Genomic DNA, 57181 nt, shown 5'->3' with positions numbered 1-57181 from the left:
ATAGCTGCCGATACGGGTCGGAATATCAATGACGAGTTGATCCGGCAATAACCGGCCGCTGTCCAGCATCGCCGCATAAAGGAACGGCTTTAACAAGCTGCCGGAACTTCTCCGCGCCTGCACAATATCTACTGCCGATGTAGTTCCATTCCGGCCGTCAAGCCCCGTGTTGCCGCAGTATGCGAGCACTTTTCCGGTAGCGGTTTCGATAATCAGCGCTGCAGCATTATCGATCCCTTTTCTGGAAAGTTCACGCGAATGCCGTTCCAGAATCCGGTAGAGATTTTTTTGCAGACCGGAATCCAAATCAGTGTAAAACCGCGCCGCTGACTGGTTCGTTTTCTTTAACAATTCCAAATAATGAGGGGCGCCTGAAGGCAGCGGGTACGGCTTTGCCGGCAGCGGTTCCGCAAGCGAAAGCTCCAGCGTTTGTGCATCGATACGCCCTCTCGCATAAAGCTCTTGCAGCAATGTATTACGCTTTTTGAGCAAAACAGCTCTGTTTGCTCCCGGATGCACCAGCGAAGGTTGATTCGGCAGTACGGCAAGTGTTGCCGCCTCCGCCCACGTCAGCGAAGCCGGCGAACGGTTAAAATACCGCCAAGAAGCAGCCTCAATGCCGATGACATTTCCCCCGAACGGCGTATGAGCGGCATACAGCGACAAGATTTTCGCCTTGCCCAACCGGATTTCCGCCATAACTGCAAGTAACGATTCTTTACATTTTTGCCCGAATGTACGCGGCTTATTCCCTGCAAGCAGCCGCATAGTTTGCATCGTAAGCGTCGAAGCTCCCGAAACAATCCGTCCCGCCCGTATATTGGACACAACCGCACGCACTACAGCAATCGGATCAACACCGAGATGATAATAAAAACGTTTATCCTCAAAAACGATAACCGCTTGAGCAAATTTATCGGGAACCTCGCCGGGCGAAAAACGCCACTGGCCGTCCGAAGCAACCGATGCACCGAGCAGGACACCCGTTTTATCATAAAGCGCATACGAATAGGGCACATTTTTCGGCACAATTTTCAACGGAAATAAAAAAAGCGCGGCATAGGTAAAAAAGAGTACCGTCAAAAATTTACCATATCGTATTTTTGTTTTATCCGGTAAAGCCGATATTCTGCCGTTCATACCTTATTTTATCTTTTTTCTTGATCCTTTTTAAGAGGTCTTTAGCGATACCTTCAATAGATTGTATATATTATTTCGACTATAATCGAAATACATATTGATTACAGCGAATGTTTCGATTATAATCGAAGTTAATAGGGGTAATTTCATGAATCAGATTATCAGACCGAAATACATACAACAGATTGCGCAATTTGTAGACAAGCCGGTTATTAAAGTATTAACCGGTATGAGAAGAGTCGGAAAATCAACGCTTTTAATGATGATAAAAGACGAAATTCTAAAAAACATACCCGCTGAAAACAAACTCTATCTCAATTTTGAATCGGCAGATTTTTTTGATATAACGACTGCAAAGGCTTTGCATGCCTATTTACAGCCGCGCATACAAAACATACATACCAAAATCTATTTTTTCTTTGACGAAATACAAATGGTGACAGGCTGGGAAAAGGTTATCAACAGCCTCAGCGTGGATAAAAACTGTGATATTTATATAACCGGTTCAAATTCAACGCTTATTTCGGGAGACCTTGCTACCCTGCTTTCGGGGCGATATACGGCATTTGAAATTTATCCGTTTACCTTCGACGAATTCACACAAGCGTTTAAAGATACGCAGCTTTCAAATGAAGCGCTATTCGATACATATGTGCAGATTGGCGGAATGCCTTTTTTACGGTATTTTAATTTGGAGGAAACTCCGTGTTTTAAATATTTAAGCGATGTGTATAACACCGTATTGGTCAAAGACGTATTACAGTACAATAACATTCGAGATGTCGATATTTTTAATCGTATCTTATCGTATGTGCTCGAAAATATCGGGCATACTTTTTCGGCGAACAGCATCAAAAACTATTTTAAAAATGAGAAAAGGACTGTTTCAATCGATACCGTTTTAAATTATTTGGAATATTGCCGAAACGCATTTATCATTAAAAAAGTACCCCGCTATGATATGGCAGGTAAAAAGATCCTGAAAGTAGACGAAAAATATTATGTAACCGATCACGGCTTCCGGCAAGCACAGGGATTTTCCAATACAAAAGATATTGAAAGAATACTGGAAAACATTGTATTTGTAGAACTTGCCTCAAGAGGATACGAAGTAAAAATCGGAAAATTAAAAGACAGAGAAATCGATTTTATCGCACAAAAGAATAATCAGCTCTCTTATTATCAAGTTGCCTATATGTTAAGCGATGAACAAACACGAGAACGGGAATTCGGAGTATATAAAACAATTGAAGATAATTTCCCCAAATACGTGCTATCATTAGATCGTTTTGATTTCAGCAGGGACGGCATTATCCACAAAAATATTATCGATTTTTTGTTAGAAAGTACCATGCCGTAGTGATATGGCGATTATAAACCGATAAAGAAAATATTGTCAAGAAATTTTTTTTGTTTGCCAAAAAGAACGTTAGTTACCCCAATAATCCGTTCATCGTAATCCTACTCCAGGGCGGATTATCCCTTATCGACCGATTATATAAGGCTGTATACGGCTTTTTACTTTTTGTAAGCTGAGAGTTCCTGCATTGCAACATCCAAAGAAGGTCGCCCTCTTCTCTTTTCTTTTGTTTCCTTTATAGAGCCAACCAAAACAACTCTGTGTCTCGGTATTTTTAATACGTAAGTTTTATACCAATAAGGTTGTGGTTTGGGAATCTTAATATTTACCGCTCCCCTTTTGATGAGGAATTCTTTATTTTTCCAATATAAAACGGCATGATCTTCATATAGTTCAAGCTGTGCTTCTTCCTCCTTGCTGCTCCAACATTTTGCAGCAATCCATGCCGGCAGCGACATAGTAATAGGAATTAAACCGAATATCATATAAACAGCATGCATGGGATGTTCTCTGAAATATACCGGTCCATGTTCCGGTCCTTTCTCAATACCGGAGAACACAAGAAATGCATAAAAAGTCAAAAGTCCAACTATTACTCCGAATAACACCATAATATACAATACACCGGTTGAATATTTATTGCATTGAAATGTTATTCTTCTCATCATTTACAAATCCTTTTTTAACGCTTTATTCCGTATACATTATCCGCTTTTCAGTGATAAAATTCATTTGAATAAAACTGCATCATATTTCGGTCTATTTACCAAGTCAAATGTGCTAAGCTAACAGTATACCATGTTTAAGGTGTTTTCCTAGCAGTTATCAATAATTTCGGTTTTTGATATAATGGCAGCGTAAACAAGAAACAGGAGCATTATTATGTACATAAAACCTGAAGATCGGCGTGAAAAATCGAATGCAAAAATAAAGGAAATGGGCATTGCCTGTATGGAAGAACTGCCCTTGGTGGAATCATCAAAAGAGGCGAAGCTTAAAAGCCTTGAAGAAATCTGCGACAGAGCCATCGCATGTCTTTTGTCGATTCAATTGGCTGAAGACATTCATAATGAGCAAGGGGATGAAGAATCGAGGGAACTGTTTTTACGTTTGCTTGAAAACTACGAAGTATCGGACTGCCTTTTGGAAAAAGAAAAACGACTTTTTGACGGAACATACAGCGAACAGGATGTCATCGATGTCTGTTGGACTTATGAAGCTTATTGGTCGCTTGTGTGGGCTTTGGGCTTGGTCGAGGATATTTCGTATCCGAATGACATCTGTGATGTGGAGAGAGCGATAAAACTGGTCGGCGACACCGATGGGAAAGCTGCGTTTAAAGCACAATGTAAGTTACGCGGAATAGAAGAAATACTGGATATGCTCGATCTGCACTACCGTTACCACTGGGCAACGGAAGAAAAACGGCTCCGCCCCGAAACGGAAATCAAGGACTTAAATCCCGATGTTTTGATGGAACGGCGGCGCGGACTTGAGTGGCTTATTTCCGAAGAATCCGATTGGTTCGATATTTCGATGGATACGTAGTCCTTTTTACTGCATTATCATTTTTATCCGGCGAAAATATATTCGATGACAAGTTCACAAATGGCATCGTTTTTATCGTAGCCGAAATATACCGGATATTTTCCATCACCGAAACCGCTTTGTATCATGGGAACGGTCAAGTCCGTTCCTTCTAAAGGATAGTTAATCCAGTCCCCGCCGTCGCGTTGAAAGCGCGGATTTGCTACATAACTCTTTTTGAACTCTTTTGCAAAATAATCGTCGTATATATTTTTGTCGGGATTTTCGTTTGCCCAACGACTTTCAAAATTGCAATAGGCATCCCGTGTTTTTACATCGACAACTGTTGCAAGCCCTGCATCGACATTAAACCCGAAAAAACTTTCTCCATCGACATTGTCCAAATCTTCATTGCCTATCAAGGCTTCACGATATACGGCAGCCTTTTCATTGGAAAATTTTACCCGTGTTGCAACATATCGGTAATGGTCTTCTTCTATTTCAACAACCAAAGTTTCTAATGGAAAAATTCCTGTAGGTACTTTTTGCAGATACGGTTCCGCGTTTCTGTTAAGGTAGACGAGCGGATCACGCACCAGAACATTTCCCGTCGGAAAATGCACGGTTCCCATCGGCAATATAAATAACTTTTTCCCCTGTACTTCATTTTGAGAAAACAAGTTACCGTAATGCACAGGAGATACAAGCAGCTCCTTCACTTTTTCATATTTTTCAATCCATTCTTTTGTCGGTATCATATAAACCTCCACATAAAGATTAAATAATATAGTATTTATCAGTACATGTGTCCACAGACAAAAGTTTCATTTTTTGATATACTTACAAAAAGTTTTTATCGGAGTCATGATAAACAGTTCGGCAGGAATTCAGCCTCACTGTTTATCTGCCGAGTTTGTCTTTCGACAAACGTCGCATTATTATATGTGCTTTTTAACTTCGTTGCAAAAGCACGGAAAAAACTTTTTTTGCAAATTGATATTTACTGCAAAAAGTTTTTATCGGAGATTAAGTTATGAAAAAAATCGAGCATCAATATTTCGATCAGTTGAATCTTGCGACAACAGATGATGTAGAAGTAATTTGGGAAAAAGAGATTCAGGGGATAGACACGTGGCTTTGGCTCGGCAAAAATGTAGAACCGTCTACCGGCATACTCGACCTTTATGCACGCTTTCTTGAAGAAATAGATGAAAAAATAAAAGAAGCAAGAAAATCGCTGATAACATATTTAAAAGATGACAGCTACTATATTGACTTTCATATTGAAGAATGCGGACTGGAAGATTTGCCAAGTGATATTACCGAGTTTGTAAGTAAAATGAAGATAACGAATGTAGGCTTATGGATTGACAGTGAAAAGCCGCACATCACAATGGATTTTATGATTGCACCTGATGAAAGCGATGAAATACTCTGCGTAAAATTCGGTGAAGATGCAAAAATCATATCCATCGATTGGGAAAGTTAGCGGTTAGAAATGTTACAATTCTTCTATGAAAACGAAGACATTGACGATAAACTGATAGATTACATTAAGAATAATCCCGAGAAATTTGTCTTCATCGGCACTTACAAAACAGATGAGGATTAGAGAGAAAGCAACAAACTATGATTTATGCTAAATTTTATACTAAAAGCAAAGGTTGTTTAGAGGGCATTAACAGGAAAACAAGTGCCGAGATTAAAAAAATAATAAGCTGCGAAGCTGACATTATCTATCAGTCGCCTCATACAAATAAGATTATTTGGGCCGCAAAACGGCTAGACGAAAATTGTGTACGCATAATGGTATTCGATAAAGCTGCAAACAAAATTGCTTCTATAAAAATGGAAGATGAATTGAGCGATTCAGATATAGCTTTTACAAGTTTAAATAAAGAAAATCGCATAGTAGTATCTTTTGCAGCAGGACAGGACGGCTCTCAAGATTATTGCATAGAATTAACTCAAAATGAGCTGAAAATAATATATAAGTTTCCGGAGAATTTATCTTATATGTTTAGCTTCGATAAGTATGCTTTGCTTGCAGATTTTTATAGCTCAAACTTTTTTAAAATTTCCTCCTCCGATTTTACGCCGATTGCTGAAAATACATATGCTTTGTTTAAAGAAGATTCATTATCCAATGTACAGAAAATCAATGATAGTTTCGGAATAGTTTGTACTACTGAAGGAAGATGCTATGCATTTGATTTATCCGCACTTGAATTAATTGATGAACTGATTATTGATTGCAAAACAGGGGCTTTAGAAAAAAATTGGGCTGTGAATGCATTATTTCAAAAAAGAGATGAAATGATATTCGAATATCGCAATTATAAAAACGGAAAAGAAAACATTGAATGGATTAGCGTAGATAAATTATATTTGGATAAACTTATCAAAGAACGGAAACCGTGATATAATTAAAAAATGGATAAATATTATAAAATTAATAGAAGCACTAAAAAAATGTCCTATACGACGGTTATGGCAAGGATGTAAACTTAAAAGAAATAGGATTGAGCGAATATGGTTTGTCGCAAAATTAAAATTTTGAAATGTAATAATATATAAGAAGAAGAGGCATAATTATGCGAGCGAAAACCGGCGATGTATACTGTGTGTATAATTCATATTTAAAAAAATATACTGCGTGCCAAATAACCAAGATAGAGGAAGGTGAGAAAAAACCGAAAGCAGTGCTGCTCTGGTTAGATTGGTCGGGTGAACAGCCTGTCAAGGAGGAAGAGTTACCTTTACTAAAGCCGCTTTATCAGGACTTTATGTACTGGAAACGTGGTCTGCATCTTTGTAATGTTGATGTCATGGTACCTGCGAACCATATGTTAATCGGTAATATGCAGCCATTAACCGATGAAAGCACAAATACCTATGCAATGTCTTGGGGAAACGGATATGAAGTATATCGTCAACTTAAATGGCAGGAGATTCCTAAAGAGCAAAGAGATGCTTTTAAAAAAGCGGAGAGCAGTAAGGAAAAAATTATATTTGCCGGAAAAGAAATGGCGATTTCCAGACATCGCATACATGATGATGTTCCTTTTGAAAATGTGCTGGAATTAAAAGCCTTTCCATGCTTATCCTATTTGGCATGTAAAAAATGGCATATCGGTTTATATGAATATTTACAATCATGTCCGTTTTTAGATGAGCTGGTACTTGAAAATCATCAGCAAAAAATATTGGATTTTTCCAATGCGCATTTGCACAAACTTTCTATTGATATGAACGGCGTGGAAGAACTGTATCTGAATAACGAATTGGAAGAACTTATTCTGTTAGGTGAAGTAACAAATAACTGTAAAATACATGCTGTTGAAAACGGAGCTTTATTACTTTTAACAGCAACTGAAATAGTGCCTAAAATACAGGGTCTAAAAGACTTGGGCAAACTGCATTGCTCAGAGATTACAGAACTTGATATGGCCGAGATTCTAGAAGCATACCCGATGCTGAAGGAATTGCGGCTATGGGGAAAACCCGGTATTCTTTCTAACCTTTCTATGCTATTCCGATTTACAAAATTGGAGGGCTTTACCACGGTTGATTTATTCGGTTTTTCTGCCGAAGACATTCCGGAGCCGGAATGTTTACCTAACTTACATTGGTTTTGGATGAGCAGCCTGCCGGAAAATGCAGCCAAAAAAGCTAAACAGCTTTATAAAAAGAGAAAAGAAGAAGGGCTTGATCTTTGGATACAAAAGCCGCGAAAGCCGGAATGGTTGGCGCAGAACCTTGACAATCCGTTCCGCTCATGGGACGGACAAGAAAATATTTCTGCAGCGAATGCCAAGAAAGCAGCAGATGTATATAAAAAAACAAGAGCCGAAATTCTCAAATTGGAACAAAGCTCGCCGATCGAAGCTGCTCGGACTGCCGAAGCTTTGGTGAGGGCATACACTGAAGCCTTTAATAAGATGGACAAACGCAAATATTTTATTGAAACAGTAGAAAGAGAGGATATCTATTGTGCTCTTACAGAACTTTTAGATTTAATACCGCCTTCTCTATCTATCAATAAAGAAAAACTCTTGGAAATTTTTGATACAACACGGGATTTTTAGGATTAAAAGATGTTTCCGAATTATTTGGAAGGCACAATTATTTTAACGATTACTCACTTAGCCGAGGATTCTAAAAATGAACTTGCAAAAAAGATATTTGCAAGGATAAATCAACAACCCCGACGCAAGCGTCGGGGCACAGTGCTCAACGTTTCGCACTGTGTGTTCTATAAGGTGGTTGCAGTCGGCTTTAATACCCTTTATTACGACGCAAGCGTCGGGGTATTAAACCCTCCGCATGAATAAAGACTTCGAGAATCTTTCTCCCAAAGAACAGGAAGTGTTCACAGTAAATTTTCCGCATATCTTTAGAAATTAATATGAATAAAATTGTAACTACAACAGTAATAGTAATTTTTACTTTTTTAATTTTTACAGCCGATGTAGTGTTAATCACAAGATTTTTCACACTGATAAAACAAAGAAGATATAATGATTCAGCTCCTCTTTGGGGCGGACTTCCCGATTTATTTCCGAAAATTAAAAATAAATATCTTAAAACTTTTTTGAACTACATCATGCTAAATATTGCGGTGTATATCATCGGGTACTATTTCCCAAAGACAGGAGTTTTTACCGGAACTCTTACATTTTCTTTTGATATTGTTATCGAGAGTTATAGATTTTTAGTATCGTTTATAATAACGAATTTATTTTTAGCTATTAGTCAGCTTACAAGAAAAATAAAAATTTTTCAACAAAATACAATTTCGGCTAAACTATACTACATTGAACTTATCATCATTCCCATTATTGTTATTTTTTCTCTTTATTTTTTTGACAGCGTTTTTGATAATCTTGCAAGGAAGGTAACAATATAAAAGAATAGTACACTTACAAAATTGCTAAAAGATGATAGAATAAAATATGAGGAGACAGCAATATGGAAGTTATTTTGAGTACGGTAATCGGCGGTGAAATTACGGTTGAGGTTGATGGTGGGAAAATTGTTCATTCATTGATAATAAAAATGAGAAACTCCTTGAAAGAGCATTTTAAAAAAATATTTTTTGAAGGGCTAGATAGAATAAAAATCAACGTATATATCAGCGGAGATGTTTCTTCTTATTGCGATAAAATGGGTATTACTGCAACCCGATATTTCCGTGCAAAGACAGAATATACGACAGAGTTTTGTATCGATAAAAACTATTGGTCGTTAGAACCTGTTCTTCCAGTGGATAGAAAGTTTATTCTATTCATGGAAAACTCGTTGATACAGTTAGGCGGAATTATTGAAAAAAAGCTTAAAGCAGCCGGATATAATTTTGATGGCGAGCTGTTTAAAGAAATTGTTCTTAAAAGTTTAAGAGGGATTAGTTAAGAATATGGCAAAGTATTCAAAAGAAGCATTAGATGAAGCATTGCTGCAAGCGCAAAGCAGCGATATTAGTATGAGAAGAAAAGGGATAAAGTTTTTAAGACAAGCTTCTTGTTTGGAAACGGGTACGAAAAATACCTATCCGATAAGAGATTGGTTTTCTGAAACTAAAAATTACACAAAACTTTTTAAAATAGTAAAATCCGAAAAAGATTCGAAACTGTTATGGGAATATTTATTTTTGATTAAAACATATTGTGAACGTTATATTGATTTAGCTTATTTGGTAAAAGATTCTCAAAACTTTATCGCAAAAAAAGGAAACACAGAATTCAAAATAAAGGCTCGTGAGCTCGGAGGATTATTTTTAGGGCATCAAGATGCCTCTGTACGGCAAGCTGCAGCAAGCCTGCTTTGGTATTTAAAGAAAACTTCCGAAGTTTTGCCTGTAATCATAGAGCTTATGCAGAAAAAACGGGATTATATAACACTTTCTCATATCGGCATAATGATTCGCAATTGTTATTCACTTTTGAATGATGATAAAATTATTACAGACTCTTTTGGGAATGCTGTGGCGAAGGAAAATCTTATTTCACTAAAAGATGTAGAAGCTTTAAAAGAAGCCGTATCATTTTCATTGAAAAAAACTCCTAAGGCTGCAAAAAAAGCCGGCTTTAATTCCATATCTGAAACACTGGACGATATAATTACAACACTTACAAAAACGGTTGAAAGATGATAGAATAAATATAAGTGGATAAAATATGAACGGAGAATTATATCTAAAAAAGGGCATACTGCAACTAAATAAAAAATTATATGATGAAGCCTTGGAGACTTTAAATAAGGTAATCGAACTCGATGATGATCTTGCCAGTGTTACATCTGCAAAATGTATTTTAGGTGAATATTATTTTATTCATCAAAACTATGAAAAATCAAAAGAATTTTTATCATGGATTTGCGACAGACAAGATGAACTTGAAGAAGAGTTTGACGATTTACTTTTAGAAGAAATTAATACCGTGTCTGTGCTGATGGAGCTGATTGAAAAATATAAGCTGTAAAACCAATTTACCATAAATACACAGGGAGTGATATTGTATGCAAAACAATTCTTATATTCATAATTTAAAAATGGAAGATGTTCCTTGGCATCGGCTTCCTACAACTTATGGAAGAACAAAAATACTTTCTTCATGGTTTTAAAAAGGGAATAAAGTAATGTCGAATTCAACGGAAAAGATTTTACAAGAACTCGAAGCGGAACGGTTACGCCGTCAAAATCTTACAAAAGAAGATTTACAAAAAAAGTATACCGAATTACAAAGAGCCGGTTTTCCTCTTAGCGAATGTATCGGTTTTATAGCCGATTTAGGCGGCAGTAATCAGCTCGCTTATCATTACGAATTGATTTGCGAAGACTGGGAGCGAGATGATCCGTTGTATTTGGGTAACAGTTTCGATAAACACGATTTAGCGGGAATTGATTTTCTTTTTGCAGCTATAAACAAAGCTTCAACCGAAAAAATACGGGTGTTCACTGCCTATCTCATTGCCGAAATTCTTGTAAGGTCGAAACATCGCGATTTTTATACGGCTGCATGCAATTGTCTTGTACCGATACTTGTTTCGTATTTAAATACGAAGGACTGTGTTCTGAGGCGAAAAGTGCTGATAGCTGTCGGGTGGGTTGGGACAGCGCAAGAGATTGGTATTTTTAATGACAGAATGCTTCACGACGAAGATAGTCTTTGCCGTGCATGGTCAGCTTCTGGGCTATGGCAATTATCATGTAATAGACTGCATAGTCAAACAATACTCCCGGATGTAAAAGATGTTTTTAGATAGGCAATCGCTGCGGAAAAAGACCTTTTTGCATGCGGCGTAATGATAGAGTCGGCACAGAGTTTATTCGGCAAAAAATGGATATCGTCTATCGCTGTTGAAAATGAAGATGCAGTAAAAATAGAAAAGGCTCGCAAATCGGCTGTCAGATTTCTAAGTAAGGATTAAATATAAGGAATATAATCATGAAACAAATTCCCGATTTTCTGAAAGAATACGAAACCGCTTTACAAAAATACAGGCAGAGTTCTGTCGAAATTCTTGCGACAGCCCTAAACGACAGTGAAACAACGGATATAAAAAGTTCCAAGTTTTTAGGAACCCCTTATTTGCCTGTCGGTATGGACTATCCGAAAGACAAGGATGGCAAATATGAACAAAATTTATGCAATTAACGACTTATCGGAGCTGGAAGATTTTTTATATTCTCAAAACTCTATTGAAAACATACGTGAAAAACTTTTTGCCGAGTTTTTAAAATATGCGGATTATAAAAGCGTCTCGGAGTGGAACAAGGCGGTGCGGCTTTGTGAATGTCTTGCCGTAATCGGCTGGGGAAACCATGAACCTGTGGAAGCGTCAAGAGGTGTGTTTTTTAACGGTAATCCCCGTACCTTTTTTTGCAACAGATTTGGAGAGCTCCGGTTTGTCGAGGCAATATGGTCAAAAAGAAAAACGGGATTTACGATGAAACAGGGTAGAACTTCCTATTACCCCTCTCCCGACGGCAAAGACAAAAAACAACCGATGTATTGGGATTACCCCGTAACTGAAAATATAGAAGACATAAAAATTGAAAGTCAACGTAATTGGATTCCTAAAAATCCTGTTTGGATTGTGCATACAATATCAAACTGTTATGAAAATTCAAAACCGGTTATAGAAAGCATTAAAGAAAAACTTCAGGACGAATTAAATAAAAAGATGCGTCCCGAAAAATACGGCAAAGCCGTAAATTGTATTTTATTGAAATGTGCTTTCAGCTATTATGATAATGCGCATTGCAAAACAAACTATATCATCGATGAATCGGGACGCAAATTATCAAGTCAAGAAGCCGCAAAAGAATTGCAGAAATTATACACAAAAGAAGAGATTTCCGAAAACGGATATTACTTGCGTCCCCGATTTCAATACGGGTCATTTAGAGCAGATACAGGCAAGATAAATGTAGTTATACATTTTGAAAAAGAATTCAGCCGATTAACACATCGTCAGCAAAAAGAAAAACTGGCAGAGTATTTTTTAATTGCACTTAAAACTATTGCAGAAAAACAAAAAAAGAAAATACTGAATTATGATTTTAATTTAATGATTTCCGATTTTACTGAAATAATGGAAAAAATGGATGAATTAGGGAGATGTAAACATGCGCTATTCATTTCTGCCAGTCAATCTAATTTTCCTCTTGTTTTTCAATAAGATCTTGTACCACCTTTTCCAAAGTCAATAATTGAGCCATGTCTGATATATCGCTTATCCCGAAAGGATTGAAGGATGTAGCGCCTATAATTGTTTTGTATTCTTTCGGTCTTGATATAAATGATATTTTCCGGTTATCAATTCCTATATCAACCTTTAGCAATTTATCATGATTCGATTTGATTTTACAAAATGAGATTTTACCGGCTATAATTTCTTTTTCATTTTCTAAAATTCTTATATTAAGCTTATCGATATAAACAATAAATTTTTTTGCTACACTTTTACGAATTTTTTTTATAATAAGATATGATATAACAAATGCAGGTAAAAACACTAAAAATTTAAATAGCGGATGAATTTTGTAAGTAATCATTCCAGAATAAAATAACAGCAGGTAGGTTAGTAATATAGGAAACATAACGCTTATCGGAAAGCATAATCCCATAATCATTTCGCTTTTTGGTGTTCCTGCCACAAATTCAAATTTTCTCATCATGTATGTATCTACTATATTATGTTAATTTCTTTTATCAAATGATAGGTTTCTATAAAGCGAAGTTGCCAAATCTTCTTGTCGGCGGTAATTTCTTCGTATATATTCTCCAATGTATGCGCAGGCGCTAATAGTCCTAAAGAATAATCTTCAAAAACGACTTCACCTATCTTTTCAAGTTTATCTAATAGAAGTCCTAAATCTTTGTGATTAAACCAGCAATCCGTATCCAGAGCATATTTCGTATTTTGTTTCTTGCAGGCAATTTCGCTATTCAAAAAATCATCCATAGTCGGCTCATCTTTTTGCAGCAAGCGCGTACAAGCTAAATGATATTCTATTTTTCTTGGTGTCTGGTCAACATCTGAAACAAAAACGACGCCGTACTCATTCTCAAATTTAACTGCAAGCACTTCTCCCACGTTAAAATACGGATTTCGTTTAATTTTTGCCTTCGGTACCTTAATCGGTTTCTGATTTTCACTTTGCAGCTGTACTGCCAGTTTATCAAGAGCCTTCTGTCTTTGCTTTAAAGCTTTGCCGTCAATTTCAAGCCAGAAATCATCAGCACCTTTTGCAATTATTGTTAATGCCTTATTCTTTATCTTCTCAGACAAATGTCCGACCTTCCACAAAGAATAAGCGAATGCAGTCCAGTAAATCTCCGTGTAAAATGAATCTATACAAAAATTATTCTCGTCATTTAAAATATCTTCAATTATTGTGTCGATATTTTCACCGTCTTTATATCGTTCTACTATAGTATTGTAAATGTCATACCCATCGTCACTGTCTATAATTTTTACACCGTCTATTGCCATTTCTCATAATCTCCTTTAATTATATATTATCCGCTTTTCAGTGATAAAATTCCCTGTATAAATTAGGATACTCATATCCTACAGGATATTTTCTAAAAATAAGATAGACGAATACAGCCGCAAGCAAGCAGAAGAAGTTGAGGATGTATAAGTATTTAAGCGTATGGTGCCTGTGAAAAAACAACATAACGATTAAGAGGGTCATTATACCGATCGGCACATAGAGTCTGAACGTAATATAGTTATCTGTCATAGGTTTCTTTCCTATCTTTACTAACCCGTAATTCAGGTATTCCTTATTTTCTTTACATTGCAGTTCATCAAATACCTTCCTAAATGTTTGTAAGCAAAGGCTTTTATTCCTGACACTTCCTGATGATGATGTTTCAACAATTCATCAGGAGAATTCCATACTCCAAAATCTTGAACAATTCCTTCGCTTTGTATGTACGTGTTGTTCCTGTCAAAATCAATTATTGGATGCCGGAAATCTTTTACCGCAACACCATAACCGCAGAAAAAACCGGTGCAGTTTGCAAATTGTTTTTGCAGTTTTGATAAATACTTTTGATCCAGTATAAAGGCTTCAAGTTCATACCACTTATCCTCAAAATATACTTCAACCCAACTGTGAAATATATTCTTCGGCGCATTTTTATAAACAAATCCGCCCATTACTCCTTTCTGTAATTGTTTGTCTATGGTAAAACCATGAACTCGACAAGGAATTTCGCAGGCACGCAACAAAGCCATGAAGAGTGTTCCTTTTGTATTGCATTGACCGTATCCGTCCTTAAGAACTTTAGATGCGCTGATACCATCATCTGTATTATACCCGAATGCGATATCATCTCTTACAAAGTTATAAATAGCTTTAAGGCAGTCAAATTTATTTTGTTCCTTCCAATGTTTTACTTCTATTAATTTTTGAATGTCCGGATTTGAAAAATCCAGCATTGTAGTCTCTTGCAAGTATTGATTCATATCCATTTTATTTTTCCAATGCTTTCAGAAAATCGTCTATAGCAAAACATCCTTTTGCGGTATCATCACGAACCATTTTCTTACCTCCTTTTATTTCAGTTATCTTTTTCATTATTTTATGCACAAACATTAAATTAAGTAACATTGTAATAACACATAATACAGATGAAATTACTATGCTAAAGAATGTATATTCAAAAGTATAAATTGCTTTATTTAGTAGAAATACACTTATCGGTAAAAGAATTATACTTGATGCTAATGCCGGAATATATCTTTTAATAATAATACTTTGGATTATATGAACAAGCAAATGCAATGAAAAAGCAATAAATGCCCCAATCCAAACGATATATATTCTGAAAAAAATGCTTACACCGGTTATGATTATACAGAGCAAATATTCTTCTAAAACAGCTATCGAAAAACCTTCATTGCTAAAATTTTGATATAGCACATAAAGTTTATTATATTTTCTGACTATATCTATATTTTTATTTAACCATATTCCAAATCCTATTATTTCTTCCATCTCATGAAGTATAAAAATAATAGGGAATAGCCAAAATATATTTTGCAATTTTTTTTATCTCCTGTCATATTAATTAAATTGTTTTCCAGCAGCGTTCTTTCATGAAACCGGTAATATTGGATATGTCTTCTCCTTCGTAATATTTTACTAATAACTTCTTAAACTCAGGAACTTCCTTTTCCGGAATTACAATAAAACCGCCGCCATGAGAAATCAAATAATGATTTGCAAAAATAACAGAGGCTCTTTTATTACCATCAAGAAATATCTGCGTCTTCATACAATAAAGACATAATTTGATAGCAATATTAATCACATCATCATTCTCCTCGGTAATCTTTTGAATTCTATCTTTAACATCTGCTTCATTCGGTAAAGACGGAACATAAGATGAGCCTCCAATGGTTACCGGAACACCACGAATGCGGCCCCCTTCTGCAAAAAAACCTTCATTTACAAGTTTTGCAATATGACTCAGCATATAATAGTCTGATCTACTTGCAATAACATCTTTATCTAGAATAAACTCCCAAGCATGTTTCAAGTTCAAAATCTTTTGCACATCAGTTGCTATCATGCCGGAAACCCTTCCGTTTTCTATAATTTCTTCTGTTTGTGGAAAAGATGTTACAATTCCCTCCAAGACAGCTTGATCATAGATATTTATTTTTATATTAGCCCTTGCAAATGCAATATTTGCCATAACATTGGAAGATAGTTCATCTTCCGAATATCCGGCAATAGCAAGTTTTGTTTCTACATATCTAAGTTCTTTTCTTATTTTTCGTACTTCTTTTGCATTACGGAGAAGCAGGTTATATAACTCCTCTGTATAGACTCCTACATATGTCGATGTCTGTTTACCGGCTACACGCTTTCTAACATATAAATATTTTCCATCGCCGCGTTCTTTAATTTCAGGTGTACCGTCATACGGCAATAAACTTAATCTGGCATGAAGATCGGCGCGAACCTTAAGGAATTCCTGTATTTCATTATAGTTTGTTGGCATTATCTATTTCTCCATTGGGGAGCATTTATTGTAATTATTATACTATTATGCTCCCCAAAACTCAATATGAAGGGCGCTTCATTATTTTTGCCGCCTCAAAGAACTATTTTTATAAGTTTATATTCTCAATCATCTGTTATAATTTGTTTTTCCTAAAGGAATAGGTGTCGGATTTGAAAGCACCCAGAGAACTGAAAGTTCACACAAACGCTCCGTTATAGCGTCTTCATCACCACCGTTTGCACGTATGCTTGAAATAAGCTCTTTGGTCTCTTCCAGTTCTTCCTCAGAAAGCGGTGTGCCTGAAGCAAAATGATTTGGCAGGGTATTAAGCATATTTCTATAATCTTTATCCCAGTTTACTCCGCCGTTTCTATATAGCTCATCCTGCACCCTGCCTGTTATACGGATGACTTCTCCCTGTACTGTTTTTGCAGCTCCGCTTGAAGGAATCAGCATCTCCCAAAGTTCATCGTATTGTTCCCTCCAAGAACCCGTCTTTACAATAATAGGAGAAACGCCGTCATGTATTTTACGTTTTGGAGCAGGCTTTACATCAAATAGTGTATAGAGTTTCTCAAGCCCTGCTTCTGTTTCAGCCAGATAATCTTTATTAAAGTTTTCTCTGTGAAATTCAAAATCCTTACCGATTATTTCGACTCTTTCCGTCATTTCAGGTACTACCTCAGCACCTGCCTTTATCAGCATTTCTGCAATTTCCGCTGCCTGTACAATATTACTATTTCTGCAAGTAGCAAGGGCTTCGGCTAGCGGAGTTCGTCCCATATCATTTTTTGCATTAACATCTGCACCTTTTTCAATCAAAAAACTTACTATCTTAGGTTGGAAAAATCCTGCTGCCGTATGCAGAGGTGTATTCCCATATGTATCAGGTTTTTGTATATCTCCTCCTAATTCATACAGCAGTTTTACAGTATCTCTGCCCAGAGTGGCATGTTTATATAATGGTGTACGCCCATAATAATCGAGTGTATTTACATCTAAGCCCTGTTCTACGAGCCAGATAACAAGTTCATCAGGAACATCGCCAAAATGAAGTGCCGTATCGAGGCTGTATCTACCGTTATGAGCGGTAAGCTCACATTTATCATAGACGGCTTTAAGAGCTTCAACATCTCCTGCTGTAATCAGTTCATCAAAATTTTTAGGTAAGGTAATTCTTTTCTTTGCCATTATTCTTCTCCTTAGTTATAATCCCAAATTATTAAGTTTCCATTGTACTATGTGGGTATCAAAAGTATTTGACACTTGTATCATTAAATAATTTCATCTATAGTTCCTTCTCCAACTTTATTTTGCCCTTCCATTATATAAAAATCAGTTCCGCAGACTAATCCGGAATAATCAACCTCTTCATACAATGGTACAACATGGCTTTTTACTAAAGTCTCAAAGTCCGCTTTCTGCCCTTCAATAAAACAAATACCCAAATATCTTGTATCTGTTTTTATCATAAAATGAGGACAATATTTTCCATTACTCAAATCAGGCGGTAAGCTTCTCTTTCTTCTATAAAATTTTACAGTGCAGACCAAAGTGAAATCAAAATTATCATGCCGATTCATATTAATCTCCTATAGCTTACTGTTTTACTCAAAAACAAACTAAAATTTATTATTTCTTTTTAGCCACAAAATAATATCTATGAATTTTCCCCTTAATTACACCTTCTTTATCAAGAATTTCCTGTGCTTTAAAAAGGTTGTTTTGATATTTCTCCACTTCAAAACTGGGAAATTCCCAATCAATAATTCTGGCAAACCAAACCAGTGCACCTACATCATAAAATTCTATCGGTCTGTAGACTTCATCTTCTTCCACAATGTCAAATCCGTTATCAGCAAATTCCTGTCTTGCAATATTTAAATAAGCTTCCGGAAACGGAATTCCAACATCACCTATCAAAAGCTCTACAAGTTCCCTGTCATTTTCTGCACCGACTTGCTGCGTAAGAAATACTCCTCCGCTTTTAAGAGTTCTTTTAATCTCTTTTATATTATATTTACCATGTCTGTTAGTAATAATGTCAAAGTAGTTATCTTCAAAAGGAAGAATATCTCCACCGTCACATGCTTTAAAATCTATTCCTAACGGAAGAAGTCTGTCCTCACATATTTTGATGTTTGGTTCATATCCTTCAATCGCAGCAGTATGTTTAGCGTTTGCCATAAAAGACAAAAGAAATTCGCCGCCTCCTGTTTCCATGTCCAATAAATAATCTGTATCATTTAAATAGGATTTTATAATGTTTTCGAAATCCCATGGAAGATCATCCTCTTCTTTATATCTTCCTCTAATGTGTGAGAAATCCCAACCTTTAATATGAGCTATTTCCTGCTCATGCAACCATTGATTAATAACAGCTTGTTTTTCCATTTTTTCCTTTCATTACCATAAATATCAGTATATGTTTTATCCCTCAATATCAGCCGACACAATCCCCTTCTTTAAGCTTCCGCATACTGTTATACAATGCCCAAAGAAAAGGTCGTCATCATCAAAATAAGCAGAAAATGAACCTCCCGATGTCATCCAAATCAAACTTAGACTAATTCTTTTTGCAAAACTTTCTTCTGTAATTTCAGAAGTTTCATTATCAGATTCTGCCCATTCGTAGGCAAGTTTTGTAAGCTTTTGGGCAGCAAAACTACGCAGGTCCACGTCCCATTTTTCCTGTTCTGACACCATTGTTTTCAGAGCTTTTTTTGCCTTTGTTATTCCTGATTTATTATCCTTATCTACATCTAATATAATATTTATTTTTCTATCCTGCCAAATAATACTTCCTTGAAAACTTTTAAGAGGCTTATCATAAATCAGTTCACCTAATATATCATCTTGTAAAATTATAGGTTTTCTATACTCTGCAAGTATTTCTTCCAATTCCTTACAAGCCGCATTTTTTTCAAGAACTTCCACAACTAAAAAATGTTTTTTTGTCGGTAGTACACCGTTTGGAACTTCCTCAGGAAGCTTTGCCCGCACCTTTAATTTGTAAATGGTTTCGTCTTCAAATTGATATGGCAAATTTTCTTTATCTGTGACAGGAAATACTATACGCCCTTCTTCTTTATGCAGTTCACCTGTTTCACAGTCCACATAAGCTAAGAAATAAGCAGCCCAGTCCCAAAAACCGTTTCTCAAACTTCCGCCGCCGCCTTCGTGTCTTAGAACAATAATCTCTTTTTCCGTTTTCTCAAAAGAGTCTTCCCATTCTTTTTGTGTCATTTTATTTCTTAGCCGCATGTATTCAATTAATTCCATTAAGTCCTCCAATCAATCTGTCTTAATATTTTTATACTTCTTCTTCGCTTAATTCTCTAAAATTTGAAATATGATATCCAAAATAGCATTTTCCGGATTTGCCTATAAAAATTCCATGTTCCGGCATATTAGCTATCTCGCCTAAGTAAATCATAGGCATGTCATCAGAAAACGGATATTCAAAAGATATTTCATCTTTAAGAGTAACCAAAGTTTTTTCTTTCATTGTGTAAGTGCTCAATTTATTACTCCATTTGAAATGCGATTTTGTATTTTGAGTTCTTTAAATTTGGAAAGCCATATTCCTCTAATCGATTTAATGTTTTTTGAATAGATTCGGTTATATTGTTTTTACTAATAGGTAAATTGCTTACAATATATATAATACCATTCATTTTTGCCGGATAAATAACACCGCACTTAGATTCATTATTTATAATACGGAGCAGGTAAATATCATATTTTGTTTTAACATAGAAATCAAACTCTTGATTATCATAAATCTCCTCCGTGATCAGGTGGACTGGAGCTACGATACAGTCTTTCATTTGAAAACTATCATTTCCAAAATGTGCTTTACAATTGTGTTTTCGCTTTATTCTTTCTATCCATTCAGTAATCATTATCATCTCGGTTTTAAAATTATATAAATACAAACTAACGAACATGGTCATTTTGTGGAATATCTTTAAACTTTTCTGCAAACCTATCATTCCATATTTTATAGTCATAAGCAGGCATATTAACAGATAGGAATTCTAATTTTTCAAGTTCTAAAACAGGCGAATAATCTCCATTCAATAGCCTAAATCCCGTTGTATGAAGATTTTTAATATTCTTCAAACTTTTTAAAAAATCAAAAGAATCTACTTTAATTATATTTCCCATAGAACTATGAATTCCCAGTTGTTTAAGATTTTTTAATTTGCCCAACGGCGAATAATCCGTTATGCCGGTGAAGTTAGATAATATAAGCACTTCTAAATTTTGTATTTCGCCTATGGAATACAAACTTTTTACTCTTGATGAAGCATATATTGAAAGAGCCTTTAAGTTTTTTAATTTTGTAATACACTGTATGTCCGAGAAATCGCCCTGAAATATAACGAGTTCTTCAAGTGACGTTTGATTACATATCGCTTCCAATAACTTCTGATTTACAATACCTGTTACTAAAAGCTTTTTAATGTTTGTTTTTGTATTGTTAAAATAATCTATCCAGCTTTTTAAAATGCTGTCTCTGTCTTTTTTTAAAGGATATTTTTCTTCAGATAATCCGTAGCAATATAACTTTAAAATTTCTTCTCCTGTATACTCTTTTAACTCTGTAATAGAGTTTCCTGCCCATTTTGCATTCCAATTATAGTAATTCATAATTATTCTCCCATATTCACATAACAGTCAGTTCACTACTATAAATGCGACTAATCCATCATTCATCAAATTCGTTTTTTAGTTCAAATTGTTTTAAACTCGATAAAGGACTGTTTTATTTCAGACAGTTCTTTTAACTTTCTTTCCAAAATCACTGCATTCATTCCGTTTTTGATTGCAATTTCATAATACTTATCAAATTCGGGATGATTATTTTGTTTCACAACCGCTAAAAGTTCTGCAAAATATCCCCAAACGTTATTATAGCTTTTTGTTGAAGTATAATCTTCTCTTTTCGGCATCCACTTGAGTTTTACAAAGAATTTGTAAAGTATCTTACTCCAAGTTTCTACATCATCATCATAGCAAAAAAACTTGGTCTCAAACAGACTGCCGAAACGCCTGTCCCAAAATTTTACATTGTCAGGCAAATACCATGTATCACGGCTATCGCGGCATATCAATTCTGTTATTATTCTTTCAAGTATTTCGGATGGAAAACCTCCGGTACAACTATAACTTCCGGCAACTGAAGTTTGTGCCGCTTCCTCTTTAAGTTCTTCATAGGCTGTGCGGCTATCAAGCAACAACAAAGCAATTTGGGCACGGTGACCAAAGGCTTTTCCTGCACTCAATATTCTATATTTCTCAATCTCGTTCATAGTTCCTCTGCTCGCCTAACTTTTCCTATAATCCAAATTTTTCCCAGTCCTTAACCGATTCAATAACAGGTATCCAACTATCGATTTCAAATTTTTCCTGTTCATAGGGTTCAGTATATCCATCCACTATTAATATTCCGCTGCATTGGATATGAGCCTTGCTATTCCTTATTTCAAGAATTTTTAATTTGTATGAAACCATCGGTTCGTGTTCATAAATGTAAAATGAATCTTCTCTGTCATCGCTTTCTTCTATTGTCATTACAGAAAAGGATTCTCCAATTAATTCTGCTGCTGAGTTTTTGTTTGTACCTATCCGATTTATGCAAATAGAAGGTGCTATTGTTTCGCCCCTAAAATTACCTTTAGCAAATCCGACATCCACTGACCATGATGCAGATTCATCTTCTTTTAAATACATCAGACAGCTCTGTCTTCCGTTCCAGTCATCTTCAAACGTATGATTTTCTCCGATCTTTAGCATTTGTTATCTCCCTTTCACTGATAGTATATGTCATTCAATGCTGATTTATTTGAAAATTCCTTGTAACCATTTCACAATATCATCCGTCGTTTTATCACACGATAATACCAATTGATTACAGACATTTTCAGCTCCTCCTCTCATTTCTCTGAACGATTTGTAAAATACATCTATTCATCCTGCAATCAATTCCGATAATTCAAAATCTGATAAAACGGAATCCGTATATAGTTTTCTCAACAAATTATCATCGAATTTCATAGAGTAATATTCTGTAACAAATTCTCGAAATCTTTCATACGAATCGAAAGCATATCCCAATAGCCAATAACCTCCATCATGTTCATCCGTTTGATTTTGGTGAACTTCCCCATCATACCAAATGAAAAATGTCGTTTCCGCCCTTTCGTCTACTGAAAAAAGATTCATCAATTTCTCGTCAAGCCCTTCGTACATCTTGTCTATAATACTTTGATTCCATTCGTCGGCAGCAAATTGGTTCAGACTGTTTTCATGCGCAAAGCCTTTTACCAACACCACTGTTTCCGTAAAGATTACAGATAACGAATCTCCTGCTCCGTTATCAATAACATATTTGAGATTCGAGTCGAGTTTCTTCTTTCTTACCAATCGCAAGTCGTCTTCCGACGGGTCAGTCAAAGCATTATCCAAAATATATAGCGCCTCCAATCTTGTATGCATATTATCCCAATCCATATGCTTCATATCGTTTCTCTTCCGTATTTCTTTGTTGTATCTCTTTTGTGAAAATAATGCACTGGCAGAACGTTCCGGCTTATCGATTGATAAGTCATTCCTTAAATATCGATAATCAACATTTCCATAACTACATTCCATGCACAATTCTCATTTCATTACATATTTGACACTATTCTATCCTTTTTAAGGTGTTTTTTCTACTGTCAGATTTTCATCGCCCCTCTTAAAAACGATAAGGAAAAATGATACAATAGAATATGAAAGGAAGAGGATTAGTTGATGAAGAAGCTCGGTTGAAAGGATTAAGTATATTGAAACAAATAAGGAAGATAAAAATATGAAGAACCTAAAATTAAGTTTATTGAAAAAATGGGAATTGGATAGTGAGCTTTCGTTTGTGCATGGCTCTGTTTTGTTGCCGGATGGAACTGCTATAATTCTGACTACAGGCGTGAAAAGCGATTGGGATAAATTTTACCTCCTTGCGCTTTCTGTCGATGGCATAAAAAAGATTCCGATTGAATATCCCCCAATGTCAAACAGAGATTATTCTGTCCTTTTCAGATATACAGAAGGGTTCGGACTCATCATTTCGGCAAAAGAAGTGCGGTATTACTCCGGCATTCATTCCTCTCCGGAAATAATTCCGATAAAAAATAAATCATTACTAAGGTATAACATTGTACCGGAGAAGGCTGAACAGAGGTATTTTCAAAATATATCCGACAGCAAGACAATTCCCGTTTGCTTTGAAAATGAATTTTATTGCGGGGATGCAAGATATTTTGCTCTTTTGGAATTTGATGCTGCTGCAAAATCTGCCGAATGGAAATGTTTTTCTACAATAGATAAAAAGGTATTTACACATCAAGATGACAGATGCGGCGAGGCACCTAAAATAGACAGCATTAAAATATCGGATAAAGAAATCTATGCCTTTATTCCGGGCGACAGCCAAACATCGGTTAATAAGTGGGGAATGAATTATTATGCTCTTGCAAGTATTTCCGAAGATGGGAAAGTAATCAAAAAATTTATCGAATCAGATGACTTAAAAAAAGGCGGTAAAAAAGGCGGCATCAACGGATGCTTTACTGATTCTCAATATGTGATAATGACTCCTCTTTTTAAAACCGATGATTGGAAAGGCAAGCAAAAAATTTTTTCACTCAGCACACGTGAATATTCCGATATTACCTTTCCAAGAGGAATGTCCAAACACAGGCTCGAAAACATCTCAGGCGAAATATGCCTTACCTCGTTTTATGATAGAGGACTAAAAGAAATAGCATTATGCAATGTGAATTCATAAATAAAAAAAGGAATGGAATATGAACGGAAAAAATATCGGCCGAACTGTGTCGTGGGTGTACTACAAAGATGAAAAACTCATAGGTGGGTCGGCATTTGATATACAACTCTTTCGGCAGATATTGGAAAACAACGCAAAGTTTTCGAGTCAGGCTCAAGAAATGATAGAGACACAAATTAAAGAACAAAATATTTTTGATTGTATTTCACTCAAAAGCTCAAAATACACCAATCGCTTTTACGAGAATGGCGGCCATAGAGCATTTATACCCGAAAGTATCTGTATGGTTGATTATTGTGAAGATGAAATCTTTGCCGTTGTGAGAATCGGAGATCGGTGTGAAATTGTTTCTTATGATTATGACATCACAGGCAAGAAGGGACAAGAGTGGTTCAATTTTATAGGAAAGAACAACCCTGTTTTTGATAAAAAAATCATTGAGAATATAAAAACGGCTTTAACACGATACGGACAACTGCAAATAAAAATACTTGAAGAAGAAGACAGACGTATTTTTGAGGAAAAAGAAAAACTTGCTTGCCGGAACAAAAGCTTACCTGCCGATACGGAACAAACTTTTTTATCGCTTTGCAAATTACTCGGCATATCTCCGCAAAAAGCCAAGAAAATATACCATACAGCATCGGAGCAAGAAGATATTTGTGTCTCTTTGATAAACGATTTTATAGATTTGAACTATTTGGCAATGTTCGATTGGAAGGCGGATGTGGGAGATATTGTATACGGTTACAATCTATTAGCAAAAAAGATAAAAGCGAATATGCTTCACTTGGATAAAGATATGGAATTTGAACCGCCGGAAGTTTTCCGTAGGCTTGCTGCGATGAGTGACAAGGTATTATATCTTATCGATATAAATAGCGATTGCTATATTTTAGGTTTGTCAGATAAAGAAAATAGAGAAAAAATCATAAGTGCTTATAAACAACTGTTCAGCCTGCTTCAATCTGAAAATACGATTAAAATTGTGAACACACTGTAATCAATAACCCCGACGCAGAGCGTTGCCAAGGACGGCGGGTATTAAACCCTCCGCACGAATAAAGGAAAGAATGAAACAAGTAATTGCATTTTGTATATTTATATTCATTACTTTTACAGTATCTGCTGATGGAAAGGACAGCTTTATGACTATTTTAAAACAATGTATTATAAGCCCTGATGAAATTGTATCAATGCAGTTTTCCGATAATACGAATACAGCCTTACGAAGAATTAAACATGATGATATAAAAATAATAACTGATATTTTAAATACTGCAAAATATGATGATGAGAGTAATGACGGAAAGATGTTTAAAATGACTGCACCTCATTTAAGAATAGTAATACGATATAGTGATGGCAGTGAAGTAAAAATCCAATTATGGTATGTGCTTATGTATGTTAACAAAACATGGTATAAAATTGACATAAGAGCTATTAAAGAAATATTATATGGTAAGGAGTTATAAAATGAGTATTATAAAAAGCAGGGAATCAAATAAACAGGATAAACAGCCGGCTATGCCGCAACAGAAACTTCATATCAATTTAACTAAAAACGGTTTGTATATTAATGATGAGTTTATTGGAAACCTATCAATAGATATTCTTGCGGAGAAATTCGGTGAATATAGAAAAGTATTGCGTAAGCCGCCTGATGGAACAGTAAGTAAAGATGATTTAGAGGAAATATATATCTGGGATAATATAGGAATAAAGAGTTTTGTTTCCAAAGGACGTATCAGCGAACTAGACATAAGAATATGTGAAGATAAGGAATGGGAGAAAAAAGTAAATTTTTCGTTTTTCGATGTAAATCCCAAGCAGGTGTTTCCCGGCATTTTTACGATAAACGGTAAAACTATTTTGGAAGCTATACCTCAAAAAACATTGAGAGATGCTTATATATTTTTAGAAATGAAAGTGGAAAATTGGAAAATAAATTGCTCATTGTCGAGCAAATTAAACTCGGTTCTGGACGCAATATCTTTTCAGGAGCGTTTAAGAAAATCAAAAACCGATGAGATAGCCGATTTGGTATGTGCCGAACCTGAACCTATACGGGATATAAGTTTTTGGTATAAACCGCCGAGGGCGTCAAGCGGTAAATGGGCGCTGCCAAAGGCGGAAGGTGAAATGTTAACATTTACAAACTTCAATTTTAAACTTGCTGTTATCCAAGAGCTGATGTACAAACAAGAACTGCTTAAACCGAAATTTGATGTATATGATTTTTGCAATGATTATGCAAAAAAAGAAATAGATCCCGATGATTACTACGATAAAATGATACCTGAAGTAAAAAGCTGGTTTCAGCAATTGGAAATTCCTGCTGAATTGGCCCCAAAGGTAACACAGCTGTTTCTTGATGGCGGAAATGAAATTAATATGCAGCTTATTCCGCAATGGGATGGCGAGGGTAGTTTATTTGATATTAAGTCTATTTCCGATGAAGAGTTGGCACAGTTTCCAAACTTAAAACTTATTGACGGTACTGCTATTTATATTTCCGAAAAAGCAAAGAAAAAACTTATCAAGAAAGGAATTAATATTGCAGAATAAATTTAAGTCATAAAGGATATAGTATGCTTCATTTGGAAAAAGTAAACGGGAAAAACATTTGGGATATTCTGAAACTGCAGGTATCGGAAACACAGAAAAGCTTTGTTGCTGCCAACGATATAAGCATCATTGAAGCCTACATTGCAATCACCACAAATGGTTATGCATTTCCATTCGGGATATATACCAATGAAACACCGGTCGGATTTTTGATGATCGGTTTTGATGTTCATGACTATTGGATTGATGCACCTGAAATAGCAAAAGGGAATTATAATCTTTGGCGTCTGATGATTGATAAAGCGTATCAAAACAATGGATTTGGAAAAGAATCAGTTAAATTGGCTCTAGATTTTGTTAAGACTTTTCCTTGCGGAAAAGCTGAATATTGTTGGTTGTCTTATGAACCTGAAAATCAAGTTGCACGTAAACTTTATAGCTCATTCGGTTTTGTTGAAACAGGAGATATGGATGGAGAAGAACTTATCGCAGTGTTAAAGCTATGATATAAAATAGAAGATAGATTATAAAATGCAGAATATTCTACAAAAATGTAGAAGGCAATTTTTGGTACTTTTAAAAATCAAACCGAGTATTTTTAAGATATCTGTTGATTAACTAATCATCAACACTTTAAAAAAAGGAGCTGTTTATGCCAAATGCAGTGAATACGAATATATATCAAAATCGTGTAAAAGAAGCAATGCCGCTATTTACACAAGAAAATTATGATGAAAAAGAGGTTATGGAGTTCGTAGGGAGAACAGGGAAATATCGTATCGATATAAACCGATATGTTGGAAGTACGGGTAAATACAATTTGAAAGGAAGCGCATGCTCCTTTTTTAATAATAACATATTATTGAAAACGTGGTATTGTATTGATAATTCTGCTGAGTTTTACCGGCTCATAACACATAAAAACGGTAAAGACTACTTACTTTTTAGGCAGGATTTGTACGGATATAGTGTATTGGACATTGAAACTACGCAAATAATGCACTTTTTTCCGGACTATTCTCTTAATACGGGAGAAACATTTATTTGGACGGATGTATATTATAATCCCATAAACAATATACTGGCTGTATGCGGATGCTATTGGGCTTGTCCTAATAGTGTGCAGCTCTTTACGTTTGATGATCCGATCAGTGAAGTTCCCACGTTTATTGATATAATTTCTTGTCTTGACGGAGATTATGATGTATATGACGAGATAGACTTTATAAAATGGAAAGACGGCGACTTACATATAAGACTAACATTAGTAGAAAACGGAGGCATCGAATCACTTATCATACCACAAGAAAAATATACGGCGTGGCTTTGTGATAAAACTGTCGCCAAGAATTTATAAAAAGGATAATGCTACGGCTAAAGATGTTGATAGGAGGTAAGCTATAAACTATTCCAGCATATATGGCGACAGTGACGAGCGTAATCTGTATTTCGACATGGGCGATAAAATAAAAATAGACTATTGTGAAGGATGTAAGATGGTATTAAACCGTGATGAAGCAATTTTACAAGCGGCAAAGATAGTTAAAATTAAAGCAGTATTATAAAACCGAAATATAAATTATAGATATGTTCAGAGGCAAGAAAATTGAATAAAACATTATTTTTAGGAGCGGCACTTATTGTAATGACAGGCGGCAGTGCCGGTGTAAATGCCGAAAATGCAGACATACTGCTTGCCGGTAAGACTTATAGGGTAAACGGAGTATCGTTTACGATGATAACCATTCCTGCCGTAACGGACGATACCCTCGGATACGGAGAATACGACGTAAACCCTGCACATACGGTTAGCTTACCGGCCTACCGGATCGGCGGTATAGATACCGATATATATACCGCAGTGCTGCCGATCAGGCTCTTTTATACTCCCGATTTTCATGCAGGTAGTCTCGGATTACGCTTGGCATGCAGGTTGTAATTTTTGCATCTTTCGAATCGCTTATCATACTGCAAGAAAAAAATACGGCACGGCGTTGTGTATGGGGGATTATAACGACTGAGCACTCTCTCATTCATTCCAATCACGTGCTATTTCGGTTGAAATCTCAAAACCGGTCATGTCATTGCTTTCATTAAAATGAATATAAGCAAAGTATTCATTCCAAAAGAGATGATCGCTTCCAGTTGACCATTTAATGCCGTAGTGCAGCTGAGTTATGTCTCTCGTATTTCTTGGCGGTACTAACCACAGTTTTTTATCGAATATTTTTTGCAATGTTTCTCGCTGCAATGGAACGAGCAGCTCAACATCATCAAGCCAATAACGACTTGAAGTTGCTCTTGCATTGGAAATGCAGTATTCATCAAGTTTTAAATGAATGATTTTACAGTCTTCTAATACCGTATCCTTTTTTTTATGACCGTAAAGACCGATGCTCCCGATCACAAGGCCATCTTTTACAAGAAGATAATGAGCATAAGGTATAGCAGTATTATTTCTTTGGAATCCTTTTTCAACGAGAATACTCCGATCAACGGGATATTTTTTAAAAGCAGCACCGGAAAGTAGATTCTTATAATCTCTGCCGGAAGGATTAGTCTGTTTTACATAAATATCGAATCCGTCTGCAACTATATCGGCAACAGTTGTATGTGCCATCTTAATCTTTGTGCTGTTAATCGTAAAAACCGGAGCCTTCACCGGAACACTGATTATGATATATACCATAAATATATAAAGTGAAAATATTGCGATGGCCACAAATATAAAAATGCTTCTTCCGGTACGCTTTCGTGCGTTAAAGAGAGCCATAACCGGAGGCAAAATGATATATGTTGCCAAATTGGAGAATCCTGAACCGCCCTTTTTTATCACCTGTAAGGCAAATGATACCGCCCCAAGTATCGAAGAGGCATATACTAAAAACTCACTGAGCTCCATTTTTGTAGTATCTGTCTGTTCGTTTACTGCTTCTTCCATCAATGATTTTCCACCGGAAACAGTCCGTTTCATATAAATATACATTCCAAAGATAATTGCTAAAAAAATCAGTCCTGAAACGGAAAGCAGCAAAATAAAAATTAATCTCCCCAATCTATCGTCTCCTCATCTATATTATAGAAATATCTGTCTATGCGTTTTATATTCATTAAGCTTTTTTCTCATTATCAGCTATTATTCAAAAATTAGGCTCATATACTTTGTCATATCTTCTATAAAATCATCAAAGACTGCCAAATCGATGAGCTCTTCATGCTCCATATCATAGCTTGCAATCTTTTTTGTTTTAGGATTCCATACAATATAAATATCATTGTAATCTCCGAGAGATCGGGAGAGTCTTAATAATTTTTGTCTGCCGAATTTAAACGGAATAGTATCAATCAGTTTGAAGAAGTCAATATATCCAAAGTCGGAATCCGCTAAATCAAAGTGTAGGTTTTCACCGGTTAAAAATTCAATTATTGTTTTTGGCAATTTATACGGTTTTAATTCATCTAATTTATTTTGTGTTTGATGAAACTCGGACGGCTCTAATGATTTAAAATATTCCGCCATTTCCTCATCGCCTTTTTCCAAGGCTATGCTATATGGACGCATCCCGTCTTTTTCGGCAATCGTAATGTCCGCTCCATGCTTCACTAAAAATGTACACATTTCCAAATCAACATATCTTGCAGCTACACACAATGGAGTCGATTTATTGGAATATACCATGTCGGACTTATTGTAATTAATATCTGCTCCATGTTCAATTAGAAATTCTAAAACTTTATAATTACGGTCAGAAACCGCGTGGCGCAAGAGCTGTCCGCCGTATTGAGCTGCGGTATGCCCAAGTTCTTGTATAATAGAAAAGTTATCAAAGCATTCACCATAGTACGCTTCCAAAAAAGCTTCCGAACCTACGTTGTTTACTACATCTATCTTTGCACCATGGGAAACAAGAAACCTTATTACCTCTTCATTACAATATCTCACTGCGAGAAGAAAACTTGGATGCTCCTTTGCATTAAGGCTTGCTCCTTTTTCCGTCAGCCATTTTATAGATTGAAATTTTTCCATTATCAATGCAAAATCCAAAGGAGAGAGTTCGGTGTATTTGCCTACTCTTATTGCTTTATTAAGCTTCCATCCCTTTATTAGATGTTCTTCCAATGCAGAAATATTTTCATTTAGTACATCATTTAAAATTTGCGGTATAGATTCAAATCTTCCGATGTTTCCGATTGTTATCATAACTAACTCCCTGTTTACCTATTTCTCGAAGTGCTAAGTACTTCTCTTTTAATCTTTAAATAATTCATGTATTTTTTCGGTACATTAAATTTATAAGTATCGTCTTCATTATCACATTTTGTCAAATTATTATTTATGTTGTTAATTCTCCGATATAGTGCATTATCATTTTCTCCGTTATTTCTTTTCTTCGATAAAATTAATTACGTCTAACCAACCGTCATCTTTTGCATCATAAGCCCAGCGTTTATTCGTCAAGGATTCAAGAGCATCAATGCTTTTATGTAAAGCCTCGGACATTTCTTTTCTCTTATCTGCAGGAATCGAATTTAAATATGTATCGCTTATTTTGAATCTGACATTTTGAAGAAAATTGACCGTATCTACATAGGTACTCGAATCTTCAAAAACCGTATTTTCAGGGAAACATTTTATTACGATTTCAAAGGCCGCTTTCATATCGGATAATTTTAATGCTGCCAATGTGTCGGGAACATACCGGATAAGCTGCGGATAATTACAGATAAATTCCCACCAACCGTCACCCTTCCAATTTCCTATGATGTTAACGGCAATATGGAAAAGAAATAAGTCTTCATCGGTTTGATTTTTAATTTCTTCTATTTCTCCGATTTCCCATAGTTTATCCGACACTTCCGCCAAGAATCTTTCATTAAATTTTTTTTGATTTTTAATTAATTCTTTCAGTGTCAGCATTTTATTTCTCCTATTTTAATATTTCGAAACATCACATCCCAGTCTCTTTAAATTGTTCATTTGTTTTTGTTGATGTTCTGGCGTGCCGGTGCCGATTAGAACGTCGCTGTAAATTTCACTTGCGGGCCAATCATCGTAATAATTATTGAGGAACTGAGGGACTTTTTCATACATAGGTTGAATGATTGAAATAAATCCCTGTTTAAGGCATTGAACATATGTTTTTTCATCAAGTATTTCAGTATGGCCGTATTTGTCAAATGAAGTTCGGCGGTTGAGGGCTCCTTCAATGTCCCAAGGTGTAAATACAACTAAATGCAGAGGATGGCTCCAGCGTTCAACATCCGTTTTATCGGGCGAAGGAAAAAGTTTTCTCCAAATGCCTCTTTTTACTGCATAACTACCGGTAGAAATATACAGGCGATACGGTGTATTTTCAAATGCTTCTTCGGATATTTCACCGGAAACGGGTTCGAATACTCCATACAAATCACAATTTAAAAGGCGGGCATAATAGGATTTTTCGCCTGCATCTATTTCGTAAATTGCGCCAAGTTCGTATCGTGCCATTTTATGCCTTCCTTAAAATGCAACAGTTGAACAAAGTATCAACTTTGGAAACTGTTGCATTCGTACGCGATAGCGCATATACAATCTGCGATGTTTGCGATAAGCAAACTCGACGTGTTTTTCAGCGGCGCTATTTGCAGCGCTGAAAATAAACGTTCTTTTAAAGTATTTGTTTCTTTTGCCATGTAAAAGCCCTTCACCAATTAAATATTGTTTATATTATATCATTTTTAAGCTGGTTTTTCTATAACAAGACTAGCTGTTCTTATACTCTTTAAACGATGGAAAAACACCGTAAAATCATGTATAATTTGATAAACTAAAAACGGATATGACTTATATTCGGATTAGGGGAGAGAAAATAAATGACCACTAAAAAATTTGCTCAGTATATGGAAAAACAATGCAAAGGAATAAATAATTTTTCACTGGAAGCCATTTTTGAAGAGTATATTGTACTTGTGTCAGGGAAACGAATCGGAGTGCTGTATCAGGAAAAGTTTTATGTCCTTTATGCACCAACTTTTGAAAAAACAGAAAATATACAGCCTTGTTTTAAACCGGTAAATTTATTTAATTGGAAGTATTATCAATTTATTGAAGTTACAAATCTTGAAGATAAGGAGAATCTTGAAAAAATCATACATTATGTCTATCATGAATTATATTTTCTAAAAGAAGTTGTCCTTGATATAGGATTTTTATTTCAAAGTTATAGAGGTTATCCCGAAACTATTTATACTCTATATGAAGAAAATATTACATTCCTTAATTTTGCCTATGAAAAAAAGCTGATAAAGGAAAATCCTGTAGACAGAGAAGGCAGAATTGTAAAACTTTTATATACGAATCTCGATTTAACCGAAACCGGACAGAAAATTTTATATGACTTATATAATAAATGGCTGACCTATACGGATAAAAATGATGCCGATTCTTTAAAAAGAGCACGGAATATAAAACAATTGGAGAAGTATTATCAAAAACTGGTTGGATAAAAATAGATAGATGGACACGAGAATGGATAACCCAAATTTTAATATTCAAGAATGGGTAAATTTGAATTCTTATACCGACAGTAAAGGCTGGAAAGGATATTGCAGAAGAAATAAGCCTTTTACTATTTTTCGCGCAAATAAAATAGTCGGTTATTTTATGCATTTTTTTAAAAAACATACAAATAATATAATCATAGTTTCTAATATTTTCAAAGTAAAAGAATATAATCTAAATAAGAGCAATATAAACAATTACATAAAATACATAGAAAAGTATCTGATTGATTTTGGATATATAAAAACAATTAGCGCTTCTATTTACGATAATGATAATTGTTTATCTTTGGGATTCAAAAAATTTCTCACTACGGATTATGATGTTATATCTATGTTCTCTTTGTTAATGATGATGGATGAAGGAATTGACGGGCATTGTTTTTTTGTTTTTGATGAATTAGGACTTATTGCTTATCCTCATGATGATACAGGTTTTGGATTTATACGCATCAAAAATACGAAAGTTCACTATGAGGATTTGTTTCTTAAAAATGTATCTCAATTTTCAGATTTTACGAGCGTTTGGTAATAAAAAAGCCTTGCAAATCGGCTGTCAGATTTTTAAGCAAGGATTAAAGATAAAGAAATTATTTTCGATTATCCGCGTCAATTTATTAATGTTGATAGTAAAGATATGAAGCTGAGATTTGATCATTTTTATACTAATGAAGAAGGGAACTTCTTAAGTACCTTTTCTATTATGTGTTACAACAGAAGCTCCCCACGTATTTCTTACTTACAGCGATAGCTGTTCAAGATATTTCATAATGTTTAATACGGCGTTCCGGTTCTTTGCACTGCTGTCGATAACCTCTCCGATGATCGTTTTTATTTGTTTTGTGCCGTCATTGACGATATTCATCGTACTGTCGATATTTTGAGAAATTTCAACTAGCCTTGTCATTTCTTTACCCACTTCCGTATTACCTGAGCGTATTTGTAAAGAACTTTGCTTAACCTTTGCCGTTATGACATTGATTTCTTTGACAGCTTCGAGCACTTGTGCATTACCGTCATTTTGTTTCGTCACCGATTCCATAATAGTATTACTACCGCTATTAACCGTCGAGAGTTGCCGCATAATTTCTGCAAACTGAATAGCAGTTTCTTCCGCAACCGAATTCAATGCTTCAATTTTTTCTTTCAGTGTTTTCAACACTGTCGTAATGGTCTTGCCTTGCGTGCTTGATTCTTCTGCAAGTTTCCTAATTTCATCAGCGACAACCGCGAACCCCTTGCCGATATCCCCTGCATGAGCTGCCTCGATTGCGGCATTCATTGCAAGCAAGTTGGTTTGACTTGCAATATGTTGAATGACATTGCTTGCTTCCAGCAAGCCTTCAGATTCTTCACTGATATTTTTTACAATGGTATGAGCATTCGATACTGCGGTATTACCGGCATCGGCAGCACTATTTAAAAGTTTAATCGAATCAACGGTATTTTCTATCGTGTGAGTAACCGATTGAATATCGGCAACCATCCGTTCAATAACGAAAACAGCTTGGCCGATAGAAGTCGATTGTGTTTCAATACTATTATCAAGGTCTTTGATATTCTCTATAGCTTGATGGATGTTTTCCTGCATTTCTAAAACACCACTCGACTGCTCTTTAATATGGTCCCGCACAAAAGATACACTCTCACCAATCTTCTCGGCAGCCGTAGAAGTTATCTTCATACTGGAAGACAACGCCTCTGCCGTATGAGTTGAAACAGTAACACTTTCATTCAGTTCTGTTAAGAAGTTTTTATTAAATGTAAGTAATTTATTAAAGTCTAATAATAACAGAGCTATATCGTCTCGTGTCCATGCACTAAGCATTTCTTGCCGATAATCTCCGTTTGCTAATTTCCTAACAATTTGCTGTATCAACGCTATTCTTCTTTCAAATGAACGTATGATGGCCAATAAATTAAATACTGAAAAAACTAAACCATATATAAAAAGCGGCAAAACTACTGTAATCAGCTTGGTATGGGTATCATGTTGCTGGTACCGTACAATCGGTGCAAGCACTAAAAGAACAACTGCAAAAATACAGGTAACGGACATAAACGCCACGCGCTTTAACATAGAAAGAGAGAGCGTACCTTCTTCGATTGGAACGAATGATGCCCATTTTTCAAAACTTCTAATCGTACTTGAAGCAAACAAACTTCCGATTAAAAAGATATTTCCAATCGTACTAAAGACTGCAGATAAGAAGATGCCGACATTTCCTATTAACCCCATTTCTATAGAAATAAAAAAAGGAATGGTAAAGGCTATTACAAGCGGGATAATCATAACAAGTCTTTCATATAGTACGATATACTTTTTTGCTTTGTCCGGATTCCGTTTCCAGTCTATGATTGCAGGAATCATAATTTTGTAACGTATGATAGGATTGATCGCTGCCAACAGGATGCCGATAATAAAAGCTTTTGTTCTGACAACCTCGCTTAAACTACCGGTACCCCCAACGAAAGGTGAGGTAACAAAATTCGCCGCTATCCATCCGAGATTTGTACATAAATCAAAAATAAGAATGCTTTTAGGAGGATTTTGATATTCCTGCATTGCTGTTGTTTCTGCCATAATACTCTCCTCTCTGTGTATATGTGCCAACTTTTCTATATGGTGAAAACGGGAATGTCCCAAAAGTTTCTGTCTTTCGGGACATCCTCAACAAACTTAAAATTAAATTTTTATATATCAATGACTTAATTTTAAGTATTGCAGCTAAAGATATTACTCCTCTTGTTCTTCGATAAATGCCTTGGCCGCGGCAACTACCTCGTCGGCAATTTTACCGGATATCGGATCGTAGTGATCAAACGACATCTCGAAAGAGCCGGTACCGCTGGTCATCGACCGTAAATCGATAGCGTAGCGGAGCAGTTCTTTGTGCGGTACTTGTGCACGGATTTCTTCGATGCCGTTTGCAAGCTGGGACTGTCCGAGGATGCGGCCGCGGCGTGAAGACAGGTCGCTCATAATATCGCCGAGGTAGGCTGTTTCCACATAGACCGTTAAATTCATAATCGGTTCCAGAAGGATAGGGCCTGCGTTACGCATTGCATTTTTGAATGCGTTTCGGGCGGCGATCTTAAAGGCCATTTCCGATGAGTCTACCGGATGCTCTTTACCGTCCAACACCGTCGTACCGACATCGACAACGGGATAGCCCGCCATGACGCCGTTTTCCATGGCTTCTTTTACGCCCTTTTCAACACCGGGAATATAGCCCTTGGAAATCGCACCACCGAATACCGCATTGGTAAAGCTGTATTTTGCACCGCGTTCCAGCGGTTCAATCGCCAGTACGACTCGTCCGAACTGTCCGTGTCCGCCCGACTGTTTCTTATGCGTATATTCTGCCTGCGCTTTTTGGCGGATAGTTTCGCGGTAGGCGATGCGGGGAATAGAAGTTTGTACTTCAATCTTTGTCTGCTTTTTAATGCGGTCAAGCACGATAGAGGTATGCAAGTCTCCCATGCCGGAAAATACGTTTTGCTTTGTTTCGGGGTTGTAGACAAAAGAAAGCGTCATGTCTTCTTCGCAGGCGCGAAGCAGCTGTTCCCCGAGCTTGTCGTCGTTTTTCTTATCGACGGCGGCTACCGCAAGCGAATAGATAGGATCGGGATTACGCAGTTTCACAAACGGCGGGCAATCTTGAGAGGCGGCAAGGGTATCGTTGGTTTTTGCTGCCGCGAGTTTAACCGCAACGCCGACATCTCCGGCTACAAGTTCCTTTACTTCGGTCAGTTTCTTTCCCGCAGCACGGTATAACTTACCGACGCGTTCTTTCTTTTGTTCGTTAATGTTATATACTTCTGCGTCCGATAGGAGCGTACCGGTAATAACTTTGATGTACGAAAGCCGCCCGGAAAACTGATCATTTGCGGTTTTAACGATAAAGCCGGAGAATGCAGGCTCAGGATCGATTTTGATGGTACACTCTTCTTCGCCTTTTACTGCACGTTCCAAACAGCCTACAGGAGAGGGCAAAATCTCGGTGATAAAGCGTAAAAGAGCCGTTAAGCCGAGCCCCATCTGCGCGGCTCCGGCAAAGATCGGCACAATTCTATTGTTTTTCATCGCGAGTGTGAGTCCCTTCGCAATCTCATCACTGTTGAGTTCGCCTTCGTCGATGAACTTTACCAATAAGTCTTCGTCACCCTCCGCTGCAGCTCCTGCAAGAACCTCGCGCATTTCTTCATATCGCTTTTTTTCCGAATCGGGAATAGGTATTTCGTTTTCTTTTCCATTTGAATCTATTTGATATGCCGTACCGTGGAGTACGTCAACAATACCGGTAAACTCGGCGCCTTTCCCGATTGGGAAGGTAACCGCAAAGACATCCGCCTTGAACTGTGTTTTTACATCCTGCATTGCGTGATTAAAGTCAGCGCGGTCTTCATCCATCTTATTAACAAAAACCAAACGGGGCTTATTCCGGCGGTCAAGGTCTCTCCAATATTTAATGGTTTCAATCTGTACTCCCGATTTTGCATCGAGTACCATCAATCCCGTTTCCGCCGACCGGAAAGCCGCGATAACTTCGCCCATAAAGTCAGAAGAACCGGGAGTATCCCAGAAATTGATTACCGTATCGTTCCAATTTGTTGACACTAATGCCGAATATATCGAAATTTTCCGCTCTATTTCTTCGGGTGTATAGTCGCTGACCGTTTTACCGCCTGCAACCGATTCTGCCCGTGCAATTGTACCCGTTACTGCCGCAAGATTTTCAATAAGTGTTGTTTTGCCGGACTGTCCGTGCCCTGCAATCGCAATCGTTCTTATGTTCTCTGTTCCAATTCCCATCACGAAGCTCCTCATACGATGTTAAAATTATCTATACTATATATTGTAAGGGCTAGTGATAGGAGTTGTCAAGGAAATAATCGAGAACTTCAAAGTTAAACGCATCAGGCCGTTTTTTAACATCCCTGCGGAAAAATTGAAACTATTCGACCAGAACTGTCAAGGATGGCAGTAGTTCCATACAGCAGCGATGTTTTGTGCGTGCACAAAACTCGCCTTCAACTGTTGTACACGGATGTACAACAGTTGAAGATGGTTCAAATGGTCTCATCGTTTCAATTTTTCCGCAGTTTTTATCTACTCTGCCTGATGCGTTTACCCATCTGCCAAAAAAAAGATGTACGAAATTTTAAAAAATTTCGTACAGGAGGAAGACAACCGCTTAAAATACTTGTACTGCGGTTGTCCTACGAGAGCTTACACACGGCTTTTAAAGTCTAGGCCGAGTAGGTAGGTTTCGAAGCTGCTGCGGCGGCATGCTTCGGGCTTAAAGGCGCGGGCGGTTTTGAACAGCTTTCGTATCTGCTGGAGGTACTGCTGCTCGCTGCCGCCTTGAAAGATTTTAACAACAAAGCTGCCGTGAGCTTCAAGTTGTGTTTCGGCATAGTAAAGCGCCATATCGACAAGGGCGGCGGAGCGGGCGGTATCGACGGTTTTATTGCCGGTGGTGGCGGGCGCGGCGTCGCAGATAACGGAACGGTAGGGGCCGCAGTTTTTTACTGCAGCCGCCATAGCCGCCGCGGTCAGATCCCCTTGGAAAAACGAAAGCCGCGGATCCCGTATCGATTCCGAAAGGGGCTGCAAATCCACTGCACAGACGCGCCCTTCCGGAGAAAGAAACCTAAGCAAAAACGTTGTCCAGCTCCCCGGTGCGGCGCCGAGATCAAGCACGCTGTCATTTTTCCCGAATAGATTAAATTTTTTTTGCATTTCTTCTAATTTATAGACCGACCGCGCAGGATAACCTTCCGCAAAAGCCTTCCGCGACCAATAGTCCGGTTCCCGATACTGATTTCCCATCTGTTCCTTTTTTTACCCCAAAAGAGTAGTTCTCTATCAATAAAATATGAAGTATAATAGTAGTATGAATGATGAATTTAAGCAACGGCTTGAAAAGATTGAAGGCGCACTGCGCACTGCATTTTTACCCGATGTATCGGAGACCGCTGCAGAACAAAGTCCTATAGCACTTTTATCCGCTCCGTGCGCCTCGTTGGTGTCCGGCGGCGGAAAACGCTGGAGACCGCTGCTTGCTGTTCTTGCCTATCAGCTTGCCGGGGGCGATAGCGAAGACATTTACACGCTTACGCCGCTCATAGAAGGAATCCACACGGCAAGTCTTATTCATGACGATATAGAAGACAATTCCGAGCTACGCCGCGGACAGCCTGCCGCACACGTGGCCTACGGACTCGATTCGGCGCTCAATTCAGGCAGCTGGCTTTACTTTCGGGCATTGCAAGCACTCGAAGACTATCAGGCTCCTGCCGGCATAAAGCTCGATTTATATGCCGCGGCGCTTACGCATATTCGCAACCTGCATGAAGGACAGGCGCTCGATATCCACTGGCATCGGACTGCCGGCTTTTTTCCCTCACGGCAGGATTATGAACTGATGATCAGTTTAAAGACCGGGGCGCTCGCCGCGCTTGCCGCCTATACCGGTATGCGTGCTGCGGGAAAAGAACATGAAGAAAGCAATGTTTTTGCATCGCTTTTTGCAGGAGCCGGCATCGGTTTCCAGATACTCGATGATGTAAAAAATATCAGCACGGGAAATGCCGGTAAAAAACGCGGCGACGATATTGTGGAAGGGAAAAAGAGTTTACCTGTAATCCTGCATATCGAAAAACATCCGGAAGATGCTGCGGCGCTTACCGCTTATTTTGAACAAGCGCGGCAAGAGGGCATTGATTCCCCTGCGGTAGAAAAAGCGATAGCATTGCTGGGCTCAAGCGGTTCGATTACCGAAGCAGAAAAGCAAGGAAAAAAAAAGATCGATTCCGTACTGGATCAGCTTGATGCACGGTACGGTAGCACGGTAAAAAAGATATTCGAATCGCTCTTTAACCTTATGCAGGGGCGGAGAACCTTTTAAAAATCGACAACTGCTTGAAGACTATAGGGCACCTCTATTCCGAAGGATGCGAAGCAAAGATAACCGAGGTTTTAGAGGTGTCCTATACTTTCCGCATACTGTCCAAGGGTTTTTCTTTACCTGCATACACGGCAGGCAGCAAGCAGACAATCACCGACAGAATGAGCGTTCCGGCAGCAATTATATACAGTTCAGCCGCATTTAAGGAAATGGGAATATATTCCAAATAGTATTCGGGCGCTAAGAGACGGATAGTTTCGGGGCTGCCCGTTTTTCCCAGCATATAATAAAGTGCGCTCTGCCCCGCATTGATTACATATTCAAAAGCAACAAACAATTCGTTGATGTGTAAGGCCGCAAGGATACCGCCGGTTAAGCCGATACAGAGCCCTGCCGCTCCCGTAAAGAGACCTGCAATTAAAAACGACAGGGTAATAAAAAACGGATGTGCGCCGGTCGCTTTAAGAATTGCAATTTCCTTCCGCCGCTCCATGATGAGCATCACCATTGCCGACGAAACATTGACCGAGGCAGCAAGAAGAATCAAAAACATGATGAACATCAAAAGATTCTTTGAAGTCTGAAATGAATAAAATTGAGAGCGGTTTAGATCCTGCCACGTATATACCGAAAATCCCGCCGGTAACAGTTGCTGGATGGTATCTTTTGCGTCCATAAGCAAAGTATCATTAAAAGGATCTGCAATGCTGACTGTAAGAGCGCTCAACGAGGACTGAGGCGACAACACTGCATCGGCAGATGCTAACGGGATAAAAATCCATAATGCATCCAATTCCTGATAACCGGAGGAAAGAATACCGCCAACCTTAAAACGGGTGAGCTTCGGTTTTGTCTGATTACCTGAATACTGCGGAAGTAGCGTGAGCAGCGAGCAACTGTCCCCGACTTTAAGACCGGTTTGCTCCGCAATCTTTTTGCCGAGCAAGATAGAACGGGTACCGTCGAACTCAAGACTGCCGTCTACCACCGTTAACAGGTTCCGTGCAGCGGGATTTTCAGTAAAATAGCCCGCATCTATCGCCCGTATTGTGCCTCCGCTACGGCCGGTCTTGCCGATAAGTAAACCGGTACCTTCCTGCTGCCGCCGAGAACCGGTGAGCACCGGATGTGCGTTCATGCGGATTGAATCAAAAACCTCTTGAGCGCTCTGCTTCCGGTCATCGGCGGTTTGTGCGCTGCGGGGTGCAGGACGCAGATCGAGTACCTGCAAATGCCCGCTGCCGAGTTCAATCATGCGGGAGGTAATACCCTTGATCATCCCGTCTGACACCACAAGCACGATAACCAAGGGGATAATACTGATACCGATTCCCCAGACAGCGCCGATTAAACTCTTCCGCGCGTTTGAAACTGCCTTTCCCGCATTCAGCCCCAGATACCGCAGCGCCAGCTTCCATGCCAATAAAAAGTTCATAAGAGCTGCAGCTTCCCTTGCTCAAGCCGGTAGCACAGGTCAGTGTCGGCGGCAATCCCTTGATCATGCGTTACGATGATAAGCGTTTTACGGTGCTTATCCGCTATTGAAAAGAGCAGTTCCTGTACCCCGCGCGCATTTGCAGGATCGAGATTGCCGGTCGGCTCATCGGCTAAAATGAGCGAAGGGTCATTGATAAGCGCACGGGCAACGGCTGCCCGCTGCCGCTCTCCCCCCGACAGCTGAGCGGGAAAGTGATTGAGCCGCATTTCCAACTTGACATCCTGCAAAAGGGCAGCCGCCTTCTCTTTTACCTCTTTTTTCGGCATACCTGCGATAAGTGCGGGCAGCATCACATTTTCGATGGCGGTAAAATCTTTGAGCAAGTAATGAAACTGAAAGATAAAGCCGAGGTAAAAGCGGCGGTAGTCCGTCAATCCGCTTTCATTGAGCCGGTGCAGTTCATATCCGCCCGCAATAATCTCTCCCGAATCAGCCTGTTCCAAGCCGCCGACAATATTCAAAAAAGTGCTTTTTCCGCAACCGGACTCCCCTACTACGGCGATTTTTGCCGGTTGTTCGATTATCAGGTCTAAGTTATGTAAAATACGGATTGAATCCGCCTCAGACTGAAAAGTTTTTGAAACATTTGTCAGCGCTAAAATCGGTTTATTCATAGCGCAGCACCTCCGCAGGTTTAAGGGTTAGAATTTTTCGAGCTGCAATTGAAGCGGCAAAACTCGCAGAAAAGACGCCGAATAAGAACACCAAAAAAACTTCGCCGAAGAAAATACGCACGGGTATCGAATCGATGTAAAAGTATTGAGGACTGAAAATACTAAAGCCCGTAAAAAATGTGTGCTCCAACAAAATATTTGCCGCTTCAATGACGGCATTTACCAAATATTCAGCCAATAAAAAGACCCGATTGATATCCGCTGAAAGCAGCAGGCCTAAAAGCAAGCCGATGGAAGCGCCCAAAAGCCCGATTGTAAAGCCGTTAGCGATAAAGAGGGCTTGGATATGTTCTTTTTTAGCACCCAGCGAAGCGAGTACCGAAATTTCCTCCCGCCGCTCATAGATGGAACGGCGCATTCCGTTGTAAATATTCACCGTAACCACCACAAAGATCAAAAAAACGAGCATAAACATCGTATTTTTTTCGATACGCAAGGCTCCGAAAAACGCTTGATTATAGGTGCGCCATGATTCTGCCTTCAATTCGGGCACGGCGGCAGAAATGCGGGCGATATATATCCCGTCAGCCTCCGAATTTTGAAGCTTTACTGCGGCTGACAGCTCCTGCTGAGTGCCGCACAGCAACGCGCCGGTCTCCGTTGACATAAAAGCAAAGCCTGCATCGATTGCATAATAGCCGGTCTTCATTAAACCGGCGACCGTGCATTCAGCATCCTCCGGAAAAATATCGGTATCCGCGGTGCCCGAAAGCGCGAGGAGCGAAATCTTATCTCCGGCAGAAACCGAAAGCATACGGGCAAGCTCGTATCCGAGCACAACGGAATGCGGCGCACTAAGGTTAAAGTCACCTTCCATCATTGTTACAGCGCCGGCAAAGCCGCGGTCATCGCTTAATATCGTTTCAGGTACGGCGCGGAGTATTGCCGGCTGCTGCCTGCCGTAGTTGCCCTGCATTATTGTTTGCGTCTCTGAAAATACATAAAAGGATTGGAACCCGCCTACGGCCTTCGCCTGTTCCAGAGCCGCTTCGGATCCGTACAACTGTACGTGCGCCGAGCTTACCTGCAAAATGGTATCGATAAAGCTGCGCTGAAAACCATTCATCACAGCAAGGATAACAATCAAGACCGTAACCCCGAAGGCAATCCCCAGTACGGAAAGGATTCCGGTAATCGCCGAACGCCCCTTGGTATCTGCGGCATTAAACCGCCGCAATACGAACAAAATCCATGCAAGATCAGTACGCTTCACGGTTCCTCTCCTACATATACTTCTTTATCATCAATATACAGGTGTATAATATGGGGAGTATTGTCCAACTCGATAAAGGCGGTTTTCTTTCCGTTCCGATATTTGGTTTGGGAAATAGCCTTATCCCCGTCAAACTCCCATACCGATTTGTCGATATTTTTCCTCGCGGTGATCGTCTGTTCAATCAGCTTACCGCCGCCGTTATAGATATTTTCCGTCTTTGATGTTAATGTTTTTTGTTCGTATTGCTCGATACTCAGCTCCCGTCCGTCATCATCATAGCAAAATATTTCCGAACTATCTGTGCGGAGTATCTTCTTTTTTGTAGGATGGCGGGTACGACCTTTATATGCCCACTCCGTTTTTTCAACTGCCGTACCGTCATTATAAAGCACTGCGAAGGAGGAGCGTCCCTGCCGGTCAAAACTTTCGTAATACCATTTATTACCGTCTGCAACGGTTAATCCTTTGCTATGAATTGAGGCGAAAGTCAAATCGGCCTGCTTATCGTTTTCGGCTTCTTTCCTATCAGCGCCTGCCGTTGAGGAAGCCGCTTCGCCGCTTTCAGTCTCTTTTCCGTCCGTGCCTATTGCCGGCGAGACGGAGCCGCTATCCTTTACGGCCTCAGTAGAAACCTTTTCTGTTTGGGGAGTATCTGCCGGCACTGTGTCTGCCGGAACATCCGAAGCAATATCTACCGGAATCTCCGGTGTTGTACCGGCCGGAACATCCGTTGATTCAATTCCGTCAGCAGCACCGAACGGCGATTGGCAAAGTACAACCGCTAAAATGAAAAAACAGAAAGCAACCCGTTTCATACCGGCATACCGATAAATTCGCGTAGATAGGTATCGGCATTGAAGGGCGCAAAGTCCCCGTATTTTTCGCCGGTACCGGTAAAAATGACCGGTAGATTCAGCTGCCGTCCCACACTGAGCGCGATACCGCCTTTTGCCGTTGAATCATATTTTGTCAGAATGACCGCATCGACTCCGACCGCCTCGTGGAAAACCTCTGCCTGCCTAAAGCCGCTCTGCCCTGCCGTTACATCCAGCACGAGTATTTTCTTGTAACACCCCTCATCGGTTTTCGATTCGGCGATCCTATTGATTTTTTGCAGTTCCCGCACGAGGTTTTCCTTATTATGGAGCCGCCCGGCGGTATCGGCAATAACGAGACCGCCTCCCTGTGCCCGCACTGCCTGTGCAGCATCAAAGATAACCGCTCCCGGATCCCCGCCGTACTGATGCGCAATAACCCGCACATCGAGCTGTTTTCCGTGATATTCAAGCTGCTCTATCGCGGCTGCCCTAAAGGTATCCGCAGCGGCAAGTATAATCGGCGATTCAAAGCGGGATTTAAAATACTGAGTAAGCTTAGCCGCAGTTGTCGTCTTCCCCACGCCGTTTACCCCCAGCAGCAAATACACGGAGGTTTTATCTTTTTCCGGCGTAAAAGAAGCAACCGGCAAAAAGGGAAGTAAAATATCATATAAAATCTGCAATACCTGTTCTTGTTGTTCAACCTTCCGTTTTTTACATTCCGCACGAAGTAGGTCTTCAATCTCGAATGCAAATTGAGCGCCGATATCGCCTTCTACCAATGTATCGGTGACGCTTTCAAAAAAAGAATCATCCAATCGGGAATGAATGCCGAACAGTTTCTTTAAACCTTCGGAAAAACTTCTTTTAGCCATATTTTTCTCCAGTATATCCGATATTTCTGTTGGGAACTTCCAAAAACCGAAATTTTTTAGAGGTTCGCCTTAAACCTGCTATAACTTACGAGCCTCTTTTGGAATACTCTGATCGGCAGCATATAGATACAGCCCAAGCTGTACCACATAGTTAATACCTAAACCGATTGTTATTCCCTGCATCACCGCAGAACTGATAAACAGTGCACGATATTTACTCTGCACTGCCGCATCACTCCCCAAACGGGAATCCGCGGCGGCTGAAGCCATATCTGCAGTAAGTCCCTGTAAAATCATAAAGATAGGGAGCGACACATAAAAGGCGCCGAGCGACCAGTACAGAACATTCCGCCGCCGGTCAATCAAGGTCTTGGTCTTTTCTTTATTGAGCATCGCTTGCAACTGATAGGTTGTCTGCCCTGGCTGCATAAAATCATGAGGTCGAAGTACAATGTAGGTTTTTACATCTTTATATGAAAAACTGATAGCTGTATTTTTACCTGCCGGAACATCGGTCTGAAACGGCGTACCGGCAAAATACTGCGTATGCAAAAAGACATCCGCATCGGGTTTTATAAACTGAAACCCGACGGAAATAAGGTTTTCTTTTTTTAATTTTATGTTCAGCAAATAATTTTGCCCTGCTTGAACCTCGATAGTCTTACCGGCTGAATCGTAACCGGCAGCAAGCACTTCAAGCCGATGACTGCCTTCATACATATAAAGAGACTTTTTTCCTGCTTCGAGCGGTTCGCTGTCCACATACACTTCCGCATCTTCCGGTTCGACTGTCAGCAAAACCTTTGCAGGCTGAGAATTTTTTACCGCCGTCATAATTTGCGCCGCTAATGAACGGGCAATTGTTTCGATTGATTGATACGGTCCCGCTTCGCTGAACCGGTAATCGGGCATACCCGGCAAACCGGTTGTCAATACAACAGACACATACATATACCCCGACAAATCCTGTATCGACCCGTCAATAACTGCGGAGATATTTTCGCTCTTCAACGCTTGCGAAATATTCGTATATTCGGGGAGCTCAAATACCTGTTGACCATCCTTCCATATCATAACAGGGAGTGTTTCCGCGGTAAAAGAAGTATCATTCAGTAATTTGTCGATTTTCTCTTGAGCTTTTTGAATATCCGCTTCCTTTGCGGTTATTTTCTTGTTGAACGCAGCGGTCTGCTTCAGCTTCTCTTTTTCGGACATTACCGCAAGATACAGCGAATCACGTTCTGCAATTAATGATGCCCGTTCGCGGATAAGTGCAAGTTTTTTCGCAGCATAATCTATGAGCTGCCGCGCTCTTTTTTCTTCGGGGGTTACAAGTCTGCTTGCAGGTACAGCGCAAAAAAGGTTGAGCATGGCGGGTAATGCGGTCGAGTACGATGCATATAATTCAGGCACATCGGTAAGTGTAAACTTTGATGCCGTAATTGACCATGTAGGAATCTCACCTTTTGTTTGAGCAATACCGCATAATGCAGTTACCGCCGCAATCAGAGCAACGAACAGCCGTTTTATTTTCATTCAGGACTGTCCTCATACATCAGCTGATTTGCCCATTGTTTTTTCAAAAAGTCTTCGATAAAGCCGTCTATATCACCGTCCATAACGGCTTGAATATTGCCTGTTTCATGTTTGGTACGGTGATCTTTTACCATTGTATAGGGCTGAAAGATATACGATCTGATTTGATTTCCCCACGAAATGCCTTTTTTTTCAGCAGCGAATTTCGCGTTCTCTTTTTCTTTTTCGTTGCGGTAGTATTCGTACAGCCGCGCTTTAAGCATACTCATCGCCGTTGCCCGATTGGAGATTTGGCTTCGCTCGTTTTGGCACGCTACGACAATGCCGGTAGGCAGGTGCGTCAACCGTACTGCCGAGTCGGTTTTATTGACGTGCTGTCCTCCGGCCCCTCCTGCACGATAGGTATCTACCCGTAAATCTTCCGGTCTGATATTTACCTCGATGGTATCATCCAACACAGGGAATACATACACGGAAGAAAAAGAGGTATGCCTGCGGGCGTTCGCATCAAACGGGCTAATCCGGATAAGCCGGTGTACGCCGGTTTCCGCCTTTAAGAAACCGTAAACATAGTCGCCGCTTATCTGTAGGGTGATAGACTTTAAGCCCTCATCGGCTTCCAGCTCATCAAGTGTTTCAACGGTAAAGCCGCGGCGCTCCGCCCAGCGGAGATACATACGGGTTAACATCCGTGCCCAATCGCATGCCTCGGTACCGCCTGCTCCTGCATGAACAGTCAAAAAGGCATCGCTGCCGTCAACCTCGTCGGAAAGAAGTGCCAGTGTATTGAGCTTTTCAAACCGTTCTTGAAGGTTTGTGAGCGACATATCGATTTCTTGAATGGAATCTGCATTATCATCCTCTCCGGCTTCTTGGGTGAGTTCATAGAGTGTTTGCAGATCTTCGATATCGGCAATGAGCTTTTCCCACGGCTCGATACGGTTTTTCAGTTTTTTAATTTCCGACAAGAGTTTTTCGGCACTTTTAGGATCGTTCCAAAAACCTTCTTGCCCCGCGACAACTTCTTTTTCCGCAATCCGTTTTTTTACCGCTTCGGAGTCAAAGACGCCTCCAGATTTCATCGACATCGGCCTTAAGTGCTGCAATCTGCGGTTTATATTCTTCCAATAACATGATCATCTCCTATCATATCCTATCATATCCTATAAAAACTTTTAGACTTTCTTAGGCGGACGGATTAAGAGTTTCCGCCACTTCTTTTTAGCAAGCGTGGAAATCGCCAATACCCCTTCGACAGGATACTGATATATGCGAATAACATCATAATAATCGGTTACCCGATCAATTTCGCGTTTAAGAGCAACCAATTGTTTCTCATTAACCGTAGAGGACTCCCAACACGCCCGCTGCATCCGTTCAAATCCATAAAAAGTTAACAATTCCGAAAGATGGGCAGCAGATTCCTCTCCGCCCGGATCTATCATTACCGATACAAACATATTAACGTATAGAATATAACAAACCGGCTTCTATTGTCAAAGGGCTTGCACCAAGAAGTCAGGGTAAACACATCAGGTCGGATGTTTAACACCCCGCGGAAAAATTGAGACTATTCGACCAGAACTGCCAAGGATGGCAATGGTTCCATATAGTAGCGATGTTTTGTGCACGCACAAAACTCGCCTTCAACTGATGTACATGGATGTACAACAGTTGAAGATGGTTCAAATGGTCTCACAGTCTCAATTTTTCCGCGGTTTTTATCTACTCTACCTGATGTGTTTACCCATTTACTGGAAAAATGTGCGAAATTTTAAACAAAATTTCGCACAGAAGGAAGGCAACCGCTAAAAATATTTTTAATACGGTTGCCCTGCACACCCCCGCAGTCGGCGGTTTTTGAGGGCTTTTTCGGCGGTAACGGCAAAGCGTAAGAGATTTTCAATAAGTGCAGGTAATAGAGAAGCAAACCGGCGGCAGGCACTGACAATATCGCGCCGCCGGCGGGTACGTGCATCGTAAGCATAGTTCAGTTGAGCCCACACCTCAAACACACGGGGAACGCACATCAATGTGATGGTAAAGAGCGTCGAAAAAGCACCGGTGTATTTCTTTCTGCAAAAGAAGCGTTCGATTTTTTCGCAGAGTACAAAAAACTCCAGCTTTGAAGTAGTTTCGTAAAATATCGAGGCGGTAAATAAGATAAGCACGAGCTTTTGCATAAACAACAGCGTTTCCGCCGTCATGGTTTTAAGCATATCTGCCGTCAGCGGCACACCGATTATCTTGATAAAAAAAATACAAAGTGCATAGATACCTAAAAACCGGCAATTTCTTTTTACCGTTAACCATGAAAGCTTTGCAGCAACGCTGACCAATACAAGAAAGAGTGCATAGACCGCCAGCAGCATTTGAGGTGCGCCGTATAAGACGAAGGAAGAAAGGCATAATACGCAGAATTTTATCCCTGCCGGCAGGCGGTGAATCATCGTATTTCGAGCCGTATATTGAAATAAAAAGTTATTTTTATCGACGGTCATCGGCCTTCCATACAAGGTCGGAAAATACACGGTATGAGCAGAGCGGATTCCGTATGCCGTATTGTTCAAGAATACCGCTCTGGAGTGCAGGCTCAGGTTCCGCGTTATAAACAAGATATCCCTTGTACAAGATGATAAGCCGGTTCGCAAGTGCAAGCACTTTTTCCAGCTCATGGGTAAGTACCATAACCGTTTTCCCGTCACGCTGCAGCTGCTCTATCATTGCCGTTACCTGCACCACTCCTGCAAAATCGAGATTGGCAAAAGGTTCGTCAAAGATGATAACATCGGCTTCCATCATCAGGATACCGGCAACTGCAAGCCGCCGCTTCTCGCCCCCTGACAAACTGCGTGCGGGCGAGCGGCGCTTTTCGTACAAGCCCATCTGCCTCAGAACCGCTTCCAACCGCTGTGCAATGACCTCTTTCGGCAGCTTACTGTCCCGCATACCGAAAAGCGCATCTTCCTCGACGGTATCGCCGAGGATTTGAGCGTCGGCTTCCTGAAACACCAGTCCGATACGCAACTCACCGCCGTCTTTCCTGCTGCTGACTATCGAACCGGAGGAAGGAGTTTCCAATCCGGCAATAAGCGTCATCAGTACGGTTTTACCGGATCCGTTCGGCCCCGATACGACAACACAATCACCGTCATATACCGAGAAAGATATACCGTTCAGCACCGGACGTTCGGCACCGGTAAAAGATTTAGCTACATCGGTGAGCTTGAATAATTCATAGCGTTCTGAGGAAGACATCATCAGTATAATAGTCGGAGCATTGATAGAGGCTGGGTTATTCCGTATAGCGCCGTATAATCGGACGCAATTTGAGCGTAATCGGAACGGCAACAACCAGCTTAATCAGATCGGGCAGGATAAACGGCACAAACCCTTTCAGAAACGTATGCTGCCAGCTGAGATTCAGAACGTGCTTAAACCACAGAAGACCGAATACGTAGATAGACAAAAAGCTTAAAAGCCCTGCAACCGCAATGATACCGCAGGCGAGCGGCCACCGCTGTTCTTCCCGATAGAGCTTCATAATAAAACCGCCGACAACAGCCGCGGCAAGGTACCCGACTAAAAAGCCGCCGGTCGGACCCGCAAATACGGCAAAGCCTCCGTTGCCGCCCGAAAAAACAGGCAGACCGACGGCTCCGGCAACCAGAAAGAGCAGCACCGAAAGACTGCCGAACAGCGGCCCCAACAGCAAGCCGGCAAGCACTGCAAGCGCATTTTGCAGCACAATGGGAATCGGCCCGACGGGAATGGACATCATCCATCCCGCACAAATCAACGCGGCAAAAACCGCAGAAATAATACTTTTACGCATAGCGTATAACTCCTACTCAAAGATTACTTACAGTTTCGGCGGAATCAGTTTCCAGCTGCCGTTAATATTTTCCAAACCGTAGACAAGCAGCGAAACATTTGCCTGTTTCATAATAACATCGACCCGTGTCGGGGAAACGAACTTGATATCGTCTACCCGTACATTCTGACGAGAAGGTACAAAAACATACATAAAGTAATCACGCAGCGATTTAAGCTTGATCCCTTTAACCGGTAAGGCCTCGGAAACTTTTCTAAGCGTCAAGGGTTGAGAATATTGTTGTTTATACTCTTCCGATAAGAACGTAGTCCATTGAGCATAGTCCTTTGTCGCTGTAATACGATTAAGCTTCTCGACAATCTTTTCCATCTCCGTTTTTGTTTGATCATAGGTTTCTTTTGTAATGGTAACCCCTTCAAACTCAGCAATAACGGTATTTTTTTCTTCGACAGGTTCAGGCTTCGCTTCAACAACCGGTTCTTTTTTCTCAATAACCGGTTCAGGCTTCGCAGGAGTCTCCTCCACCTTCGCAGGAGGTTCTTCCGCCTTTACCGGCGGTTCTTCTACCTTCGCAGGAGGCTCCTTCGTCTTAACAGGAGGCTTCGGCTTGACCGGAACCGCGGGTTTTACGGGTTCCCATTTTACCGGCGCTTCCGGTTCTTTGATCGGTTCAGGCTGAGGAGCCGGAACGGCAATCTCTTCGGACGGTGCAGGTTCCTTTTTTACATCAGGAGAAACAGATGCACACCCTGCCGCTATGCTTATGAAAAAGCTTAGCAATAAATATCTATAGATTATTTTCATGTCGCTATCCTATAGGTAAAAACGGTTTTGGTCAAATCATTACGCGATTACAATCATGACAAATGAGCCAATTCGTTATGGACTGCATTATACGTCATAAAACCGCCCGAAAGGTTCACCGTATGTTTATATCCGTTTTGCCGCAAAATCCGTTCCGCTATATATCCTCGCAACCCCATCCCACAGTTAATAACAACCGGCCGATCTTTCGGCACCTCATTCAGTCTACTTCGCAATGCAGTATGCGGTATGTTGACTGCTCCCGGAAGGGCGCCGCAGCTGAATTCTTCCGGTGTCCGTACATCAAGGAAGAATGCTCCCTGTTCCGCATATCGGGGAATATCCCGCCACGAGATAATCGTTGTTAAACCGTCGCGGTCGTTTTCCGCAATAAATCCGAGCATATTGACGGGATCCTTCGCAGAGTCAAACGGCGGCGCATAGGCATGCTCAAATTCGGCAAGATCGGAAATCGTACCGTTCTTTTTAATGTATGCGGCAATAACGTCGATTCTCTTGTCAACACCTTCTACACCGACCGCTTGTGCACCCCAGAGCCGGCCGTTTTCAGGATTATAGAGAATTTTAATCGACAACATAGAGGCATGGGGGTAATAACTTGCATGATGAGCAGCATGGGTTACCACCTGCTTATAGGGAAGCCCTGCCCTATCCAATGCCTTTTCGCCCAATCCCGTTGCAGCGGCGGTATAATCGAATATCCGGGCAATACTGGTACCGATTGTCCCGCAGTATGTTTTTTTATTGCCGTACACGATATTATCCGCGCAGATACGAGCCTGTTTATTCGCAGGTCCTGCGAGCGGAATTGTCGTATCGGTACCGAGCAGCGGACTTTTAAACGAAATCGCATCGCCGATAGCGTAAATATCCTTTTGAGAGGTTTCAAAATATTCGTTGACTTTTATCGCCCCATTCTGCGCAAGCTCGATATTGCAATCCTTTGCCAATTTGGTATCGGGGCGCACGCCGATCGAAAGAAGAACAGCATCGCATACAACCTCTTTACCCGACTGCAAACATACCGCTAAACCGGCGCTGCGCCGTTCAAACGCTTTTACCCCATCTTTTAGGTATAAACCGACACCCTTACTGCGGATATTCTCCTGCACGATGGCTGCCATATCGTAATCGATAACGTTCATCACTTGATCAACTGCTTCGATAATGGAAACATCCATACCTCGGCGGTGAAGATTCTCAGCCATTTCCAAGCCGATAAAACCGCCGCCGATTACAGCGACACGTTTGGTTGCAGGGTTATCTATTTTCTGCTTAATCGCATCGATATCGCTGACCGAACGCAGTGTGTAAATGGCATCATCGTTAATCCCGGGTATCGGCGGTTTAATGGGAGATGCCCCCGGGCTTAAAATCAGCGTGTCATAACTTTCGGCACCTTCCGCCCCGGTATCCAAATTTTTGACCGTTACCGTTTTGGAAGCGGGATTAATCGCCGTTACCTCATGCCGTACCTTTGCGGTAACGTTCAGCGATGCCTTAAACTTTTCGGGCGTCATCACAAAAAGAGCTTCGCGGTTTTCGATAACACCGCCGGCATAATAGGGAAGCCCGCAGTTTGCAAAACTGATATGAGATCCCCGCTCAAAGATAATAATCTCCGCTGATTCATCCAACCGGCGTAACCGCGCAGCAACACCTGCACCTCCGGCAACGCCGCCTACTATAAGATATTTCTTCATTTTTCCTCCATAAGTTTATTCCATGATGACCCAACATACAATCAGTTTTAGAGGCATCGTCTTATTTCGTTTGTTTTTTCCAAGTGTCAATAAATTCAAGCATATACTGCTGAATACCGCCGAACCATTTTTGCTGAAAAGCACAGGCTTCCGCACCGATATAGCGGTAATGCCACGATTCCCACACATAGCCGGTTACCGCTTCGTATCCCTTGGGAAAAGAAAGCGACCAGCCGTATTTTGCAGCATTCTGCAATACCCATTTACCGGCGCGCGTTTGCGCAAACTCATCCGAAATGGAACCGAAATCTACGACCGTACCAAGCTGGTGTTGGCTTGTTCCCGCACGGGCGGAAAACCGTTCGGCTTCTTTTTCGCCGGATTCCCGTACATAGCGGTCAAATAAATTTTTCTGATATGTATATGAACGATACGAGGAACTGACAACCAGCCTAACGCCATCCTGTTGTGCTGCAAGCGCCATTTCCTGCAACGCTTGTTCCGCCGTTTTTGTCAGGGATAAATCCTTTCGGTTAATTATGTATGCGCGGCCGGTACTGAGCGTTACAAGGTTTTGCGGCGTATATCCATCAGGCAATAAATGCCGCTTATCAACCAAGATCAAGAGGTTCTCTTGGTCGGCGGCTAAGATATTCTGCAAGTCAGCTAAGAAGGAAGCTGCATTGTTACGAATATGACGCTGCATCTCTACCGGAATAGCAGCAGGATATACAAAATTGCGAAGCTGTATTTCCATATTCGCATCAGCTGCCGTTACACAAAAAAACGATAGCAGACACATTATTGTACAAAGTATTTTTTTCATACCACTTACTTTTTGGCGCCGTGTTTATAAGTACACAATAATACAGGAGCGTGAATGTTCTTGCCGGTAACAGACTTTACGGGCAAGATTTTTTGTCATCAATAAACCGAATCCTCGGTACCGCTTTGCTTTAGGATCAAAATGGGGTTTAGTTCTCTTGAGCGCATCCAATAAATTGTCAAAATTCGTGCTGTGATAGGAGAAACAAAGACGCGGAAAGAACATATTGGATATACTCAATCGAAGCTCTTTACTTTCTGGAAAGACAGCATGCTCGGCAATATTATCAAACACTTCTGTTGCGATAATAAGTGCTGTTGCCCGTTTACTCTCAGGAATATCTTTAGAGGTAGCGATAAAATCTTCGATAAAGCCAATATTTTTTAAATCGGCTTCTACCTGTAAATGGTTCACGCCCTTATACCGTATCAGCCTATTTTACTTCATCAAGTGAGTGAATAATCGGAAATACTTCTGAAAAACCGGTGGAGGCAATCGCAAGCTTTACAACCTCTGAAGGATTCATAATATAAATTTTATGACCAAGCTCGGCTCCGTCTTCGGAAGCAGCCATGAGGATACCCAATCCTGATGAAGACAAGTTGGTAACACGGGATACATCCAATACGATTGAGCGCTCCTTAATAAGGTTGTAAACCTTCGTCTCAAATTCATGGTATGTGTATGAATTTATTGAACCGGCTACTGTCAGTAATACAAACGTATCATTCATTTTTTCCGTAATCGTTAAATTATCCATCATAATACTCCTATGTTAATTATTGATTATATTTCAATACCAATATGGTAACATCATCATCGATTTTACGCAAAATAAAATCCAGAAGGTTATTATAAATCGTGCGAGCAATCTGAGAGGGTTTAGCACCGTTATTTTCCTGCAGTATCCGTCCAACACGATCGCTGCCGAACCGGTCGCCTTTTAGGTTCGTTGCTTCAAGCAAACCGTCAGTCGTAAAGACAATTGCATCTCCCTTGTGCATCGTGATTTTTCGTACCTTTAAGAAAGGTTCAATATTCTTTACAAAGCCGAGAACCCTGCCCTCACCTTGAATTTCAATTGCATTTTTATATGAGCTGATATACATCGACATCAACGGAATACCGCAGTTCAAGTAGTAAATTGTATTAGTCGGAAAGTCGATAATACCGAACAACCCGGCAAAGAATGTTCCGCGCGGTAGATTATCCTTTATAAACCGGTTTACCTTTGTTACCAATTCCTTAAAATCGGAGATTGTCTGTAGATAGGTATGAATAATCGACTTTAAAATGACCATCGACATACTTGCACTTAACCCCTTACCGGAAACATCCCCAATAAGGAACATTGCCCGTTTTTCGTTCAGCGTAATATAGTCGATAAAATCGCCGCCGAGCTGATGCGCTGAGTATGCAATAGAATCCATTGAAAAGCCATGCGATTCAAGGGTATCCTTATAGTTCTGAATGGATCCGATAATTTGGTCGGACATTTCAACTTCACGGTCAATCGTAACGGTAATATCCTGTTTGGAAATATTCCTAAGGTAATAGATTACCAAAAAGAAATACGAATACATATTGGACAAAACGCGTATGTCATACAGATTGTATTCCGCACTGTGTGTCTTAGGAGCTAACAGGATACAGCCGATGAGCTTTTGCCCCTCTCTCATACTGATAAGTATCTCGGTCTGTGTTGTTTCAAAGATATCAAGCAGCTCATCACGTATCGATTCATACACATAATTGGCAATAAGTTCTGTTTTTGTAAGAACAATATTATTTTGACTGAGCAGATACTCAAAACAGGCAAGGTTTGCGCTTAATGTATTATGATGATCAAAATCCGAATAGACCGTTTGCAAATTCATGTTTTCATCACTGACAAGAATATCGAGCCCTTTACACGTGATATACTGCTTCATAATTCTCGGAAAAGTCTCCAACACCGTATCGTGGCCTTTTCCAAAATCGAGTTTTTGCAGTTCGGCATCCAACCTCACTTCATAATCTGCCGTCCTACCTAAGGCATATCTAAGCTTACGGGCAACAAAGCTTCGAATAAAGAAAAGAATAATACACGAAACTGTAATCGAAGACATCCAACCCCCGACCGAAGGGATAAACTGCATAATAAGTGCTGTTGTCAAACCTGCAGCTCCTGCAAAGATCGCAGTAAAAAGGATAAACCGGAGAAACCCGAAGAAAATTTGCTTAATATCAAAAGCACGCGTCAGCGAAAATACGGCATTATCAAGCATCAGCATAGCGGCATACCCGAACGGTATAAAGGCAAACGCCCAGGAAAATACCTGAAAAAAATAACTTTCGGTAATCCATATTGCAAGAGCAAGTCCGATGGAAAATCCATGCAAAAGCAGCTGCTGCCGGTGAATATTGCTTTTGACAAAAAACATTTTGACAAAGCATATCGTAATTGAAAGCACCGGAACAAAGAATATGTAAATATACATAAAGAGTTTAATACCGGCCAATCCAGGAACAACATCACGCTGTGAAAAGTAAAAGCCTCTCAGCGGGTTCCACTGGAATCTCCCGACGAAGAATATGATAAGACCGATACCCGCGATATGGAATACTGTGTTAATCTTTTGGAGCACTTTATATATTTTAAAATTAGAAATAACAAGAACCATATCAAGGATGTGGTAAGAGGCAAGCAGCATAAAGAAGATGCCGCACATCGTTACGACGCGTTGTATACCGGCTTGACCGTAAAAAACCAGATGAACGGAAGCAGCTATACAAAGCGCAAAAGCGGCAGCGGGTACCGTAATCTTATTTAACAGAACATTAATACGATTCGATTGATGAAACGAAAGATACGATGAGTTTACAAGGAGTAACACAGCGCCAAAATACGTAAAGAAAATTAAACCCATACATTATCCCTTTAATTTTACTGCTAAAATAGTAGTATCATCCCGGAAGGCTT

66 protein-coding genes (2 of these 66 cut by a window edge) are annotated in these 57181 nt (G+C 39.6%); 22 read left to right on the top strand and 44 right to left on the bottom strand.

Annotation, left to right across the window (positions count from 1 at the left end):
• Positions 1 to 1140, bottom strand: partial view of a penicillin-binding protein 1C gene (gene pbpC / locus E4N65_RS05010; RefSeq protein WP_253674350.1) — the 5' end (the start) only. It extends 1182 nt beyond the left edge of the window; 1140 of the gene's 2322 nt are visible here — the first part of the coding sequence; the start codon lies at positions 1138 to 1140; its stop codon lies off the left edge, out of view.
• Between the two features lie 148 nt (positions 1141 to 1288).
• Here pbpC and E4N65_RS05005 point away from each other — a divergent pair, with 148 nt between their 5' ends.
• Complete coding sequence (locus tag E4N65_RS05005; protein WP_253674349.1) at positions 1289 to 2500, top strand: ATP-binding protein; 1212 nt, start codon at positions 1289 to 1291, stop codon at positions 2498 to 2500.
• 158 nt (positions 2501 to 2658) lie between these two features.
• On the opposite strand, the gene E4N65_RS05000 is transcribed toward E4N65_RS05005, so the two are convergent.
• Entirely contained in the window at positions 2659 to 3165 is a 507-nt protein-coding gene (locus E4N65_RS05000; RefSeq protein WP_044017396.1) for a hypothetical protein, read from the bottom strand.
• Positions 3166 to 3382: 217 nt separating this feature from the next.
• On the opposite strand from E4N65_RS05000, the gene E4N65_RS04995 reads away from it, so the two are divergent.
• Positions 3383 to 4048, top strand: a complete 666-nt coding sequence (locus E4N65_RS04995; protein WP_044016624.1) for a DUF4272 domain-containing protein — start codon at positions 3383 to 3385, stop codon at positions 4046 to 4048.
• 23 nt (positions 4049 to 4071) lie between these two features.
• On the opposite strand, the gene E4N65_RS04990 is transcribed toward E4N65_RS04995, so the two are convergent.
• A complete protein-coding gene (locus tag E4N65_RS04990) occupies positions 4072 to 4785 on the bottom strand; it encodes a DUF4241 domain-containing protein (protein WP_253674348.1) in 714 nt (237 codons plus the stop codon).
• Between the two features lie 275 nt (positions 4786 to 5060).
• Between E4N65_RS04990 and E4N65_RS04985 the strand changes: the two genes are divergently transcribed.
• The 10 genes from E4N65_RS04985 to E4N65_RS04940 all read left to right on the top strand — a co-directional run bounded on the left by E4N65_RS04985 (position 5061) and on the right by E4N65_RS04940 (position 12709).
• Complete coding sequence (locus tag E4N65_RS04985) at positions 5061 to 5516, top strand: DUF2004 domain-containing protein (RefSeq protein WP_044016631.1); 456 nt, start codon at positions 5061 to 5063, stop codon at positions 5514 to 5516.
• Positions 5517 to 5656: 140 nt separating this feature from the next.
• Positions 5657 to 6448 (top strand): hypothetical protein, encoded by a 792-nt coding sequence (locus E4N65_RS04980; RefSeq protein ID WP_044016633.1) that lies wholly within the window; start codon positions 5657 to 5659, stop codon positions 6446 to 6448.
• A 173-nt stretch (positions 6449 to 6621) separates the two neighbouring features.
• Positions 6622 to 8115, top strand: a complete 1494-nt coding sequence (locus tag E4N65_RS04975; protein ID WP_044016635.1) for a gliding motility protein — start codon at positions 6622 to 6624, stop codon at positions 8113 to 8115.
• A 320-nt stretch (positions 8116 to 8435) separates the two neighbouring features.
• Entirely contained in the window at positions 8436 to 8936 is a 501-nt protein-coding gene (locus E4N65_RS04970) for a hypothetical protein (protein ID WP_044016639.1), read from the top strand.
• 62 nt (positions 8937 to 8998) lie between these two features.
• Positions 8999 to 9439 carry an Imm12 family immunity protein gene (locus tag E4N65_RS04965; RefSeq protein WP_002687024.1) on the top strand — a complete coding sequence of 147 codons (441 nt, stop codon included), beginning with the start codon at positions 8999 to 9001 and terminating at the stop codon, positions 9437 to 9439.
• Between the two features lie 4 nt (positions 9440 to 9443).
• Entirely contained in the window at positions 9444 to 10178 is a 735-nt protein-coding gene (locus E4N65_RS04960; RefSeq protein ID WP_044016647.1) for a hypothetical protein, read from the top strand.
• 25 nt (positions 10179 to 10203) lie between these two features.
• Positions 10204 to 10506, top strand: coding sequence for a tetratricopeptide repeat protein (locus tag E4N65_RS04955; protein ID WP_253674347.1), 303 nt, complete (start codon positions 10204 to 10206; stop codon positions 10504 to 10506).
• 157 nt (positions 10507 to 10663) lie between these two features.
• Positions 10664 to 11290: a HEAT repeat domain-containing protein gene (locus E4N65_RS04950; RefSeq protein ID WP_253674346.1), complete on the top strand. Its 627-nt coding sequence runs from the start codon at positions 10664 to 10666 to the stop codon at positions 11288 to 11290.
• A 182-nt stretch (positions 11291 to 11472) separates the two neighbouring features.
• Entirely contained in the window at positions 11473 to 11682 is a 210-nt protein-coding gene (locus tag E4N65_RS04945) for a YwqG family protein (protein ID WP_253674344.1), read from the top strand.
• A complete protein-coding gene (locus tag E4N65_RS04940) occupies positions 11660 to 12709 on the top strand; it encodes a hypothetical protein (RefSeq protein WP_253674342.1) in 1050 nt (349 codons plus the stop codon). The genes E4N65_RS04945 and E4N65_RS04940 overlap by 23 nt, the downstream gene beginning before the upstream one ends.
• Here the strand turns inward: E4N65_RS04940 and E4N65_RS04935 are convergent.
• From E4N65_RS04935 to E4N65_RS04865, 16 genes are all read right to left on the bottom strand, one after another.
• A complete protein-coding gene (locus E4N65_RS04935) occupies positions 12684 to 13208 on the bottom strand; it encodes a hypothetical protein (protein WP_253674340.1) in 525 nt (174 codons plus the stop codon). The genes E4N65_RS04940 and E4N65_RS04935 overlap by 26 nt on opposite strands.
• Positions 13209 to 13219: 11 nt before the next feature.
• Positions 13220 to 14026 carry a hypothetical protein gene (locus E4N65_RS04930; RefSeq protein WP_253674339.1) on the bottom strand — a complete coding sequence of 269 codons (807 nt, stop codon included), beginning with the start codon at positions 14024 to 14026 and terminating at the stop codon, positions 13220 to 13222.
• A gap of 37 nt (positions 14027 to 14063) precedes the next feature.
• The gene (locus E4N65_RS12235; RefSeq protein ID WP_371921826.1) at positions 14064 to 14279 is read right to left on the bottom strand and encodes a hypothetical protein; all 216 of its coding nucleotides are present in this window, start codon (positions 14277 to 14279) and stop codon (positions 14064 to 14066) included.
• Positions 14280 to 14311: 32 nt separating this feature from the next.
• The gene (locus E4N65_RS04925) at positions 14312 to 15016 is read right to left on the bottom strand and encodes a transglutaminase-like domain-containing protein (RefSeq protein ID WP_253674338.1); all 705 of its coding nucleotides are present in this window, start codon (positions 15014 to 15016) and stop codon (positions 14312 to 14314) included.
• A 1-nt stretch (position 15017) separates the two neighbouring features.
• Positions 15018 to 15590, bottom strand: coding sequence for an HXXEE domain-containing protein (locus E4N65_RS04920; protein WP_253674335.1), 573 nt, complete (start codon positions 15588 to 15590; stop codon positions 15018 to 15020).
• A 25-nt stretch (positions 15591 to 15615) separates the two neighbouring features.
• Entirely contained in the window at positions 15616 to 16554 is a 939-nt protein-coding gene (locus tag E4N65_RS04915) for a Fic family protein (protein WP_253674334.1), read from the bottom strand.
• 129 nt (positions 16555 to 16683) lie between these two features.
• Positions 16684 to 17748 (bottom strand): ankyrin repeat domain-containing protein, encoded by a 1065-nt coding sequence (locus E4N65_RS04910; protein ID WP_253674333.1) that lies wholly within the window; start codon positions 17746 to 17748, stop codon positions 16684 to 16686.
• Positions 17749 to 17831: 83 nt separating this feature from the next.
• Entirely contained in the window at positions 17832 to 18140 is a 309-nt protein-coding gene (locus E4N65_RS04905; protein WP_253674327.1) for a hypothetical protein, read from the bottom strand.
• 49 nt (positions 18141 to 18189) lie between these two features.
• Positions 18190 to 18951 carry a class I SAM-dependent methyltransferase gene (locus E4N65_RS04900; protein ID WP_253674326.1) on the bottom strand — a complete coding sequence of 254 codons (762 nt, stop codon included), beginning with the start codon at positions 18949 to 18951 and terminating at the stop codon, positions 18190 to 18192.
• A 36-nt stretch (positions 18952 to 18987) separates the two neighbouring features.
• Entirely contained in the window at positions 18988 to 19839 is an 852-nt protein-coding gene (locus E4N65_RS04895) for a DUF2262 domain-containing protein (protein WP_253674322.1), read from the bottom strand.
• Positions 19840 to 19870: 31 nt separating this feature from the next.
• Positions 19871 to 20065: a hypothetical protein gene (locus tag E4N65_RS04890; protein WP_253674320.1), complete on the bottom strand. Its 195-nt coding sequence runs from the start codon at positions 20063 to 20065 to the stop codon at positions 19871 to 19873.
• A gap of 19 nt (positions 20066 to 20084) precedes the next feature.
• Positions 20085 to 20468 carry a hypothetical protein gene (locus E4N65_RS04885; RefSeq protein WP_371921825.1) on the bottom strand — a complete coding sequence of 128 codons (384 nt, stop codon included), beginning with the start codon at positions 20466 to 20468 and terminating at the stop codon, positions 20085 to 20087.
• A gap of 28 nt (positions 20469 to 20496) precedes the next feature.
• Entirely contained in the window at positions 20497 to 21213 is a 717-nt protein-coding gene (locus tag E4N65_RS04880) for a leucine-rich repeat domain-containing protein (protein WP_253674318.1), read from the bottom strand.
• A gap of 83 nt (positions 21214 to 21296) precedes the next feature.
• A complete protein-coding gene (locus E4N65_RS04875) occupies positions 21297 to 21875 on the bottom strand; it encodes a hypothetical protein (protein ID WP_253674317.1) in 579 nt (192 codons plus the stop codon).
• Positions 21876 to 21900: 25 nt separating this feature from the next.
• Positions 21901 to 22359, bottom strand: coding sequence for a hypothetical protein (locus E4N65_RS04870; protein ID WP_253674312.1), 459 nt, complete (start codon positions 22357 to 22359; stop codon positions 21901 to 21903).
• A 174-nt stretch (positions 22360 to 22533) separates the two neighbouring features.
• A complete protein-coding gene (locus tag E4N65_RS04865; protein WP_253674311.1) occupies positions 22534 to 23217 on the bottom strand; it encodes a hypothetical protein in 684 nt (227 codons plus the stop codon).
• Positions 23218 to 23416: 199 nt separating this feature from the next.
• On the opposite strand from E4N65_RS04865, the gene E4N65_RS04860 reads away from it, so the two are divergent.
• The 7 genes from E4N65_RS04860 (at position 23417) to E4N65_RS04830 (ending at position 28898) form a co-directional block, all read left to right on the top strand.
• The gene (locus tag E4N65_RS04860) at positions 23417 to 24391 is read left to right on the top strand and encodes a hypothetical protein (protein WP_044016679.1); all 975 of its coding nucleotides are present in this window, start codon (positions 23417 to 23419) and stop codon (positions 24389 to 24391) included.
• 19 nt (positions 24392 to 24410) lie between these two features.
• Positions 24411 to 25394 carry a DUF6630 family protein gene (locus E4N65_RS04855; RefSeq protein WP_371921824.1) on the top strand — a complete coding sequence of 328 codons (984 nt, stop codon included), beginning with the start codon at positions 24411 to 24413 and terminating at the stop codon, positions 25392 to 25394.
• Positions 25395 to 25464: 70 nt separating this feature from the next.
• Positions 25465 to 25866 carry a hypothetical protein gene (locus E4N65_RS04850; protein WP_253674309.1) on the top strand — a complete coding sequence of 134 codons (402 nt, stop codon included), beginning with the start codon at positions 25465 to 25467 and terminating at the stop codon, positions 25864 to 25866.
• A 1-nt stretch (position 25867) separates the two neighbouring features.
• Positions 25868 to 26959 (top strand): DUF6892 domain-containing protein, encoded by a 1092-nt coding sequence (locus E4N65_RS04845; RefSeq protein WP_253674308.1) that lies wholly within the window; start codon positions 25868 to 25870, stop codon positions 26957 to 26959.
• Between the two features lie 23 nt (positions 26960 to 26982).
• Positions 26983 to 27465 carry a GNAT family N-acetyltransferase gene (locus tag E4N65_RS04840; protein ID WP_253674306.1) on the top strand — a complete coding sequence of 161 codons (483 nt, stop codon included), beginning with the start codon at positions 26983 to 26985 and terminating at the stop codon, positions 27463 to 27465.
• 146 nt (positions 27466 to 27611) lie between these two features.
• A complete protein-coding gene (locus E4N65_RS04835) occupies positions 27612 to 28316 on the top strand; it encodes a hypothetical protein (RefSeq protein ID WP_253674304.1) in 705 nt (234 codons plus the stop codon).
• A 249-nt stretch (positions 28317 to 28565) separates the two neighbouring features.
• Positions 28566 to 28898: a hypothetical protein gene (locus E4N65_RS04830; protein WP_081984446.1), complete on the top strand. Its 333-nt coding sequence runs from the start codon at positions 28566 to 28568 to the stop codon at positions 28896 to 28898.
• Positions 28899 to 28988: 90 nt separating this feature from the next.
• Here the strand turns inward: E4N65_RS04830 and E4N65_RS04825 are convergent, their stop codons facing one another.
• The 4 genes from E4N65_RS04825 to E4N65_RS04810 all read right to left on the bottom strand — a co-directional run bounded on the left by E4N65_RS04825 (position 28989) and on the right by E4N65_RS04810 (position 32447).
• Positions 28989 to 30014 carry a hypothetical protein gene (locus E4N65_RS04825; RefSeq protein ID WP_253674302.1) on the bottom strand — a complete coding sequence of 342 codons (1026 nt, stop codon included), beginning with the start codon at positions 30012 to 30014 and terminating at the stop codon, positions 28989 to 28991.
• A gap of 81 nt (positions 30015 to 30095) precedes the next feature.
• Positions 30096 to 31160, bottom strand: a complete 1065-nt coding sequence (locus tag E4N65_RS04820; protein ID WP_253674300.1) for an ankyrin repeat domain-containing protein — start codon at positions 31158 to 31160, stop codon at positions 30096 to 30098.
• 177 nt (positions 31161 to 31337) lie between these two features.
• Positions 31338 to 31877 carry a hypothetical protein gene (locus tag E4N65_RS04815; RefSeq protein WP_253674298.1) on the bottom strand — a complete coding sequence of 180 codons (540 nt, stop codon included), beginning with the start codon at positions 31875 to 31877 and terminating at the stop codon, positions 31338 to 31340.
• 15 nt (positions 31878 to 31892) lie between these two features.
• Positions 31893 to 32447: a hypothetical protein gene (locus tag E4N65_RS04810; protein WP_253674296.1), complete on the bottom strand. Its 555-nt coding sequence runs from the start codon at positions 32445 to 32447 to the stop codon at positions 31893 to 31895.
• A 365-nt stretch (positions 32448 to 32812) separates the two neighbouring features.
• Here E4N65_RS04810 and E4N65_RS04805 point away from each other — a divergent pair, with 365 nt between their 5' ends.
• Together E4N65_RS04805 and E4N65_RS04800 are read left to right on the top strand one after the other, a co-directional pair.
• Positions 32813 to 33445, top strand: coding sequence for a hypothetical protein (locus E4N65_RS04805; RefSeq protein ID WP_253674294.1), 633 nt, complete (start codon positions 32813 to 32815; stop codon positions 33443 to 33445).
• A 10-nt stretch (positions 33446 to 33455) separates the two neighbouring features.
• Positions 33456 to 34031 carry a hypothetical protein gene (locus E4N65_RS04800; RefSeq protein WP_044016703.1) on the top strand — a complete coding sequence of 192 codons (576 nt, stop codon included), beginning with the start codon at positions 33456 to 33458 and terminating at the stop codon, positions 34029 to 34031.
• A 207-nt stretch (positions 34032 to 34238) separates the two neighbouring features.
• Here E4N65_RS04800 and E4N65_RS04795 read toward each other — a convergent pair whose 3' ends face one another.
• The 3 genes from E4N65_RS04795 to E4N65_RS04785 all read right to left on the bottom strand — a co-directional run bounded on the left by E4N65_RS04795 (position 34239) and on the right by E4N65_RS04785 (position 39335).
• Positions 34239 to 36083, bottom strand: coding sequence for a methyl-accepting chemotaxis protein (locus E4N65_RS04795; protein ID WP_253674292.1), 1845 nt, complete (start codon positions 36081 to 36083; stop codon positions 34239 to 34241).
• A 153-nt stretch (positions 36084 to 36236) separates the two neighbouring features.
• Complete coding sequence (fusA, locus tag E4N65_RS04790; RefSeq protein WP_253674288.1) at positions 36237 to 38315, bottom strand: elongation factor G; 2079 nt, start codon at positions 38313 to 38315, stop codon at positions 36237 to 36239.
• A 417-nt stretch (positions 38316 to 38732) separates the two neighbouring features.
• Complete coding sequence (locus tag E4N65_RS04785; protein WP_253674286.1) at positions 38733 to 39335, bottom strand: RlmE family RNA methyltransferase; 603 nt, start codon at positions 39333 to 39335, stop codon at positions 38733 to 38735.
• 64 nt (positions 39336 to 39399) lie between these two features.
• On the opposite strand from E4N65_RS04785, the gene E4N65_RS04780 reads away from it, so the two are divergent.
• Positions 39400 to 40413: a polyprenyl synthetase family protein gene (locus E4N65_RS04780; protein WP_253674284.1), complete on the top strand. Its 1014-nt coding sequence runs from the start codon at positions 39400 to 39402 to the stop codon at positions 40411 to 40413.
• 82 nt (positions 40414 to 40495) lie between these two features.
• Here E4N65_RS04780 and E4N65_RS04775 read toward each other — a convergent pair whose 3' ends face one another.
• The 18 genes from E4N65_RS04775 to E4N65_RS04690 all read right to left on the bottom strand — a co-directional run.
• Complete coding sequence (locus E4N65_RS04775; protein ID WP_253674281.1) at positions 40496 to 41848, bottom strand: ABC transporter permease; 1353 nt, start codon at positions 41846 to 41848, stop codon at positions 40496 to 40498.
• Entirely contained in the window at positions 41845 to 42525 is a 681-nt protein-coding gene (locus E4N65_RS04770; RefSeq protein WP_253674280.1) for an ABC transporter ATP-binding protein, read from the bottom strand. The genes E4N65_RS04775 and E4N65_RS04770 overlap by 4 nt, the downstream gene beginning before the upstream one ends.
• Positions 42518 to 43798 (bottom strand): ABC transporter permease, encoded by a 1281-nt coding sequence (locus tag E4N65_RS04765; protein ID WP_253674279.1) that lies wholly within the window; start codon positions 43796 to 43798, stop codon positions 42518 to 42520. The genes E4N65_RS04770 and E4N65_RS04765 overlap by 8 nt, the downstream gene beginning before the upstream one ends.
• Complete coding sequence (locus tag E4N65_RS04760; protein WP_044016716.1) at positions 43795 to 44616, bottom strand: hypothetical protein; 822 nt, start codon at positions 44614 to 44616, stop codon at positions 43795 to 43797. Before E4N65_RS04760 ends, E4N65_RS04765 begins: the two co-directional genes overlap by 4 nt.
• Positions 44613 to 45494, bottom strand: coding sequence for a signal recognition particle-docking protein FtsY (gene ftsY / locus E4N65_RS04755; RefSeq protein WP_044016718.1), 882 nt, complete (start codon positions 45492 to 45494; stop codon positions 44613 to 44615). The genes E4N65_RS04760 and ftsY overlap by 4 nt, the downstream gene beginning before the upstream one ends.
• Positions 45495 to 45572: 78 nt before the next feature.
• Positions 45573 to 47030, bottom strand: coding sequence for a PEGA domain-containing protein (locus tag E4N65_RS04750; protein WP_044016721.1), 1458 nt, complete (start codon positions 47028 to 47030; stop codon positions 45573 to 45575).
• Positions 47027 to 48164 (bottom strand): peptide chain release factor 2 gene (gene prfB, locus E4N65_RS04745; protein ID WP_144389690.1). Its coding sequence is split into 2 segments (ribosomal slippage): positions 47027 to 48091 and positions 48093 to 48164, totalling 1137 coding nucleotides; the frame shifts between segments, so codons are not numbered across the junction. The genes E4N65_RS04750 and prfB overlap by 4 nt, the downstream gene beginning before the upstream one ends.
• Before the next feature lie 41 nt (positions 48165 to 48205).
• Positions 48206 to 48490: a CRISPR-associated endonuclease Cas2 gene (gene cas2 / locus E4N65_RS04740; RefSeq protein WP_044016724.1), complete on the bottom strand. Its 285-nt coding sequence runs from the start codon at positions 48488 to 48490 to the stop codon at positions 48206 to 48208.
• 360 nt (positions 48491 to 48850) lie between these two features.
• Positions 48851 to 49531 carry a hypothetical protein gene (locus E4N65_RS04735; protein WP_253674277.1) on the bottom strand — a complete coding sequence of 227 codons (681 nt, stop codon included), beginning with the start codon at positions 49529 to 49531 and terminating at the stop codon, positions 48851 to 48853.
• Positions 49518 to 50291, bottom strand: coding sequence for an ABC transporter ATP-binding protein (locus tag E4N65_RS04730; protein ID WP_253674275.1), 774 nt, complete (start codon positions 50289 to 50291; stop codon positions 49518 to 49520). The genes E4N65_RS04735 and E4N65_RS04730 overlap by 14 nt, the downstream gene beginning before the upstream one ends.
• Positions 50292 to 50325: 34 nt before the next feature.
• A complete protein-coding gene (locus tag E4N65_RS04725) occupies positions 50326 to 50865 on the bottom strand; it encodes a biotin transporter BioY (protein WP_044016731.1) in 540 nt (179 codons plus the stop codon).
• Between the two features lie 27 nt (positions 50866 to 50892).
• Positions 50893 to 51669 carry a hypothetical protein gene (locus E4N65_RS04720; RefSeq protein ID WP_044016732.1) on the bottom strand — a complete coding sequence of 259 codons (777 nt, stop codon included), beginning with the start codon at positions 51667 to 51669 and terminating at the stop codon, positions 50893 to 50895.
• Between the two features lie 53 nt (positions 51670 to 51722).
• Positions 51723 to 53393, bottom strand: a complete 1671-nt coding sequence (locus tag E4N65_RS04715) for a CoA-disulfide reductase (protein WP_044016735.1) — start codon at positions 53391 to 53393, stop codon at positions 51723 to 51725.
• A gap of 61 nt (positions 53394 to 53454) precedes the next feature.
• Complete coding sequence (locus tag E4N65_RS04710) at positions 53455 to 54219, bottom strand: M15 family metallopeptidase (RefSeq protein WP_044016737.1); 765 nt, start codon at positions 54217 to 54219, stop codon at positions 53455 to 53457.
• Positions 54220 to 54243: 24 nt separating this feature from the next.
• Positions 54244 to 54633 (bottom strand): hypothetical protein, encoded by a 390-nt coding sequence (locus E4N65_RS04705; protein WP_044016738.1) that lies wholly within the window; start codon positions 54631 to 54633, stop codon positions 54244 to 54246.
• A 19-nt stretch (positions 54634 to 54652) separates the two neighbouring features.
• Positions 54653 to 54982 (bottom strand): STAS domain-containing protein, encoded by a 330-nt coding sequence (locus E4N65_RS04700; RefSeq protein ID WP_369792403.1) that lies wholly within the window; start codon positions 54980 to 54982, stop codon positions 54653 to 54655.
• A gap of 16 nt (positions 54983 to 54998) precedes the next feature.
• Positions 54999 to 57128 carry a PP2C family protein-serine/threonine phosphatase gene (locus E4N65_RS04695; protein ID WP_044016742.1) on the bottom strand — a complete coding sequence of 710 codons (2130 nt, stop codon included), beginning with the start codon at positions 57126 to 57128 and terminating at the stop codon, positions 54999 to 55001.
• A 3-nt stretch (positions 57129 to 57131) separates the two neighbouring features.
• Positions 57132 to 57181, bottom strand: the 3' end of a protein-coding gene (locus E4N65_RS04690; protein ID WP_044016744.1) for a PP2C family protein-serine/threonine phosphatase. It continues 1423 nt past the right edge of the window; the window shows 50 of its 1473 coding nt (coding positions 1424–1473); its start codon lies off the right edge, out of view — the gene reads right to left on this strand; it ends in the stop codon at positions 57132 to 57134.

Source organism: Treponema sp. OMZ 855, from assembly GCF_024181145.1.
In the GTDB taxonomy this organism is placed as follows: domain Bacteria; phylum Spirochaetota; class Spirochaetia; order Treponematales; family Treponemataceae; genus Treponema.
This window is presented reverse-complemented; position numbering and strand designations above follow the sequence as displayed.

Excerpts from the sequence above, each read along its gene's own strand:
- E4N65_RS05005 (WP_253674349.1), top strand. The coding sequence starts at position 1,289 with ATGAATCAGATTATCAGACCGAAATACATACAACAGATTGCGCAATTT.
- E4N65_RS05000 (WP_044017396.1), bottom strand. The coding sequence starts at position 3,165 with ATGAGAAGAATAACATTTCAATGCAATAAATATTCAACCGGTGTATTG.
- E4N65_RS04995 (WP_044016624.1), top strand. The coding sequence starts at position 3,383 with ATGTACATAAAACCTGAAGATCGGCGTGAAAAATCGAATGCAAAAATA.
- E4N65_RS04990 (WP_253674348.1), bottom strand. The coding sequence starts at position 4,785 with ATGATACCGACAAAAGAATGGATTGAAAAATATGAAAAAGTGAAGGAG.
- E4N65_RS04985 (WP_044016631.1), top strand. The coding sequence starts at position 5,061 with ATGAAAAAAATCGAGCATCAATATTTCGATCAGTTGAATCTTGCGACA.
- E4N65_RS04980 (WP_044016633.1), top strand. The coding sequence starts at position 5,657 with ATGATTTATGCTAAATTTTATACTAAAAGCAAAGGTTGTTTAGAGGGC.
- E4N65_RS04975 (WP_044016635.1), top strand. The coding sequence starts at position 6,622 with ATGCGAGCGAAAACCGGCGATGTATACTGTGTGTATAATTCATATTTA.
- E4N65_RS04970 (WP_044016639.1), top strand. The coding sequence starts at position 8,436 with ATGAATAAAATTGTAACTACAACAGTAATAGTAATTTTTACTTTTTTA.
- E4N65_RS04965 (WP_002687024.1), top strand. The coding sequence starts at position 8,999 with ATGGAAGTTATTTTGAGTACGGTAATCGGCGGTGAAATTACGGTTGAG.
- E4N65_RS04960 (WP_044016647.1), top strand. The coding sequence starts at position 9,444 with ATGGCAAAGTATTCAAAAGAAGCATTAGATGAAGCATTGCTGCAAGCG.
- E4N65_RS04955 (WP_253674347.1), top strand. The coding sequence starts at position 10,204 with ATGAACGGAGAATTATATCTAAAAAAGGGCATACTGCAACTAAATAAA.
- E4N65_RS04950 (WP_253674346.1), top strand. The coding sequence starts at position 10,664 with ATGTCGAATTCAACGGAAAAGATTTTACAAGAACTCGAAGCGGAACGG.
- E4N65_RS04945 (WP_253674344.1), top strand. The coding sequence starts at position 11,473 with ATGAAACAAATTCCCGATTTTCTGAAAGAATACGAAACCGCTTTACAA.
- E4N65_RS04940 (WP_253674342.1), top strand. The coding sequence starts at position 11,660 with ATGAACAAAATTTATGCAATTAACGACTTATCGGAGCTGGAAGATTTT.
- E4N65_RS04935 (WP_253674340.1), bottom strand. The coding sequence starts at position 13,208 with ATGATGAGAAAATTTGAATTTGTGGCAGGAACACCAAAAAGCGAAATG.
- E4N65_RS04930 (WP_253674339.1), bottom strand. The coding sequence starts at position 14,026 with ATGGCAATAGACGGTGTAAAAATTATAGACAGTGACGATGGGTATGAC.
- E4N65_RS12235 (WP_371921826.1), bottom strand. The coding sequence starts at position 14,279 with ATGACAGATAACTATATTACGTTCAGACTCTATGTGCCGATCGGTATA.
- E4N65_RS04925 (WP_253674338.1), bottom strand. The coding sequence starts at position 15,016 with ATGGATATGAATCAATACTTGCAAGAGACTACAATGCTGGATTTTTCA.
- E4N65_RS04915 (WP_253674334.1), bottom strand. The coding sequence starts at position 16,554 with ATGCCAACAAACTATAATGAAATACAGGAATTCCTTAAGGTTCGCGCC.
- E4N65_RS04910 (WP_253674333.1), bottom strand. The coding sequence starts at position 17,748 with ATGGCAAAGAAAAGAATTACCTTACCTAAAAATTTTGATGAACTGATT.
- E4N65_RS04905 (WP_253674327.1), bottom strand. The coding sequence starts at position 18,140 with ATGAATCGGCATGATAATTTTGATTTCACTTTGGTCTGCACTGTAAAA.
- E4N65_RS04900 (WP_253674326.1), bottom strand. The coding sequence starts at position 18,951 with ATGGAAAAACAAGCTGTTATTAATCAATGGTTGCATGAGCAGGAAATA.
- E4N65_RS04895 (WP_253674322.1), bottom strand. The coding sequence starts at position 19,839 with ATGGAATTAATTGAATACATGCGGCTAAGAAATAAAATGACACAAAAA.
- E4N65_RS04890 (WP_253674320.1), bottom strand. The coding sequence starts at position 20,065 with ATGAAAGAAAAAACTTTGGTTACTCTTAAAGATGAAATATCTTTTGAA.
- E4N65_RS04885 (WP_371921825.1), bottom strand. The coding sequence starts at position 20,468 with ATGATAATGATTACTGAATGGATAGAAAGAATAAAGCGAAAACACAAT.
- E4N65_RS04880 (WP_253674318.1), bottom strand. The coding sequence starts at position 21,213 with ATGAATTACTATAATTGGAATGCAAAATGGGCAGGAAACTCTATTACA.
- E4N65_RS04875 (WP_253674317.1), bottom strand. The coding sequence starts at position 21,875 with ATGAACGAGATTGAGAAATATAGAATATTGAGTGCAGGAAAAGCCTTT.
- E4N65_RS04870 (WP_253674312.1), bottom strand. The coding sequence starts at position 22,359 with ATGCTAAAGATCGGAGAAAATCATACGTTTGAAGATGACTGGAACGGA.
- E4N65_RS04865 (WP_253674311.1), bottom strand. The coding sequence starts at position 23,217 with ATGGAATGTAGTTATGGAAATGTTGATTATCGATATTTAAGGAATGAC.
- E4N65_RS04860 (WP_044016679.1), top strand. The coding sequence starts at position 23,417 with ATGAAGAACCTAAAATTAAGTTTATTGAAAAAATGGGAATTGGATAGT.
- E4N65_RS04855 (WP_371921824.1), top strand. The coding sequence starts at position 24,411 with ATGAACGGAAAAAATATCGGCCGAACTGTGTCGTGGGTGTACTACAAA.
- E4N65_RS04850 (WP_253674309.1), top strand. The coding sequence starts at position 25,465 with ATGAAACAAGTAATTGCATTTTGTATATTTATATTCATTACTTTTACA.
- E4N65_RS04845 (WP_253674308.1), top strand. The coding sequence starts at position 25,868 with ATGAGTATTATAAAAAGCAGGGAATCAAATAAACAGGATAAACAGCCG.
- E4N65_RS04840 (WP_253674306.1), top strand. The coding sequence starts at position 26,983 with ATGCTTCATTTGGAAAAAGTAAACGGGAAAAACATTTGGGATATTCTG.
- E4N65_RS04835 (WP_253674304.1), top strand. The coding sequence starts at position 27,612 with ATGCCAAATGCAGTGAATACGAATATATATCAAAATCGTGTAAAAGAA.
- E4N65_RS04820 (WP_253674300.1), bottom strand. The coding sequence starts at position 31,160 with ATGATAACAATCGGAAACATCGGAAGATTTGAATCTATACCGCAAATT.
- E4N65_RS04815 (WP_253674298.1), bottom strand. The coding sequence starts at position 31,877 with ATGCTGACACTGAAAGAATTAATTAAAAATCAAAAAAAATTTAATGAA.
- E4N65_RS04810 (WP_253674296.1), bottom strand. The coding sequence starts at position 32,447 with ATGGCACGATACGAACTTGGCGCAATTTACGAAATAGATGCAGGCGAA.
- E4N65_RS04805 (WP_253674294.1), top strand. The coding sequence starts at position 32,813 with ATGACCACTAAAAAATTTGCTCAGTATATGGAAAAACAATGCAAAGGA.
- E4N65_RS04800 (WP_044016703.1), top strand. The coding sequence starts at position 33,456 with ATGGACACGAGAATGGATAACCCAAATTTTAATATTCAAGAATGGGTA.
- E4N65_RS04795 (WP_253674292.1), bottom strand. The coding sequence starts at position 36,083 with ATGGCAGAAACAACAGCAATGCAGGAATATCAAAATCCTCCTAAAAGC.
- fusA (WP_253674288.1), bottom strand. The coding sequence starts at position 38,315 with ATGGGAATTGGAACAGAGAACATAAGAACGATTGCGATTGCAGGGCAC.
- E4N65_RS04785 (WP_253674286.1), bottom strand. The coding sequence starts at position 39,335 with ATGGGAAATCAGTATCGGGAACCGGACTATTGGTCGCGGAAGGCTTTT.
- E4N65_RS04780 (WP_253674284.1), top strand. The coding sequence starts at position 39,400 with ATGAATGATGAATTTAAGCAACGGCTTGAAAAGATTGAAGGCGCACTG.
- E4N65_RS04775 (WP_253674281.1), bottom strand. The coding sequence starts at position 41,848 with ATGAACTTTTTATTGGCATGGAAGCTGGCGCTGCGGTATCTGGGGCTG.
- E4N65_RS04770 (WP_253674280.1), bottom strand. The coding sequence starts at position 42,525 with ATGAATAAACCGATTTTAGCGCTGACAAATGTTTCAAAAACTTTTCAG.
- E4N65_RS04760 (WP_044016716.1), bottom strand. The coding sequence starts at position 44,616 with ATGAAACGGGTTGCTTTCTGTTTTTTCATTTTAGCGGTTGTACTTTGC.
- ftsY (WP_044016718.1), bottom strand. The coding sequence starts at position 45,494 with ATGGCTAAAAGAAGTTTTTCCGAAGGTTTAAAGAAACTGTTCGGCATT.
- E4N65_RS04750 (WP_044016721.1), bottom strand. The coding sequence starts at position 47,030 with ATGAAAATAAAACGGCTGTTCGTTGCTCTGATTGCGGCGGTAACTGCA.
- cas2 (WP_044016724.1), bottom strand. The coding sequence starts at position 48,490 with ATGTTTGTATCGGTAATGATAGATCCGGGCGGAGAGGAATCTGCTGCC.
- E4N65_RS04735 (WP_253674277.1), bottom strand. The coding sequence starts at position 49,531 with ATGACCGTCGATAAAAATAACTTTTTATTTCAATATACGGCTCGAAAT.
- E4N65_RS04730 (WP_253674275.1), bottom strand. The coding sequence starts at position 50,291 with ATGATGTCTTCCTCAGAACGCTATGAATTATTCAAGCTCACCGATGTA.
- E4N65_RS04725 (WP_044016731.1), bottom strand. The coding sequence starts at position 50,865 with ATGCGTAAAAGTATTATTTCTGCGGTTTTTGCCGCGTTGATTTGTGCG.
- E4N65_RS04720 (WP_044016732.1), bottom strand. The coding sequence starts at position 51,669 with ATGAAAATAATCTATAGATATTTATTGCTAAGCTTTTTCATAAGCATA.
- E4N65_RS04715 (WP_044016735.1), bottom strand. The coding sequence starts at position 53,393 with ATGAAGAAATATCTTATAGTAGGCGGCGTTGCCGGAGGTGCAGGTGTT.
- E4N65_RS04710 (WP_044016737.1), bottom strand. The coding sequence starts at position 54,219 with ATGAAAAAAATACTTTGTACAATAATGTGTCTGCTATCGTTTTTTTGT.
- E4N65_RS04700 (WP_369792403.1), bottom strand. The coding sequence starts at position 54,982 with ATGATGGATAATTTAACGATTACGGAAAAAATGAATGATACGTTTGTA.
- E4N65_RS04695 (WP_044016742.1), bottom strand. The coding sequence starts at position 57,128 with ATGGGTTTAATTTTCTTTACGTATTTTGGCGCTGTGTTACTCCTTGTA.